General features: G+C 52.0%; 34 protein-coding genes and 1 pseudogene (1 of these 35 running past the window's edge). 26 read left to right on the top strand and 9 right to left on the bottom strand.

Translation table 11 applies throughout. The features are described 5' to 3' along the window. A pseudogene (locus tag LBQ97_08300) lies at positions 1 to 168 on the top strand (UPF0236 family protein). A gap of 379 nt (positions 169 to 547) precedes the next feature. Beyond that, complete coding sequence (locus tag LBQ97_08295) at positions 548 to 1,417, top strand: DMT family transporter (protein ID MDR1832708.1); 870 nt, start codon at positions 548 to 550, stop codon at positions 1,415 to 1,417. Positions 1,418 to 1,426: 9 nt separating this feature from the next. Here the strand turns inward: LBQ97_08295 and ptsP are convergent, their stop codons facing one another. The 6 genes from ptsP to LBQ97_08265 all read right to left on the bottom strand — a co-directional run bounded on the left by ptsP (position 1,427) and on the right by LBQ97_08265 (position 8,362). Beyond that, positions 1,427 to 3,133 carry a phosphoenolpyruvate--protein phosphotransferase gene (ptsP, locus tag LBQ97_08290; protein ID MDR1832707.1) on the bottom strand — a complete coding sequence of 569 codons (1,707 nt, stop codon included), beginning with the start codon at positions 3,131 to 3,133 and terminating at the stop codon, positions 1,427 to 1,429. A gap of 12 nt (positions 3,134 to 3,145) precedes the next feature. Then, positions 3,146 to 3,412, bottom strand: coding sequence for an HPr family phosphocarrier protein (locus LBQ97_08285; protein MDR1832706.1), 267 nt, complete (start codon positions 3,410 to 3,412; stop codon positions 3,146 to 3,148). A gap of 11 nt (positions 3,413 to 3,423) precedes the next feature. Beyond that, the gene (locus LBQ97_08280; GenBank protein MDR1832705.1) at positions 3,424 to 4,686 is read right to left on the bottom strand and encodes a zinc-binding dehydrogenase; all 1,263 of its coding nucleotides are present in this window, start codon (positions 4,684 to 4,686) and stop codon (positions 3,424 to 3,426) included. A 15-nt stretch (positions 4,687 to 4,701) separates the two neighbouring features. Continuing rightward, positions 4,702 to 6,567, bottom strand: a complete 1,866-nt coding sequence (locus LBQ97_08275; protein ID MDR1832704.1) for a PTS mannitol transporter subunit IICBA — start codon at positions 6,565 to 6,567, stop codon at positions 4,702 to 4,704. Positions 6,568 to 6,707: 140 nt separating this feature from the next. Then, positions 6,708 to 7,619 (bottom strand): 1-phosphofructokinase, encoded by a 912-nt coding sequence (gene pfkB, locus LBQ97_08270; GenBank protein ID MDR1832703.1) that lies wholly within the window; start codon positions 7,617 to 7,619, stop codon positions 6,708 to 6,710. Beyond that, positions 7,616 to 8,362: a DeoR/GlpR family DNA-binding transcription regulator gene (locus tag LBQ97_08265; protein MDR1832702.1), complete on the bottom strand. Its 747-nt coding sequence runs from the start codon at positions 8,360 to 8,362 to the stop codon at positions 7,616 to 7,618. The genes pfkB and LBQ97_08265 overlap by 4 nt, the downstream gene beginning before the upstream one ends. A 345-nt stretch (positions 8,363 to 8,707) precedes the next feature. Here LBQ97_08265 and malQ point away from each other — a divergent pair, with 345 nt between their 5' ends. The 6 genes from malQ to LBQ97_08235 are packed head-to-tail and all read left to right on the top strand — an operon-like array spanning position 8,708 to position 18,306. Further along, positions 8,708 to 10,216 (top strand): 4-alpha-glucanotransferase, encoded by a 1,509-nt coding sequence (malQ, locus tag LBQ97_08260; GenBank protein MDR1832701.1) that lies wholly within the window; start codon positions 8,708 to 8,710, stop codon positions 10,214 to 10,216. Positions 10,217 to 10,227: 11 nt separating this feature from the next. After that, positions 10,228 to 12,603, top strand: coding sequence for a glycogen/starch/alpha-glucan phosphorylase (locus tag LBQ97_08255; protein ID MDR1832700.1), 2,376 nt, complete (start codon positions 10,228 to 10,230; stop codon positions 12,601 to 12,603). A 49-nt stretch (positions 12,604 to 12,652) separates the two neighbouring features. Further along, the gene (gene glgB, locus LBQ97_08250) at positions 12,653 to 14,590 is read left to right on the top strand and encodes a 1,4-alpha-glucan branching protein GlgB (GenBank protein ID MDR1832699.1); all 1,938 of its coding nucleotides are present in this window, start codon (positions 12,653 to 12,655) and stop codon (positions 14,588 to 14,590) included. Further along, positions 14,583 to 15,749: a glucose-1-phosphate adenylyltransferase gene (locus LBQ97_08245; GenBank protein MDR1832698.1), complete on the top strand. Its 1,167-nt coding sequence runs from the start codon at positions 14,583 to 14,585 to the stop codon at positions 15,747 to 15,749. The genes glgB and LBQ97_08245 overlap by 8 nt, the downstream gene beginning before the upstream one ends. Then, positions 15,739 to 16,908 (top strand): glucose-1-phosphate adenylyltransferase subunit GlgD, encoded by a 1,170-nt coding sequence (gene glgD / locus LBQ97_08240; GenBank protein ID MDR1832697.1) that lies wholly within the window; start codon positions 15,739 to 15,741, stop codon positions 16,906 to 16,908. The genes LBQ97_08245 and glgD overlap by 11 nt, the downstream gene beginning before the upstream one ends. A 21-nt stretch (positions 16,909 to 16,929) precedes the next feature. Continuing rightward, positions 16,930 to 18,306 (top strand): glycogen synthase, encoded by a 1,377-nt coding sequence (locus LBQ97_08235; GenBank protein MDR1832696.1) that lies wholly within the window; start codon positions 16,930 to 16,932, stop codon positions 18,304 to 18,306. 115 nt (positions 18,307 to 18,421) lie between these two features. Here LBQ97_08235 and aldA read toward each other — a convergent pair whose 3' ends face one another. After that, positions 18,422 to 19,858 carry an aldehyde dehydrogenase gene (gene aldA / locus LBQ97_08230; protein ID MDR1832695.1) on the bottom strand — a complete coding sequence of 479 codons (1,437 nt, stop codon included), beginning with the start codon at positions 19,856 to 19,858 and terminating at the stop codon, positions 18,422 to 18,424. A 257-nt stretch (positions 19,859 to 20,115) separates the two neighbouring features. On the opposite strand from aldA, the gene LBQ97_08225 reads away from it, so the two are divergent. From LBQ97_08225 to LBQ97_08190, 8 genes are all read left to right on the top strand, one after another. Further along, complete coding sequence (locus LBQ97_08225; GenBank protein MDR1832694.1) at positions 20,116 to 21,342, top strand: amidohydrolase family protein; 1,227 nt, start codon at positions 20,116 to 20,118, stop codon at positions 21,340 to 21,342. A gap of 51 nt (positions 21,343 to 21,393) precedes the next feature. Continuing rightward, positions 21,394 to 22,539: an N-acetylglucosamine-6-phosphate deacetylase gene (nagA, locus tag LBQ97_08220; GenBank protein MDR1832693.1), complete on the top strand. Its 1,146-nt coding sequence runs from the start codon at positions 21,394 to 21,396 to the stop codon at positions 22,537 to 22,539. A 19-nt stretch (positions 22,540 to 22,558) separates the two neighbouring features. After that, a complete protein-coding gene (locus LBQ97_08215) occupies positions 22,559 to 22,867 on the top strand; it encodes a UxaA family hydrolase (GenBank protein MDR1832692.1) in 309 nt (102 codons plus the stop codon). Further along, entirely contained in the window at positions 22,864 to 24,024 is a 1,161-nt protein-coding gene (locus tag LBQ97_08210; protein MDR1832691.1) for a UxaA family hydrolase, read from the top strand. Before LBQ97_08215 ends, LBQ97_08210 begins: the two co-directional genes overlap by 4 nt. 21 nt (positions 24,025 to 24,045) lie before the next feature. Then, positions 24,046 to 24,945 carry a fumarylacetoacetate hydrolase family protein gene (locus LBQ97_08205; GenBank protein ID MDR1832690.1) on the top strand — a complete coding sequence of 300 codons (900 nt, stop codon included), beginning with the start codon at positions 24,046 to 24,048 and terminating at the stop codon, positions 24,943 to 24,945. A gap of 21 nt (positions 24,946 to 24,966) precedes the next feature. Continuing rightward, the gene (locus tag LBQ97_08200; GenBank protein MDR1832689.1) at positions 24,967 to 25,863 is read left to right on the top strand and encodes a dihydrodipicolinate synthase family protein; all 897 of its coding nucleotides are present in this window, start codon (positions 24,967 to 24,969) and stop codon (positions 25,861 to 25,863) included. Positions 25,864 to 25,938: 75 nt separating this feature from the next. Next, a complete protein-coding gene (locus LBQ97_08195) occupies positions 25,939 to 26,505 on the top strand; it encodes a hypothetical protein (GenBank protein MDR1832688.1) in 567 nt (188 codons plus the stop codon). A gap of 139 nt (positions 26,506 to 26,644) precedes the next feature. Further along, positions 26,645 to 28,003 carry a GntP family permease gene (locus LBQ97_08190; protein MDR1832687.1) on the top strand — a complete coding sequence of 453 codons (1,359 nt, stop codon included), beginning with the start codon at positions 26,645 to 26,647 and terminating at the stop codon, positions 28,001 to 28,003. A gap of 85 nt (positions 28,004 to 28,088) precedes the next feature. Here the strand turns inward: LBQ97_08190 and LBQ97_08185 are convergent, their stop codons facing one another. After that, on the bottom strand, positions 28,089 to 29,441 hold the full coding sequence (locus LBQ97_08185) for an AAA family ATPase (GenBank protein MDR1832686.1): 1,353 nt from the start codon (positions 29,439 to 29,441) through the stop codon (positions 28,089 to 28,091). Positions 29,442 to 29,732: 291 nt separating this feature from the next. On the opposite strand from LBQ97_08185, the gene LBQ97_08180 reads away from it, so the two are divergent. Further along, the gene (locus LBQ97_08180) at positions 29,733 to 30,461 is read left to right on the top strand and encodes a hypothetical protein (protein ID MDR1832685.1); all 729 of its coding nucleotides are present in this window, start codon (positions 29,733 to 29,735) and stop codon (positions 30,459 to 30,461) included. Positions 30,462 to 30,475: 14 nt separating this feature from the next. Here LBQ97_08180 and LBQ97_08175 read toward each other — a convergent pair whose 3' ends face one another. Next, positions 30,476 to 31,387, bottom strand: a complete 912-nt coding sequence (locus LBQ97_08175; protein MDR1832684.1) for an AEC family transporter — start codon at positions 31,385 to 31,387, stop codon at positions 30,476 to 30,478. Positions 31,388 to 31,614: 227 nt separating this feature from the next. On the opposite strand from LBQ97_08175, the gene LBQ97_08170 reads away from it, so the two are divergent. From LBQ97_08170 to LBQ97_08130, 9 genes are all read left to right on the top strand, one after another. Further along, on the top strand, positions 31,615 to 32,781 hold the full coding sequence (locus tag LBQ97_08170; GenBank protein MDR1832683.1) for an ATP-binding protein: 1,167 nt from the start codon (positions 31,615 to 31,617) through the stop codon (positions 32,779 to 32,781). 103 nt (positions 32,782 to 32,884) lie between these two features. Further along, complete coding sequence (locus LBQ97_08165) at positions 32,885 to 33,583, top strand: GntR family transcriptional regulator (protein ID MDR1832682.1); 699 nt, start codon at positions 32,885 to 32,887, stop codon at positions 33,581 to 33,583. A gap of 337 nt (positions 33,584 to 33,920) precedes the next feature. Continuing rightward, the gene (locus tag LBQ97_08160) at positions 33,921 to 35,438 is read left to right on the top strand and encodes an acyl--CoA ligase (protein MDR1832681.1); all 1,518 of its coding nucleotides are present in this window, start codon (positions 33,921 to 33,923) and stop codon (positions 35,436 to 35,438) included. A gap of 81 nt (positions 35,439 to 35,519) precedes the next feature. After that, positions 35,520 to 36,758 carry a 2-hydroxyacyl-CoA dehydratase family protein gene (locus LBQ97_08155; GenBank protein MDR1832680.1) on the top strand — a complete coding sequence of 413 codons (1,239 nt, stop codon included), beginning with the start codon at positions 35,520 to 35,522 and terminating at the stop codon, positions 36,756 to 36,758. Beyond that, positions 36,755 to 37,888, top strand: a complete 1,134-nt coding sequence (locus LBQ97_08150) for a 2-hydroxyacyl-CoA dehydratase family protein (protein MDR1832679.1) — start codon at positions 36,755 to 36,757, stop codon at positions 37,886 to 37,888. Before LBQ97_08155 ends, LBQ97_08150 begins: the two co-directional genes overlap by 4 nt. A 66-nt stretch (positions 37,889 to 37,954) precedes the next feature. Beyond that, positions 37,955 to 39,091, top strand: coding sequence for a hypothetical protein (locus LBQ97_08145; protein MDR1832678.1), 1,137 nt, complete (start codon positions 37,955 to 37,957; stop codon positions 39,089 to 39,091). Between the two features lie 27 nt (positions 39,092 to 39,118). Continuing rightward, positions 39,119 to 40,357, top strand: coding sequence for a CoA transferase (locus LBQ97_08140; GenBank protein ID MDR1832677.1), 1,239 nt, complete (start codon positions 39,119 to 39,121; stop codon positions 40,355 to 40,357). A gap of 109 nt (positions 40,358 to 40,466) precedes the next feature. Next, the gene (locus tag LBQ97_08135; GenBank protein ID MDR1832676.1) at positions 40,467 to 41,705 is read left to right on the top strand and encodes an MFS transporter; all 1,239 of its coding nucleotides are present in this window, start codon (positions 40,467 to 40,469) and stop codon (positions 41,703 to 41,705) included. Between the two features lie 69 nt (positions 41,706 to 41,774). Then, positions 41,775 to 42,340, top strand: the beginning of a protein-coding gene (locus tag LBQ97_08130) for an acyl-CoA dehydrogenase family protein (protein MDR1832675.1). The gene runs 574 nt beyond the window's last position; 566 of the gene's 1,140 nt are visible here — the first part of the coding sequence; the start codon lies at positions 41,775 to 41,777; its stop codon lies beyond the right edge, outside the window.

Genomic DNA, 42,340 nt, shown 5'->3' with positions numbered 1-42,340 from the left:
CGCGCAATAGAAATCCAGATAACGGATGCGAAATATTTGACGGGATGCTGTGCTGAAGGGCAAGTGAGCCACGTATTATCGAGTAGATTAAGCAGCAGGCCATTAGGTTGGAGCCTAGTTGGGTTGGATAACATGGCAAGGCTAAGAGCGTTTCGTTGTAATCAAGGAAATTGGGCGGATGTCGTAAAATCACTTCGTGAAAAGAACTGTGAAAACAGAGAAGTAGAGCAAATGCCAGAAATCGAGACAATCCGTGCCAACAGAAAATGGGAGCGGGACCTTAAGATCGCCAACTGCCCGATCCCAGCGATAGAATTAAAAAAATATGAGTGGCTCAGAAATTTGGTGCATGGCAACAAGGCATTTGCATAAATCATCCAGCGATAAGGCAGATCATATCGGCAGACAGGGCAATCAAAAAAATTTTTGAAAAATCCCTAAAAAATATTGACACTACCTTGGCTCTTCGCTATATTGTGCGGGTAACCAAAATATGATATAATATATGTATCATATAGCTGAGGAGAATTTTTCCAGGGAGCGCACATTGACGAAAAAAAACGCATGCCTTTCGATCCTCGCGGGGGCTTTTCTCTGGGGGATCATCGGATTTTTTGTAAAAAACCTGTACTCGGCGGGTTTCACCCCGATGCAGGTCGTAGCCGCCCGAATGCTGACGGCCTTTTTGGGTCTCCTGATCTGGATTTTCTGTAAAGACCGGCGCGCTCTTGTCATAAGACCAGCCGATTGCCGGTATTTTGTCGGTACCGGGGTTGTCAGCGTCATGTTTTTCAATTACTGCCTCTTTCGGGCAATTGACGAATCGGGTGTTTCCATCGCTACGATACTCTTGTATACGGCCCCGTTTTTTGCAATACTTTTTTCGCGGTTACTTTTCGGGGAGGCCCTGACGAAAATCAAAATCGCAGCCCTTGTGTTTTCTATCCTCGGCTGCGCCTTCGTGGCCGGGGCGCTACCGGCTTTTCAGGGGGTTCTGTCCCTGTCTGGGCATGGCTTTGGCGTCGGCGCGGGATTCTTTTACGCGCTTTACAGTATTTTCGGTAAATACGCCCTCCGAAAATACAACGCCATGACCATATCCCTCTATACGTTTCTTTTCGCCACGCTGGTCTCGGTCCCCTTCAGCGGATTTTCGCAGTGGGCGCCGCTGCTGCTCCACGGGAAAATAGCGCTTTATGTCGCGGGACTCGGTATCCTGTCGACGATCTTGGCCTTTATGCTCTATACAAAAGGTCTTGAAGCCATAGAGGCCGGACGGGCGTCCATTATCGCCTCCGTTGAACCGGTAGTTGCTGCGGTCATGAGCTTTCTCGTATTCGGGGAGAGGTTGGGACCATGGCAATATTTCGGAATCGGGCTGGTTATTGGATCTATTGTGCTGTTGCAGGGTTCTTAGGAAAACCTCCTATTCTTTTCTTTCCGCTTCAAGACAGGCCCGCACCTCGCCCGCCGTGGCGAGCCCCATGGCCGCGTCGCGAACGCGTTCGGCCTCAGCCGCGGACCAGAGGGAGAGGCTCCGCCTTACGGCGAGGACCGCCGATGGCGAAACGCTGTATTCCTGCAAGCCGAAAGCAATCAGGAGCGGATGCAACAGCGGATCCGCCGCCGCTTCTCCGCACATGGCGACTTCGATGCCCGCGTCCCGGGCGGCTTGGATAATCCTTTCGATGGCCCGCAGGACCGCCGGTTGGTAGACGCTTCCCAATTCCTGCGTCTTTTCGTTGCCGCGGTCGGCCGCCATCATGTATTGGGTCAGATCGTTGGTCCCGATACTGAAAAAATCAGACTCTTTCGCCAACAAGTCCGCAATCGCGCAACTGGCCGCTGTCTCCGTCATAATGCCGAGCTTGATGTTTTCGTTGAATCGCGTGCCTTCCCGCCGCAGTTCATCTTTGAGCTCCGAGAGAATTTCCTTTGTCCGCCGGATCTCCTCAACGCAGGTGATCATAGGCAGCATAATCCGAATATCGCCGTAGGCCGAGGCGCGAAGGAGCGCCCGCAGCTGCGGACGAAACACGTCGGGCCGCTCAAGACAGTAGCGGATGGCCCTGTGTCCGAGGAAGGGATTTTCTTCCTTGGGAAGCTTTAAATAGGGAATGTCCTTGTCCCCGCCGATATCGAGGGTCCGGATCACCACGGGCCGTCCCTTCATGGTCATGGCCGCCGCCTTGTATGCCTCAAACTGGCGTTCCTCATCGGGCAGATGCTGCCGCTGCATATAGAGAAATTCCGTCCGGAAGAGACCGATCCCCTCAGCGTCATTTTCCGCGGCGATCCCCGCCTCGTTGGCATTGCCGATATTGGCGAAAAGATCGACCCGCAGGCCGTCAGCCGTAACGGTTTTCCTGCCCGCGAAGGCTTTGAGCAGTTCTCGGCCCCGGATATGGGCGGCTCTTTTCTTCTCGTAATCCGCCCGCTCCTCCGCCGTGGGATTGACCAGCACCGTGCCGGAGCTCCCGTCGGCGAGAATGAGGTCCCCGTCTTTCACAAGGTTGGCAATGCCGGGAACGCTCATGACGGCGGGAATCCCCATGGCCCGGGCGAGAATGGCCGCGTGGGACGTATAGCCGCCGCTTTGGGAAATGACGGCCTCGATATTTTCTTTACGGATTTCGCCGGTCATGGAAGGCGTGATTTCCGGCGCCACAAGGATCGTACCCTTGGGCGCGCCTGCGATATCGGGCTCGGGAATGGCCAGCAACATGCGCAGAATGCCGTCCCGCAGGTCCCTGACGTCGGCGGCTCTCTGCATCGTGAGCTCGTCCCCCGTGGAGAGAAAAGCCGCCTCAAACATGCCGCATACCTTTTCGACCGCTTCCTCCGCGCAGGATCCCTCCTTGATCAGATTTTCCATTTCGCTGGCCATATAAGGGTCCGAGAGCATGAGGAGCTTTCCGCGGATAATGTCCGCTTCCTTTTCCCCGGCCCTTTCCGCGACCCGTTTGGCCTTTTCCGCCGTATCCGCCCCGTAGCGATCCAGGGTCTCGTGAAGACGCCTGATTTCCGCCTCGGGATCGTCCACGGGCCTGTTGTCATAGACTACGGGCGCGGTCTGGATCAACATGACCCGGCCGATGCCGATGCCGTCTGAAACGCCGATGCCTTTGTACATGGCCCCCACCCCTTACAGCTCGCCGAGGCCGCTGTCAATGAGCTCCACGGCTTTCGCGAGGGCTTCCGCCTCATCGGGCCCGTCGGCGATGACTTCCACGGTCATGCCGCATTTGAGTCCCGCGCCGATGATGTGCATGAGACTTTTGGCGTTCACTTCCTTTGCCGGGGTCTTGAGTTTGATCGCGCTCTGATACCCGGCCAGGGCGTTGGCGAAAAAGCCTGCCGGGCGCATGTGAAAGCCTGTCGGATTTACGATAGTAGTCACTTTTGAGATCATGTGTTTCCTCCTTACGCTTTTTTGAAATTTGCAAGCAGATAGTTTTCCGCTTCAAGACTCCAGAGACCGTGATTCTTGTCGCAGATTTCCGCGAGAACCTTGAATTTCGGATCGGTTTTTCCTTTTTCCGCGAAATCCTCTATGGCCGTCAGCGGCATTTCGATATGGGTATAGGTGAGTTTCTTCCCGCCCGGGATTTTCGGCAAATCAAGCGTCGTTTCGGCGATGCAGTCGATGCCTCCGACGTGGGTCACCATGACCGCGGGATTGATCAGGCCTTTTTCCGTCATGCCGAGGGATTCCAGCAAGTCCGCCGTATTTCCCCCGGTGGTCCCCATCAGGTGCGTATACCCGTAATGGACGTTATATTGATTGATCGAGGCCGAAAATTCAGGATCCGATGGACCCGCGAAGAAATTCATGCAGCCGTCCCGTCCGAGGATCCGGTCGCCGGTCTCCACGGCGTCCCGGACCGGCGCCATGACCATGACGTCGTCAAAACCGCTCCCGCCGGTCAATTTCCGCAGCTCGGCCACTTTGTCGCCTGCCCTCGCCGTATTCATGAAATACAGATCCACGCCGCGCTTTTTGGCCGCTTCCTTCGTGAAAATCCTCGAAGCCCTGTGGAGACGCGCGTCGTCGATGTCGGTTACGACCAGTAGCCCGGGACGTCTGTCGCAGTTGAGGGCGTAATCCACCGCGCCCAGGCCCATGGGACCCGCGCCCGCTATGATCGCCAGCTTTCCGCCGGGCACGATGCCCATTTCATGCTGATAAACGCCCATTTTCGTATGGTACATGGCGTGATAAGCGCCGATAATGCAGCTCATGGGTTCCGCCAGCGACGCCTCATAGTAGGATTTGCCGCTGTAGGGTAAAAGACAGCCCAGTTCCATGACTTCCGGCGGAATGACGCAGTAGGTGCAGGCTCCGCCGAAGTATTCGTAGGAATACCCCGGGGAAGCCATGGATCCCTTGTAATTGAGGGCCGGCTGCTGGGCGAATTTCATGCCGGGCTTGAATTTATCCCGGTGAGCCTTGCCGACTTCGACGATATTGCCCGCGAATTCATGACCGATAATGACCGGATGCGTATCGACGTTCTGCGGGACCCGTTTGTGGCGTTTTCCCTGCAGGGCCGCCTTGTATGTGGACATGCAGACGCTGTCGGAAATGACTTCCACCAGAATTTCGTCGTCTTTGATGGGCGGCAGTTCGAATTCCTCCAACCGCAGGTCCATTTCACCGTAAAGCCGCACCGCTTTTGTTTTCAAGTTGAATTCCCCCCTTTATTTCTGTTCAAACAGGCTGTAAACGGCGTCGACATCTTTTGACGCCGCGAGTTTTTTGATTTCCTTTTCCTCATAGGCGTCCACGAGATTGGCCAGGGAGGCGATGAGGTCGATATGCTCGTCGTTCTTTCCGGCGATCCCGCATACAATATACGCCTTTCCGGCCGCAAAGTCAACCCCTTCGGGGAAAAGGAGCACGGAAAATCCCGATTTGATGATGGCGCTCTTGCCGTCGCCGGCGCAATGGGGAATGGCCAGACCCTTGCCGAGATAAGTCGAGACCTCGCTTTCCCGCTTCAGCATGGAATCCACATATTCGGGCCGCACATAGCCGCCCTTCACAAGGACGTTCCCGGCCAGGCGAACCGCTTCTTCTTTTGTGGCCGCCCGCTGCCCCGTCAGGATGTTTTCCTTCTTGAGTATCGTTCCGGACGCTTTTCCCGCGGTCTTCTCCCCGGGAGCGCCCGCCGCTTCCGCGGCGGTTGCGCCGATCAGGCCCAGGATCTTGTCGGCCACGGACATATCGAGAAAGTCCGTCACGCTGATGTGACAGGCCCCGGGCCGGATCTCTTTCGCCCTCGGCGTCAGCTGTTCGTGGGAGACGACGATCGACGCGTTGGCTGGAATTTCATTGATCGCGTAATTTTTGACCGGAATCGTGATATTTTTGGCTTTGAGCCGTTTCCCCAGCATGGACGCGCCCATGGCGGAAGACCCCATGCCCGCGTCGCAGGCGTAAACGATGAGCTCGACTTTTTCGGGTTTTACCGCAAGTCCCTTGCTTTCCAGCTTGCGATCCTTGACTTCCTGCCGGGCTGTCGTCAGGGCGTCTTCGCTCATGTGGGCGGCGGCCCGTTTGACAAAGACCGAGGCGATCAGGAAAGAGACGACGGTCGATACGACGACGCCGGCCAGCACGGCGAAATGTCCCCCTCTGGGCGTCATGGCCATGAGGGCGATGATGCTGCCCGGCGAAGGCGCGGCCACGAGACCCGCTTTCAGGACGTTAAACGTAAATACGCCCGAAATGCCACCGCCGATGACGGCCAGCACCAACACGGGATTCATCAGCACATAGGGAAAATAGATTTCGTGAATTCCGCCGAGGAAATGGATCAGAATGGATCCGGGGGCGGATTCTTTGATGCTCCCTTTGGCGAACATCCAGTAGGCCAGCAACACGCCCAAACCGGGGCCGGGATTTGTCTCCAGCAGGAAGAATACGGATTTCCCCAGCTCTCTAGCCTCGCTGAGGCCCATGGGGCCCAGGATGCCGTGATTGATGGCGTTATTGAGGAAAAGGATCTTGGCCGGTTCGATAAACAACGACACCAGCGGGAAAAGGCCCTTCCCGACGATGATGTGGACGCCCGCCGTGAGGAAATTCGTGAGTCCCACAACGACGGGACCCATGATCTGCATGGCGAACATGGCGAAAAGCGCCCCGAGGATGCCCAGCGCGAAATTGTTGACGAGCATCTCAAAGCCCGCGGGAATTTTCCCCTCAATGGATTCGTCGACTTTTTTCAATACCCAGCCCGCGAAGGGTCCGAGGATCATGGCCCCAAGAAACATGGGGATGTTGGCCCCCACAATGACGCCGATGGTGGCGATAGCGCCGATGACGCCGCCCCGCACGCCGTGCACGTTCTTTCCGCCCGTGTAGCCGATCAGAACCGGTAGCATATAGGTCAACATGGGGCCCACAAGGGTCGCGAATTTTTCATTGGGCAGCCAGCCGCTGGAGATAAACAGGGCCGTGATCAGCCCCCAGGCGATAAAAGCGCCGATATTGGGCATGACCATGGAGCTCAATGCCCGTCCGTAAGACTGAATCCTTTGTTTGACTGTGTTTTCGCTCATTTTAAGCGCCTCCTTTACTACTGTGAATACGTGAAAAAAGAACCATAAGGACAAGAATATTTAATATCGGTAGCGTAGCCCTTTATAGACTGTTTTTATAAAAGATCGAGCTTTCCGCTTGTTGTCATGTTCAACTTTGTTCAAAGACGTCTGATTTTTATCCGATTGAGGAGTTTTTCCATGTCGGGAAGTTCGGCGAGATCCTTTTTGAAAGCCGTGGCGCTGCCCGAGGCGATGCCGCCCGCAAAGGATTCTTCGACGGAAAGCCCCCGCGACAGGCCGTAGAGGATGCCCGCCACCATGGAATCCCCGGCGCCGGCGCTGCTGACCACGGTTCCCGACGGCGTTTCCCCGATCCAGGTCCCCCGCGGCGTCACCAGCGCGGCGGCTTCTCCGCCCGCCGATACCAGCACATTTTCCGAACCCATTTCCCTGAGTTCTCGCGCGCCCGCGACCAGTTCGTCCATGGAGTGGATTTCCCGGCCGAGATATTCCCCCAGCTCTTTCTTATTGGGCTTGGTGAGATGGACGCCTTCCCTCAGGGCATGAATAAAGGGACGTCCCCGGGTATCGAGGATGACTCTTGTCTCCCGGGGGAGTTTTTGGATGATCTCGGCATAGACCGTTTCGGGCAGAGACGGCGGCACGCTCCCCGAGAGGACCGCGTAGTCGTGGGGCCCGATATCGGACAACATTTTAAGGAATTCCGCGTAGCTTTCTCCGGGGATTTCCGGGGCTTTTCCGGTGATTTCCGTCTCGTTTGCGGCGGTCTTCAGCTTAATGTTGAGCCGGGTATTGTCCCGGATGCCCACAAAGCGGTCGATGATACCGTATTCCCGGAGCGTGGTCCGGATGAGCTCGCCGTTGCTGCCGCCGGCAAACCCCGTGGCGATACTCTGAACGCCATAGTTTTTGAGGACTTTCGAGACGTTGATGCCCTTCCCCCCCGCCAGCAGGTAAGATTCCGAGGCGAGGTTGAGCCCCCCTTCCATAAAGCTGTCCACCGTGACGTAATAATCCGCCGCCGGGTTCAGCGTAATCGTAAATATCATAGATTCCGACTCCTTTCGCCGCTTCGGGGATCGGGGGCCCTGAGGCCTTCGGGGATTTCCCCCTCACTCAGCAGCGTCCCTTCGTTCAAATCCGCGAATTTGATAAAGCTCTGCTTGAAAAATTTCGAACTATCGCAAAGAAACCAGACCTGGGCGCAGTTGCGCAAAGCCGCGCTTTTGATGACGGCCTCTTCCTCGTCGGGCGTCCAGTAACCTTCCTCGTTAACGGCGTTTGCCCCCATAAAGGCCATGTCATAGCGGTAATTCCGCAGAGACAGGACCGCGCTGCCGCTGACGAGGGCCGCCGTTTTCCCCTTGACGCGCCCGCCGGTCACATAAGCCTTGATTTTGTATTTTGTCAGTTCCTCCAGATGGGAAAGCCCGTTGGTGATAACGACCAGACGTTCTTTTTCGGCGAGAAAGGGGATCATAGCCCCCGTGGTCGTTCCCGCGTCGAGGTAAACCGCGCTGCCGTCCCTGACCAGAGCCGCCGCCGTTTTGGCGATCTTTGTCTTTTCCGCCGAAAAGATGTTCCGCCGGCTCAGGATGTCCTCTTCGATATAATCGGGAAGCACCGCCCCGCCGTGGACGCGCCGGATTTTTCCCTTTTCCTCAAGGAGCATCAGATCCCGGCGCACCGTCGCCTCCGAGACATTGAGGGTCTTGACGATGTCCTTCATCTGCATGTTTTTGTTCTTTTCGATAAGTTCCAGAATGATGTTGCAGCGTTGAATGTTGAGCATGGGACCTCCCGGACGGATCGTTTTTCTTTCTCCTATCATACTACATTTTCGTCAAAAAATCAATCATTTTATTTCAAAATAATTCAAATTATTTCATTAACGCTCAAAATCAAGCAAAATCAGTAACTTTTCGTCATTTTGAAAAATATATCTCCGCTTTTCCTGTTTTTGCTATTGTCATTTATCTGATTCGTGAGGTATAATATTAGAGAAAGGGATTTTCTATCGGAATGCCTTTTTTCGAACACCTACTTATGCTATAATTTGCAAATGTATACATCCTCCGGTCCCTTGAACCGCTGAAGCTCGCGGTAACAGCGGATCGGAAAGCACGGGGGACAATTCATGACAGAACGTTGCGGCGGCATCCTGCTGCACATCAGCGCACTTCCCGGAAAATACGGGATCGGCGACCTCGGGACAAGCGCGTTTCGCTTTGTGGATTTTCTGGCGGGCGCAGGACAAAAGATCTGGCAGATCCTGCCTCTGGTCCCGGCGGGCTTCGGCAATTCCCCGTACCAGTCCGTTTCGGTCTTCGCGGGAAACCCGCTCTTCATTGACCTCGAAGAGTTCCTGCGGGCGGGAAATATCACGGCCGGAGACCTCGAGCCCCTGGTTGCGCAAAACGACGACGAAAGGGTACGCTACGAGGCAATTGCCGCCTTGCGGGAGGAACTCCTGCGAAAGATCTACGACGCCCGTTTCCGGGGCGGCGAAAACGCCGAAGAAGACGAAGCGCTCCGGAAATTTTGCGAAAAATCGGGAAAATGGCTCAGGGAATACGCGATCTTCGCGACGCTGAAGGAAAACTTCGGCGGAAGACCCTGGTATCGCTGGCCGCGCAAGTACAAATTCAAAAGTAAAGGGGCCCTCAAAGCGATTCTCCGGGATCACGCCGGGGCCATCCGTTATCACTGCTGGGTCCAATTCACTTTTTACCGGCAGTGGGCGGCCCTCAAGGCCCACGCGGCCCGAAAGGGCGTCCGGATTTTAGGCGATCTCCCCATTTACGTCTCCACCGACAGCGCCGACGCCTGGGGCAACAGGGAACTGTTTCAGTTTACCCGCTACGGCAAGGCCAAGCGGGTCGCCGGTTGCCCGCCCGATTATTTCAGCAAGACGGGGCAGCTCTGGGGCAACATTCTCTACGACTGGGAAGCGATACGCGAAAGGCGGTACCGCTGGTGGATCGAGCGCCTGCGTCATTCTTTCGGGATCTATGACATCGCGCGTCTCGATCATTTCATCGGCTTTTCTTCTTACTGGAGCATTCCGGCCGGAGACGCCACCGCCGTCAACGGTCGTTGGGAGAGGGGGCCGGGCATGAGGCTTTTCGGAAAAGTCCGGAAGGATCTGGGCAGCGTAGACATCGTGGCCGAAGACCTGGGCGCCCTCTCGGCCGGCGTCCGGAAGCTCCTGCGGGATACGGGCTTTCCCGGCATGAAGATCCTGCAGTTCGCCTTCGACAGTTACGACAGCGATTATCTGCCGCACAAATACCCCGAAGAGGCCTTTGCCTATACGGGAACCCACGACAACAACACGCTTGCGGGCTGGCTTTCGGGCCTCCCGGACAACATCGCGGACTATGCCCGCAGCTATACGGACAACTTTCTGGGCGCGGAGGGCGACGGCTTTTCCGCCACGGACAAAATGATTCTGGCCGTCCTCAAATCCAAAGCCGGGGCGGCGGTAATCCCCATGCAGGATTATCTCGGAACAGGCGCCGACGGGCGCTTCAACACCCCGTCCACCGTGGGGCCCGGCAACTGGTCCTGGCGCGTGGCGGCCGCATCCCTGACGGAGGCGCTGATGACGCATATCCGGCGGATGACGGAAAAATTTCAAAGATAGCAGGAGGATACATGGAATTTGAAAAAGAGCGCTTGAGAAAGTCGCTCGAAAAAAATGTCAGGATCTTGTTCAACAAGAGTCTTGAGGAATCGGGCAGTTTCGAGTTGTACAGAGCCCTCGGCCGGACCGTGATGGAAGAAATCGCGGAAAACTGGTACGAGACGGAAAAACTGTATGACGAAGGGAAAAGAGCCTATTATTTTTCGGCGGAATTCCTCATGGGAAGAGCCCTCGGCAACAATCTGATCAACCTCGGCGTCTCGCCCGCCGTCCGTGAATTGCTGCAATCGCTGGGCATCGATTACAACAAAGTCGAAGACGAGGAAGAGGATTCGGCTCTGGGAAACGGCGGTCTCGGCCGTTTGGCGGCCTGTTTTCTCGATTCCCTGGCCACCCATGACCTTCCCGGCATGGGCTACGGCATCCGCTATCGGAACGGCATCTTCAACCAGGTCTTCAAAGACGGCTATCAGGTCGAAAAACCTGAAAAATGGCTGAAATATGAAGACGTCTGGTCGGTTCCCCGCTATCAGGACGAAGTGGTTGTGAGCTACGGCGACAGAAAAGTCCGGGCTGTCCCCTATGACATGCCCATCATCGGATACAATACCAAAAATGTCAACACGCTCCGTCTCTGGCAGGCGGAACCAGTCGTAGACCTCGATCTGGGGCTCTTCAACAAACAGGATTACTTGATGGCCACGGCGGAAAAGACCTTCGCCGAGGACATCTCCCGGGTCCTCTACCCCAATGACTCCACCGACGAGGGGAAAAAACTCCGGCTGAAGCAGCAGTATTTCTTTACGTCGGCGTCGCTGCAGGACATTTTGAAAAAATTCAAGAAGCTCCACGGCTATGATTTTGAGAAGCTGCCGGACTATGTGGCCATACAGCTCAACGACACCCATCCGGTCATAGCCATTCCCGAATTGATGCGCCTTTTGGTGGATCTTGAGGGGTTGGCCTGGGAAAAGGCCTGGGCGATTATCGAAAAGATCTTTTCGTACACGAATCACACGATACTCGCCGAAGCGCTGGAAAAATGGTGGATCGGTCTCTACAAGGAAGTGGTGCCCCGGATCTACGAGATCACCGAAGGCATCAGCAACCAGCTGAACGGCTTCCTCTACGAGAAATACCCCGAGGACCAGGCCAAGCGCAACCGCATGGCCATTATCCGCGACAACCTCGTGCAGATGGCCTGGATCGCCATCTACGGTTCCCACGCCATCAACGGCGTCGCCAAGCTCCATACGGAAATCCTCAAAAACCGCGAACTCAAAGACTGGTACGAGCTCTGGCCCGAAAAATTCTACAACAAAACAAACGGCATCACGCAAAGACGCTGGATGCTGAAATCCAACCCCCAGCTCTCGGCCTTTGTGACCGAGCTGATCGGAGACGGCTGGGTCACGGATCTGACAAAACTCAAGGAACTGGAACGCTATCAAAGCGACCAGGGGGTATTACACCGCCTGTGCGAAATCAAGCGGGAGAAAAAACTGGAGCTGGTGGAGTATCTGCGTAAGACCCAGAGCATAAACGTCAATCCGGAGTCCATTTTTGACATCCAGATCAAGCGGCTCCACGAATACAAGCGGCAATTGCTGAATATCTTCCATATCCTTGACCTGTACAGCAATTTGAAAACGAATCCCATGTGTGATTTCACGCCGGTGACCTACTTTTTCGGGGCCAAGGCCGCCCCGGGCTACGTGATCGCCAAGGGCATCATCCGCCTGATCAACGAAGTGGCGCAGCTGGTGAACCACGACACGGACGTCAATCAAAAGCTCAAAGTCGTCTTCGTGGAGAATTACCGGGTATCGGTTGGGGAAAAACTCTTCCCGGCGGCCGACGTCAGCGAGCAGATCTCCACGGCGGGAAAGGAAGCCTCGGGCACGGGCAACATGAAGTTCATGCTGAACGGGGCGCTGACCCTGGGCACCCTCGACGGCGCCAACGTCGAAATCGTGGAAGAGGCCGGACGGGAAAACAACTACATCTTCGGCCTGACCGTGGAGGAAGTGGAGGCCATGCGGGCAAAGGGCTACGATCCCCACATTCCCTACAACACGGTCGTCGGGCTCAAGAAAGTCGTGGATTCCCTGATCGACGGGACCCTGACGGACCTGGGCTCCGGCATTTACGCCGCCATTCACAAGTCCCTGATGGAAAATACCGCCCGGGCGGATCAGTATTTCGTGCTTGAGGATTTCGAGTCCTACCGGGAGACCCAGCGCAAAATCAACCGGGAGTACAACGATCGCCAGACCTGGGCGAAAAAAATGTTGATGAATATTGCCAACGCGGGAAAATTCTCATCTGATCGCACGATTCTCGAATACGCCAACGAGATTTGGCGGATCAAAAAAAGCAAACTGTAAGAGGGCGGCCGTCGCTTACCGTACCTGACGCGCAAGGAGGAGGATTCACATGAAAAACGAAATGGATATCTATCTGTTCCACCGGGGGGAGCACAGGCAGGCATATCACTATCTGGGATCTCATGTGAACCGGAACAACGTCGTGTTCCGGGTATGGGCCCCCAACGCCCGGGGCGTTTCCGTCGTCGGAGACTTCAACGGCTGGAACGGCGAGGCAAACCGGATGAGCAAAATCACCGACGGCGGGCTTTGGGAAGTGGAAATCCCCAGGCTCAAGCGCTACGACAAATACAAATACCAGATCGAACTCGCCGGCGGCGGCTGGCGGCTGAAATCCGACCCTTACGCCGTGTATTCGGAAATGCGGCCCAATACGGCCTCTTTTGTCTACCCTTTTCCCAAAATCAAGTGGAACGACAAAAACTGGCTGAAGGCGAGGACGCAGGGCCTGGAAAAGCCCATGAACATCTACGAAATCCATCTCGGTTCCTGGCGCAGGGACGACAGAGGCTACTGGCTGACCTACCTCCAGACCGCGGAAAAGCTCGTCGAATACCTCAAAGAAATGAATTACACCCATGTGGAGATTATGCCCGTGGGGGAATATCCGCTGGACGATTCCTGGGGCTATCAGGCCACCGGCTACTTTTCGGTCACGAGTCGCTACGGGACGCCCGAAGAATTCATGACTTTTATCGATATCATGCACCAAAACGGAATCGGAGTCATCCTCGACTGGGTGCCCGGACATTTTTGCAAAGACGACCACGGTCTGTACCGCTTTGACGGCAGCGCCGTCTACGAGTACGCCGACGAGCGGATCGGGGAAAATCCCCAATGGGGGACGGCCAATTTCAATCTCGCCCGTTTTGAAGTCAAGTCCTTTTTGATCTCCAACGCGCTGTTCTGGCTGCGGGAATATCATATTGACGGGCTCAGGATTGACGCTGTGGCCAATATTCTCTACCTCACCTACGGCAAAAATGACAAGAACATCAAAAATCAGTACGGAGGCGTTGAGAACATCGACGGCATCAATTTCCTCAAAGAATTGAACTCCGTCTTGAAAGAGGAGTTTCCAGACGCCCTTGTCGTGGCGGAAGACTCCACGGCCTGGCCCAACGTCACGAAGCATCCGGTGGACGGGGGCCTGGGTTTTACGAGCAAATGGAACATGGGCTGGATGAACGACACGCTGAAATACTTTTCCGAAGATCCGCTCTATCGCTACGAACACCACGGGAAGCTGACATTTTCCTTTATGTACGCCTTCTCGGAAAATTTCATCCTGCCGCTCTCTCACGACGAGGTCGTGCACGGGAAAAAATCCATCCTCAACAAGATGCCGGGCTTCTACGAAGCGAAAATCGCCAACGTCAAGACGCTCTATTCCTACCAGGCGGCCCATCCGGGGAAAAAGCTCAATTTCATGGGCAACGAAATCGCCCAAGGCCTCGAATGGCGCTTTTACGACCAGGTCGAGTGGCATTTGCTCGCGGAAAACGAGAATTGCCGCAATGTCCAAAAATACGTCAAAGCCCTCAACAAAATGTATCTTGAGGAAAGAGCCCTCTGGGAAGACGGCTGGGACACCTTCGAATGGATCGAGCATGAAAACAATACGGAAAACATGCTGATTTTCCTGAGAAAAGTCAAGGATTTCAGCGAATACCTGATCGCGATTTTCAATTTTTCAGGGGCGGACAGGACCGGATACCGGGTGGGCGTCCCCGAAAACCGGAAATACAATGTGATTCTCAACAGTGACGACGAACGTTTCGGCGGTACGGGTTTCTCCAAAAAGAGAGTCTTCGTTCCGAAAAAAACATCATGGAATTACCGGGATTACAGCATTCAGCTGGACATCAAGGCGAATTCCGCCGTGTTCATCAAAGCCGGAGAAGCGGCGGAATCCGGGAAAGAAAGCGCTCCGGCGGTAAAGACCAAAAAAAACCCAAAAAAAGAGACGGTGAAGAAAAATGCGTAAGAAAGAAATGATTGCGATGATCCTGGCCGGCGGTCAGGGCAGCAGGCTCAAAGAACTGACGGAAAACGTAGCCAAGCCGGCCGTATCCTTCGGCGGCAAATACAAAATCATTGACTTTACCCTGAGCAACTGTTCCAATTCCGGAATAGACACCGTAGGTATTCTGACCCAGTATGAACCCCATATTCTCAACAACCACATCGGAAACGGCTCCCCCTGGGATCTCGACCGGATCGACGGCGGCGTGACGCTTCTGCAGCCCCATACGAAGAAAAACGACGAGGGCGGCTGGTACAAGGGAACAGCCAACGCCATTTACCAGAACATGCGATTTATCGAGCAGTACGATCCCGTAAACGTGCTGATCCTCTCGGGGGACCACATCTACAAGATGGACTACGGGAAAATGCTCCGCTACCATGTGACCAAGGGCGCCGACGCCACCATCGGGGTATTTGAGGTGCCCCTCAAGGAAGCGCCCAGCTTCGGCATCATGAACGTCAACGAGGACATGTCGATCTACGAATTTGAGGAAAAGCCGAAAAATCCTAAAAGCACGCTGGCCTCCATGGGCATCTACATTTTCAACTGGCAGGTCCTGAAGGAATACCTCTGCAAAGACGAGCTCGACAAAAAATCCGAGAACGATTTCGGGAAAAATATCATTCCCGACATGCTGGCGGACGGCAAGAAACTCTTCGCCTATCCCTTCGAGGGCTACTGGAAGGACGTCGGAACCATCGAAAGCTTCTGGGACGCGCATATGGACCTCCTGAAGGAGGACAACGGCCTCAATCTCTTTGAAAAGAACTGGAAAATCAACACGCGGCAATATACGTATCCTCCGCTCTATGTGGGGGAAAATTCAGTGATCGAGCGCTCCCTTGTGGACAAGGGCTGTGAGATCGAGGGGGAAATCAAGAATTCCGTGATTTTCCCGGGCGTAAAACTGGCGGCGGGCAGCAAGATCTATGATTCCGTCGTCATGGCCAATACGGTCATCGACGAAGGCGTCACCGTGGAAAGGGCCATCGTGGCCGAAAGGGTGCACATCAAAAAGAACGCCGTTGTCGGAACAACAGGCGAAATCACAGTGATCGGCGAGGACAGAACCATCGAATCCCCCGCGGGCAAGGGCGGTGATAAACATGTTAAATGATTATATGGGCGTTATCTATGTGGAAACCTCCTTTGACAACATCCGGGCACTGACGAAAATCAGACCCCTCGCTTCGGTCCCCGTGGGCGGATCCTACCGGGTCATCGACTTTGCCCTTTCGAATCTTGTCAACGCCGGCATCCGCAATGTGGGCATTTTCGGCGGCATGGAAGATCTGACTTCTCTGATGGACCACCTGGGAAAAGGCGCCGAATGGGACCTGAACCGGAAAAAAGACGGCATATTTATCTTTGAGGGCATGCTGGACACCTCATTTTCCGGCAATGTGAAGCGAATCAAGAAAAACATGGAATATTTTGTCCGCAGCAAGCAGAAAAACGTGATCATGATGAGTTCCCACATGGTGTGCAACATCGACATCAAGGACGTCATCAAAAAGCATGAAGAGAGCAAAAAGGAAGTCACGGCGGTCTACAAGAAAGTCGAAAACGCCAACGAAAAATTCGACAACTGCGACTGCATCCGGATCGATAAAAAAGGCGAGGTCAATAATATCGGAAAGAATCTCTTCTTCCGAAAAGAAGAAAACATCTCGATGGAGATTTTCGTGCTGTCCAAGGAACTGCTGCTGAAATTCATCTTTGAGGGAATTCAGGACGGCAGTTACTACACGGGACGGGACCTGATCAGCCGGAATATCAACAAAATCAGTATCAATCCCTATGAATTCAAAGGCTATTTGTCTTGTATCAATTCGACCAAGGAATATTTCGATTTCAACATGGATCTGCTCAATAAAAAGACCCGAGACGACCTCTTCAACAAAGACGGCCGCCTGATCTATACGAAGGTCAAAGATACGCCGCCCACGCTGTACAAGGAAGGCGCCGACGTCAGGAACACCCTTGTCTCCAACGGCTGCATCCTCGCGGGGAAAGTGCGCAACTCCATTCTTGCCAGAGGAACCGTCGTCGAAAAAGGCGCGACTGTCGAGGACTGCATCATCCTCCAAGCCAGCGTGATCCAGTCCGGCGCGGTTTTGCGAAACATCATCGTGGACAAGAACAATATCATCAAATCCAACGAGCGGTTGAGCGCCTCCAAGAATTATCCCCTCGTCATCGAAAAGGACATCAAGTGGGACAAGGACAACTATTTCAGCTTTGTCGACGAGCTGGGCAAATACGACGACGATTAGGAACAAGCGGGAGGAGAATCCATGAAAGTACTTTTTGTAGCGGGGGAAGCCCTGCCCTTCGTCAAGACAGGCGGATTGGGCGACGTGGCTTTTTCCCTGCCCAAGAGTCTCAAAGAAAAAGGCGTGGACTGCCGGGTCATGATGCCCAAATACAGCCAGATCGCCGAGAAATATCGCTTTGCCATGACCCATCTGGGCGAAAAACGCATCTGGATGGAACACCACTGGGAATATGTGGGCGTGGACATGTATGAATATGAAGGCGTCGTCTATTATTTCATCGACGGCGAGCGCTACTTCAACCGGAGCAAGATTTACGGAGAACTGGACGATTGCGAACGTTTCACGTTCTTTTGCAAGGCCGTGTCGGAGACCTTTGACCTGACGGGCTTCATCCCCGACATCATCCACTGCAACGACTGGCATACGGGCCTCGTCCCCATTTACCTCAAAGAACGGCACGTCTTCGGGGTTAAGACGGTCTTCACGATCCACAATTTGCGCTTTCAGGGCCTTTTCTACAACGACGTGATCGAGCGCGTGCTGGAAATCCCGCGCTGGGCCTATTATTACGACGACGGCGTCAAATATTACGACATGGTCTCGTTCCTGAAGGGCGGCGTCGTCTATTCGGATCTTGTGACGACGGTCAGCAAAACCTACGCAAAGGAAATCCGGACGCCGGAATTCGGCGAGGGGCTCCACGGTCTCTTCGACCGCTTCGGCTACAAGCTCCACGGCGTTGTGAACGGCATCGACTACGGGACCTACAAGAGCCCCAGAAGCGGGAAAACAAGACTCAAAACGCAACTTCAGGAAAAAATCGGCCTCAAGGAAGACCCATACGCGCCGCTACTGGCCATGGTTACGCGGCTGGACCGGCAAAAGGGCGTGGACCTCGTGATGCGGATCTTTGACCGGATTTTGGAAACGGGGGCGCAGTTTGTCCTTTTGGGCAACGGCGAGCCCTGGTATGAGGATTTCTTCCGCTGGAAGGAACGACAGTACCCGGGCCGGGTCTGCTCCTATATCGGCTTCAATCAGGAACTCTCCAAGGATATCTACGGCGGAGCGGACATTTTCCTGATGCCTTCGATTTTCGAGCCCTGCGGCCTCTCCCAGATGATCGCCATGCGCTACGGAACGATCCCCGTCGTGCGGGAAACCGGCGGACTCTGCGATACGGTGACCCCCTACAACCAGTATACCGGCGAAGGGGACGGCTTCGGCTTCAAGAATGTCAACGAGGAAGAACTGCTTTGGTGCGTGCGCTTCGCGATCAATCTCTATTTCGACAACGACAAGTGGTTTGAGATCATCAAGCACGCCAAAGCTCGCGACAACAGCTGGGACAAGCCCGCCGACGAATATATCGGGCTGTACAAAATGCTGGCGTGAATGAACGGAAAAGAAAACCCCCCGGAAAATCCGGGGGGGTTTTTCTATTCAACAGGCCTTAAACGGCCGCCGTAAGGGCGGATGAACACGCGCCCTTACCCGCGCGGCGTCAATTTTACTTCGTCCGGATATAAGCCACCTGGGTCGCCAGGTATTCCATGAGTCCGTGCTTTCCGTCGGCGCCGCCGATGCCTGATTTTCTCCAGCCCGCGTGGAAGCCCTGCATGGCCTCGAAATGTTCTCTGTTGATGTAGGTTTCTCCGAATTTGAGATCTTTGATGATCCTCAAGGCCGTATTGACGTTTGTGGTAAAGGCCGAGGACGTGAGCCCGTATTCGCAGTCATTGGCCAGCGCCACCACTTCGTCGTAATCGGAGAAGGGCAGGATCGGGAGGGCCGGTCCGAAGATCTCCTTCTGGATGATTTCGCTGTCCTGCTTGGCGTCCACGATAACCGTGGGTTCATAGAAATAGCCCTTGCCGTTGTCCGTGGTCTTCTTGCCGCCGGTCAATACCTTGGCGCCTGCTTTTACGGCCCGGTCCACCATGTCCGCGATCTTTGCCTGCTGATTCTTGTCTACCTGGGTGCTGTATACGACGCCTTCGGCGAAGGGATCGCCGATCTTGGTCGCTTTGGCGGCCGCCACAAATTTATCGACAAATTCATTGTAAACGCTCTTGTGTACATAGGCGCGCTCGGCGCAATTGCAGACCTGTCCGCTGAAAATAAAGCGGGAGGCCGCGATCCGGTCCACGGCGAAGTCCAAATCGGCGTCGGCAAATACGATGGCGGGCGCTTTTCCGCCCAGTTCCAGCGATACTTTCGTGATATTTTCCGCCGAGGCGTGGATGATTTCCTGTCCCGCTTCCACGGAGCCGGTCACGGTCACAAGATCCGTCAGGGGACTCGTCGTCAGCGTGTTGCCGAGGGTCTTGCCGCTGCCGGAAACAAAGTTCACGACGCCCGCGGGCAGATCCAACGTAGCCAAAAGTTTCGCGAATTCAAATGTTGTAAGAGGCGTCAGACTGCTGGGCTTCAACACGATGGAGCAGCCCGTCAGGATCGAGGGCGCCACTTTTCTCGCCATAACGAAGAAGGGGAAATTCCAGGGGCAGATCCCCGCCACGACGCCGATAGGTTTTCGATACAGGAAAATGTGTTCGTTGGGATCGTCGGAATTGATGACTTCCCCTTCGAAGATCCTGGCCCAGCCGGCGTAATAATCAAAATATTCAGCGGTTACGTCGATTTCCACCTGAGCCAGCGGCAGGATTTTCGCCTGTTCCGAGGCCAGCAGTTTCGCCAGCGCGACGCGGTTCGCCCGGATCAGGGCGGCCAGCTGTTTCAGGTATCCGGCCCGTTCCGTGGGGGTCTTTTTCGCCCAGGCGGTCTGGGACTTTTTGGCGGCCTCAAGGGCAGCCTGTCCGTCTTCGGAATCGCCCTGGGGCACTTTGGCGATAATCTCGCCCGTATAGGGATTTTCCACCTCAATCCAGTCCTTGGAATGGGAATCCACAAACTTTCCGTTGATAAATTGCTGATACGTGTTCATCGTTACCTCCTTTTATTTTTTCATTGCGCTTTCGCTGCGTTGTAAGCGTGTCAAATCTGCACAAAAAACACAATTTTGCGTTGTCGATACTGATTATACCCCAAAAACCGGCCGCTGTCAATAGCCGCGGGAGACGAAGGACGCGGAAAATTTTGCCCAAATTCTTATAGGCAAAGCGCCCCGGATGTGGTATAATTTCACAAAAGTCAAAATTGAGTCTTTTTTACCCTACAAACCGAACCCAAAGGAGGCGTCCCATGACCCACATACTCTTTCAAAACGCGACCCTGCTTGACTGCCGCGGCGGCGAACCCCGCTACCCTGTTTTTCTTCTCGTGGAGGACAATGTGATCCGGGAGATCTCGGACAGTCCCCTGAGCGTCCCGGGAGACGCCGTTATCGTGGACTGCGCGGGCAAAACGCTGATGCCCGGGCTCATCGACGGCCATATGCACGCAAACCTCTTCGCGGCCGATATTACGGGTCAGACCAGGCAAAACCTGCCGAGCATGATCGTGATCAAATGCCTCCAGATCCTTCAGGATACGCTGATGCAGGGCTTTACGTCCGCGCTGGACGCGGGCGGGGCCGACGCGGGCTTCCGGGACGCGCAGGCAGCCGGTTTTATCAAAGGACCGCGGCTCAAGGTCTGCGGTCATTCCCTGAGTCAGTCGGGCGGTCACGCCGACCCGCGGCTGCCTACGGAAATTACGCCGCCCGCGGAGCATTATTTTGCCGGGGGGATCGTGGCCGACGGCGTCGATGCCGTCCGGAAGGCGGCCCGGGAAGAGCTCCGGAAAGGCGTCGATTACATCAAGATCATGGCGGCCGGCGGTTGCGCCAGTCCCGCCGACGAGCCGGATACGGTTCAATACAGCCTTGAGGAAATGCGGGCGGCCGTGGAAGCCGCTGACGCCGTGGGGAAATCGGTCATCGCCCACTGTTATTCTCCGAGATCTCTGCAACGCTGCGCCGAAGCGGGCGTCAAGCGCGTCGAGCACGGCAATTTCATGGACAGGGAAACGGCCGCGATCCTGAAAGAGAAGGGCGTCATCTATTGTCCTACCCTCGCGACCTACGACATTATGGCCCGGCGCGGGGAGGAATTCGGCATTCCCTCGTATTTTTTGCGGAAAATGAAAATCGCCGACGAGCGGGCTCTGGAAGCCCTTTCCATCGCCGTGGAAGCGGGCCTTGTGATCGGATCGGGCTCCGACATGGTGGGCCCCGGACAGGCCTTTAAGGCCAATGAGCTTGAACTCCAGAGTCGGGTTATGGGACCCATGGGGGCGCTTCTGGCCGCGACGAAAGTCAACGCCGAAATTCTGGGCGTCATCGACAAGGTCGGAACCGTCGAGAAGGGAAAATTGGCGGACCTGCTTGTCATCGACGGCAATCCGCTCGAAAATATGGCCATTTTCCAAGACAGAGAGAAAATCAAAATTATCGTACAGGATGGGAAATTCATCAAAAAATTGATCTAAAACAGATTTTGCCCATTCCGAAAATAAAAATAATCCGTTGCGGGGGAATTTATGAATTTATTGTTGAAAAACGGCGCGATCCATGTCAAGGAAAGCGTAATAAACGGGGACATTTTGATCAAAAACAGAACCATTCAGAAAATCGGGAAGACCCTTTCCGACAAGACGGCGGAAATTGTCGATCTCCATGGCGCAGCCGTGATTCCGGGCTTTATCGATATCCACATCCACGGGGCCGACGGCGCCGACGCCATGGACAATTCCACGGAATCCCTGAAAAAGATCTCGGCCTTCGCGGCGCGACACGGCGTCACGTCCTTTCTGCCGACGACGCTGACCGCTTCGGGGGATATCCTGATGGAAGTCCTCGAAAAAGTGGCCGATCTGCAAGACGTAGACCTTCCGGGGGCGACCATCTTCGGCGTCCATATGGAAGGGCCCTATTTCGATATCGAGTACAAAGGCGCGCAAAACGCCAAATACATCAAGGTTTCGACCGTCAATGAAATCAAAAAATTCCTGCGGGTCAAAAAAAATCTCGTAAAGCTGTTTTCGATTTCCCCAAATAACGAAGAGGCGCTGGAGTGCATCCGTTTTCTGGCCGACAAGGGCGTCGTCGTCTCCGTGGGCCACAGCGCCTGTGTCTATGAAAAAGTCAAAAAAGGCATCGAGGCCGGGATCCGCCACGCGACCCATACCTTTAACGGCATGAGAGGCTTCAATCACCGGGAGCCCGGCGTCGTGGGGGCCATTCTCGAGGATTCCTCGGTCAAGGCCGAAATTATCCTGGACAAAATCCATGTCCATCCTGTGGTCGTCAATCTGCTGATCAACGTCAAAGGCGTGGAAAACGTCATCTGCGTCACGGACGCCATGAGCGCCGCGGGGCTTGCCGAAGGAGATTACAAGCTGGGAGAACTGGACGTCTACGTCAAAGACGGCGTCGTCCGGCTGAAATCCTACGATTCGCTGGCGGGGAGCATCCTCACCATGGACGCGGCTTACCGCAATCTTCTGGAACTGGGCCGCACCGAAGCGGAGGCAATCCGCATGACCTCCACCAACGCCGCTCTGGAATTCGGCCTCAACTCCGGGGAAATCGCCCCCGGGAAAGACGCCGACCTCGCTGTCCTCGACGGAGAAAACCGCGTTGTCATGACCATCGTCAAAGGAGCAATCAAATACCGGGAAATATAGAACGTCAGGGAGGTAATCCATGTCCATGCCAAAGTTTAACGCGGTTGTGATCGACGCGCGGGATAACGTCGCCACAGCCATCGAAGCCATTCCCGCCGGAGGCGCGGCCCTCTGGTCGGCGGAGGGAAAGGAGGCCCGCGTGATTTGCCCGCAGGAAATCCCCATCTACCACAAATTGGCTATCCGGGATATCCACGAAGGGGACTTTATCGTAAAATACGGCTGGCATATGGGGGTCGCGGCCGCTGAAATCCCGGCCGGGCGCCATGTGCACGTCCACAACGTCAAAGACCGCAGGGAAAACCTTGAGGAGGTGGGGAAGCAATGACATTTATGGGATACCGGCGACCCGACGGCAAAGCGGGCGTCCGCAACAAGATTCTGATTCTCCCCGCAAGCGCCTGCGCTTCGGATACCGCAAGGATCATCGCCTCACAGATCGACGGGGCCGTGACGTTCAATAATCAGAACGGCTGCGCCCAGGTGTCCAAAGACATGGAGCTGACCATGGATACCATGGCCGGCATGGCGGCAAATCCCAACATTTTCGGAACCATTCTCGTGACCCTCGGCTGCGAGGGCTGTCAGGCCGATCTCGTCTCGGCGGCCGTCGCTGCCAGGACGAACAAGCCCCTTGAAGCCTTTATCATTCAAGAGAACGGCGGCACGGTCCGGACCGTAGAAAAAGCGGTCCGGGCGGGTCGGATCCTCGCCGAGGAGGCTTCAAAAGTCCAAAGAGAAGCGGTTTCGATTTCTGAACTTATTGTGGGGACCGAATGCGGCGGTTCCGATCCCACAAGCGGCCTCGCGGCCAATATCCTCATCGGGGAACTTTCCGACAGGCTGGTGGCGCTGGGCGCGACGTCCATTTTATCCGAAACGACGGAATTTATCGGGGCCGAGCACATTTTGGCGGCGAGAGCGAAGACGCCCGCCATCCGGGATCAGATCTTTCATATCGTGCGCCGTTACGAAGAAGCCTTGCGTCTGGTCGGGGAAGAGATCCGGGAAGGCAATCCCGCCCCGGGGAATATCGCCGGCGGTATTACGACGCTGGAGGAAAAATCCCTCGGCTGTATCCACAAGGGCGGACATTCGCCGGTCAACGCCGTCTATGACTACGCGAAGCCCGTTACGGAAAAAGGCCTCGTGATCATGGATACGCCGGGTCACGATCCCTCGTCGGTGGCCGGCATGGTCGCGGGCGGCGCGCAGATCGTCGTATTTTCCACGGGTAGGGGGACGCCCACCGGCAATCCCATCGCCCCCGTGATCAAAATCACCGGCAACAAATTGACCTACGCCAATATGATTGACAATATCGATTGGGATTCAAGCCCCTTGATCTACGGCGGCAAATCGCTCGGGGAGATGGGGGAAGACTTCCTGCGGGAGCTCATGGCCGTGGCCTGCGGGAAGAAGACAAAAGCGGAGATACTGGGTTATACGGAGCTTGCCATCGCAAGGCTGTGCAATTACGTCTGAGAAGACACACAAGGAGGGAATATGAAACTGGTCAGTTTTTACGCGGAAGGAGAAGAAAGAGTGGGGGTTTTGAGCGCGGACGAGAAATTTGTGACCGACATCGCCAGCGTCATCGACGGAGATTTCTACGACATGGTGGAATTCATTGAGTACGCCACGAAAAAGGATCTGCAGATTCTGCGCAGGGTCGCGGCAAAGGGGGGCGATGACTGGGATGACTACGATACCTTCGTCACAAAGTCCGTAAAATTACGTTCTCCGATTCCCTGGCCCATCCACGACATTCTTTGTCTCGGCGTCAATTACCAGGATCATCTGGAAGAGGCGAGGCGCGACATGAAGGGGCATTTCGCGGCGCCGACCCACGCGGTCTATTTTGCCAAGCGGGCCACGGAAATCCTCGGTCCCGGCGACAAGATCAAAGGGCGCTTTGACCTCGACCCCGAACTGGACTATGAGGTGGAGCTGGCGGTCATCATCGGAAAAGCGGGGAAGGATATTCCGTTGGAAAAGGCCGAAGACTATGTGTTCGGCTATTCCGTTTTCAACGACGTGTCGTCGAGAAAGATTCAAAAGGCGCATCAGCAGTGGTTCCGGGGCAAGAGTTTCGACGGCTATTCCGTCCTCGGTCCTTGCATTCTGACCAAGGACGAACTCCCCTTCCCGGTCGCCGTGGACGTCATTTCCCGGGTAAACGGAGAACTGCGGCAATCCTCCAATACGTCCATGCTGATCCACGACATCCCCCACATCATCGCGGAACTCTCGGCGGGCATGACGCTGGAACCCGGCGACATCATCGCGACCGGAACCCCGGCGGGCGTCGGCATGGGATTCACCCCGCCGAAATACCTCGTCAAGGGCGATACGGTAACCGTGGAGATTCCGGAAATCGGGAAATTGACCAACAAGATAATATAAAACAAAGGGAGTTGATTTTATATGAAAAAAGCGAAATTTATCTGCCCCGTGGTGACGGCTTTTGACGCGGCGGGAAATCTGGATGTGGCGGCGAACACGAAATTCTGGGATGAACTGATTGCCCGTGGAATTGACGGCATCCTTTTGATGGGGAGCATCGGCGAATTTTCCGCCATGACGCCCGCCATGAAAAAAGAACTGGCGGACCTGGCCGTTACCCACATTGCCAAACGCGTGAAACTCTATATCGGGACCGCGTCCATGGTCTTGACGGAAACCATAGCCTTTTCCAATTATGTGCTGGAAAAAGGGGCCGACGCCGTTATGGTCATCAGCCCGTATTATTTCGCGATCAGCGACGCGGCCGTGGAATATTGGTTCGACCAGATCGCCGACGGCGTCAGGGGAAACGTCTATCTGTACAATTTCCCGGCCCGGACCGGCTATGACCTCTCCCCCGAAGTCACGCTGAAGCTGTTGCGCAAGCACAAGAACATCGTCGGATACAAGGACAGCGTCGCGGAAATGGGCCATACGCGAAAATTGGCGGTCACGGTCCTGCCGGAATTTCCGGATTTTGAGATTTATTCGGGCTTTGACGAGAATTTCGTCCACAACATCCTCTCGGGCGGCAGCGGCTGCATCGGGGGCTTCGCCAATATCGTCCCGGAACTGTGCGCCAAATGGGTGACGGCCATCAACGGAGGGGACTGGAAGACCGTGGAAGACATCCAGTTGACGATCAATACCCTGATGGATATCTATTTTATCGGAAACCCCTTTATCCCCATCATCAAAAAGGCCATGATCCTGCGCGGATACGACATCAAGGACGTATCCCTCAATCCTTTCCTCCCGGCGACGGCGGCGGAAACCGCCAGGATCAAAGAGATCCTGGCCGCGGCGAAACTGAGCTGAGTTTTGACTTCCATGACAGCGCTTGAACTTTTATTTACAGAGCTTCTGAAAAAATATACTAAAGATATAGATTATGTGAACAGATGTTGGCGGGAACTTGAAGGGCTGTATTCGGCTTCGGATCGATATTATCACACGCTGACGCATCTGGAGCGCATGTGGGCGGAAGCGGAAGCGCTGCTGCCGGAGCTTTCCTATCCCGACGCCTTTCTGCTTGCGCTCTTTTACCACGACGCGGTCTACGACGTGGAACGGCGGGACAACGAGGAAAAAAGCGCCGATCTCTGCGCGGAACATCTGAGGAAAACCGATTACCCCGAAATAAACCGCGTCCGGGCGCTGATCCTCGCCACAAAACGCCATGAATCCGGCGACTCTTTTGACATGGACGCGTTCACGGACCTCGATCTCGCCATTTTGGGGAGCGATCCCGAAACCTACGACGCCTATGCCCGGGCCATCCGCCTCGAATACGGCAGATTCCGTCCCGAAGACAACGAGCGGGGCCGGGGGGAAATCCTCCGGCGCTTTCTTTCGTTGCCGGCAATCTACAAAACGCCGCGATTCCGGGAAAAATACGAAGCGCTTGCCCGCGCCAATTTGACGCGGGAATTGTCTTTCATCAGGGAGATTCTTTCGTAAATATTTAGTGTTTTGGTATTTCTTTTTTGGCTTTTTTGTGGTAAAATATCAATAGCTGAACCGATTATGAAACTTTTGTACTTCTTTGGTTAATTTTGTCGGATATTAAGCATCATTATGAGACAAAGGAGGAGGAGTTATGCAAGGTATTGCTCTTGTGATCGCGTTCATCGTCGCGATCATCGTAATGGTCGTCGCTATTTCCAAATGGAGGATCCACGCGTTTCTGTCGATCATGGGCGTCTCGATTCTGTTCGCCTTCGCGGCGGGCATCAAGCTGACGGATATCCCCGGGATCATCGGCGCGGGATTTTCCGGTACGTTTACGAGTATCGGCATCGTCATCATTCTGGGCGCGTTGATCGGGAACATCCTCGAAAAGACCGGCGGCGCGTTGAAGCTCTCGGATATGGTCGTGCAACTTGTGGGCAAGAAAAAGCCCGAGTTGGCGGTCCTCATCATGGGCTGGATCGTGTCTATCCCGGTATTCTGTGATTCCGGCTTTGTTATTCTGAACCCGATCCGGAAAGCGCTGGCCCAGCGGACGAAAGCATCCAACGCCGCCATGGCCGTCGCCCTTTCCGCGGGCCTTTACACATCCCACGTATTCATCCCGCCGACGCCGGGTCCCATCGCCGCCGCCAACACGCTGGGCGCCGGAGACTATCTGCTGCTCGTAATCGGCATCGGTTGTCTCGTTTCCATTCTGCCCCTGATCGCGGGCTGGCTCTTCTCCAAATACATCGGTCGCAAGATTCCCGCCGAAGTCAAAGTCGGGGAAGGAGAGACCGTCAAGACCTATGAGGAGCTGGTAAAGGAATTCGGCGAACTGCCCGGCGGTTTCGCAGCCCTCGCGCCCATCCTTGTACCCATTGTCCTCATGGCGCTGGCCTCCATCGCTTCCATGGCCAAGATGACAGGCGGATTTTCCGATCTGCTGAAATTCCTCGGCGCGCCGGTAATCGCCCTCGCGGTGGGAACCATCTTCGGCGTGTCGCTGCTCTTTTCCCAGAAAAAAGGCGCCACGTTCTTCAAGCTGACGGACGATACGCTTCGGGTCGTAGGACCCATCCTCTTCGTTACGGCGTCGGGCGGCGTACTCGGACGGGTCGTTTCGAGCTCGAGCTTGGTGGGCTTCATCAAAGATAACGCCGTCAACTTCAGTACCATCGGAATCTTCTTCCCCTTTATCCTCTCGGCCATCCTGAAGACGGCCCAGGGATCCTCCACAGTGGCCCTCACGACCACCGCCGGCATCCTGCAACCGCTTCTTGCCGTATTGGGAATCACGACGCCGGCTTTGACCGCCGTGACCGTAATGGCCATCGCCGCAGGCGCCATGACCGTTTCCCACGCCAACGACAGCTACTTCTGGGTCGTGACGGAATTCGGCGGCATCGAGACCAGGGACGGCTACAAGACCCAGACGCTGATGACGCTCGTGATCGGACTCGCGTCCATGATCGGGATCGTTGCGCTCTACACGATTTTAAAATAGGATAATAGGCTCTGTCTGCACGATCAGAAAACGCGTCATAGCGATTATGACGCGTTTTTTTGATCCCGTCGGTATCCTTTCGCGCTCAGAGCAGAGGCGTCATGTAAATCGGCAGAAAGACGATGTCGTTCTGAATTTTCAGATCATTTGTGTGCAACACATAGGGGATGTGCAGTTGATTGGAATATTTGGCTCTGAATTTTTCGAGAGAAGTCAAGGTATAATTTTTTCCGGATTTCACCTCTATCGGAGAAATATTGTGTCGACTGCCGATCTTACTTCTCGCGATCAGGAAATCAATCTCCATCCGGGAACTGCTGTCATTTCGCGAAGAATTGGAATAAAAATACAGCTTGTGCCGCGCCGCCGCAAGCATCTGGGCAACTAGATTTTCCACCAGCATGCCCTTGTTGATTTCCAGCTTGTCAAACAGCAGCTTCTTGTATATCGCGGCGTTGACGATCTCGTTTTCATCAAAAGCATGGCTGATCAATAGGCCGGTATCCGCCATATAGCATTTCAAGGTGATGCGATCCGTGTTCAGCTTCAGTCCGACATTGGGTTCGGTGGAATTGTAACAGATGTTGGCGATCATGGCGTCATCCAGCCAGAACAAGGCGTCTTCGTATTCACGGAAGCGCGCCTGTTTTTTCAGGGAGGAAAGCTTGAAGCGCTTTTCGTGCTTTTGAAGCTGCGCGGGAATTTCGTCAAAAATGCGTTCGACTTTCATTTCGTAGCCTGCCGCGTGTTTTACGATATCCGCCCGGTACAAATTCAAAATATCCCGCTTAGCTTGGTCCGTCTTGTCAAAGTCTTTCGTATCGGCATAGGCTTGCACCGCCTGGGGCATCCCGCCCACGATCAGGTATTGGCGCAGGTAATCCATCGCTTTTCTGTGCAAAGCCTGCCCCATGGCTTTCCGGTCGGCAAAACACGCCCGCACGAAATCCATCAGGGTGTCGTTTCCCAAAGCCCAGAGAAATTCCTCGAAATCCATCGGATACATCTTGATATGGCGCTCTTCCGAAGGAATTACGATGTCCTGAATATTTTTTTTGATGGTCATCAAAGAACCGGTTTCAATGTAGTCGTATCTGCCATCCGCCACGAGGTATTTGAGGGCGGCGCGGGCTTTCGGAAACAATTGGACCTCGTCAAAAATGATCAAGGTTTCCCGCGGATACAATTTTACATTGTAAAAGCCGGACAAATACAGGAAAAACGTGTCCAGATCATTCATATATTGGTGAAAGAGGTTTTTCACATCTTCGGGCGCACGGTTGAAATCGATCAAAACAGATGTTTTGTATTCGTTCCTGGCGAATTCTTCGACAATATAACTTTTGCCGACCCGGCGGGCGCCGTCAATCAGCAGCGCGGTTCTTCCGGCGCCTTCGTTTTTCCAGGCTGACAATTCCGCATATATCTTCCTTTTCATGGGGTTTTTCCTCCGGCGTTCACGAAAACAAGGATTTTATCATCAGCAAATATCACGTTTTCAAGAATTTTATAGGATTGATTTTACACATTTTCAATAATTTTATATACCTATTCTAACACATTTTCAAGAATTTTGCAAGAAAAAGTTGTTAAAACGGCTTGGTTGCGGGTTTGATGATCGGACGTTGTTTACGATATGTTGCGCTTTGCCGCATATTATAATTGACAATTTTAGTTTTATATGATACCATTGGATTGCACCTGATCAAATTGAGCAAAAGGAGTTTTTATGAAAAAAGTTATCTTGGCGTTTACGGTCCTGCTGTCCCTTTGCGGCCCGGGGCAGGCAAAAAAAGAGTCCTTCCATGTTCCCTTTTATTCCAACAGCAATGCGAAATTCACGTTCCGGATTCCGCCCGGCTGGGAGGAAATTCCGCCTGCGACAATCCGGCAGATTAACGCGAGCATGCAGAGCCTGACGGGCGCGAAGGGACCGGGAATCGCGACGGGATTCCGGAAAACAAGCGAAAATCCGCCGCAAGCCATGGTTACCGTGAACATCATTAAAGGAAGAGTCGTCTGGAAAGATTTTCTGAAAGACTACGGGAATATGGATAAAATCACGAAGGAAATGAAAAAGGACTTTTCGACCTTGGAAAGCGCCAATGTCGGAACGCCCGTTGTCGATGACAAAAGAAAAATGGTGTTGTTTCCCGCTTCCTATGAATTTAAAAACAAGGCGAAAGCCAGCGGAACCGTCCTGGCCGCCTGCGGGAGCGGAACGCTCGTGACAATCTATTTTCCCGGTAAAGACGGCGCTGATCCCGACGTCGAGGCCTTCAAAAAAACCGTTTTCGCATCCTTCACCTTTTCCAAAGGCTATGAATACGGCGCCCGTACCACTGGGAACCCGCTCTCGCGACCGGTTGTCTGCGGCATTATCGGCGGGCTGGTCGCCCTTCTCGTGACGAGCAGAAAAAAGGCGAAAGAAGAGAAGAAAAAGAAAGCGGCGAAATAAAACTGCCGGAGCGCTTACAGCAAGAGGCACCAGAGCGGGATTGTGATCAGGGACAGGGCCGTCGTCACAACGACGCATTTTGTCGCGAAGATGTAGTCGCTTTTATACTTGGCCGCAAAGAGGACGCCTGTGCTGGCAGCCGGCATAGCAGCTACGAGAACGATGATTCCCGTTAAGAGTTTGTCGACATGGAAGATTCTGCCGGTTATGAAGACGATCAGCGGTAAAAATACGAGCCGAATAATTGTATAATACCAAATTTTTCCGCTTAGCATCGACTTTATATCCGTTACCTCGCCAAGTACGGCGCCGATAACGATCATGGAAACCGGAAGCGTGCAAGCGCCCATCATACGAAGCGTATTGGAAACGAAAACCGGGGGTCTTATGCCTGTCAACATAAAGAAAAGACCGAGGTAGACGGCAATAATGCCCGGGTGAATGGCGACCCGCTTGATCACTTCCCGGGTATTTTGCCCTTTCTCAAAATAAGAAATCCCCGCGGACCACGTCGTAATTGCCTGGGGGATAGTCCCCACGGAGGCGTACATCAGTCCTTGGGCGCCGAAAATATCGCCGATAATTGATAGCCCAATAAACCCGGAATTTGAGCAGAGCGTGCAGTATTGCAACACCTTTTTTTCTTCGATATCCAAGTGATTCCAGGCAAAACGATTGAACACAAGACAACTGACTTGTTGAAATACGCCCAAGAGAAAAACGACCATCAGTTGAATCAAAATTTTAGCGTTGAAGGTGACAAGAAACGAAGCGACAATATTGGCCGGAAGAAAAACGTATATCAGGATGTCGGTCAGGATTGCCTTCCCCTCTTCGGGAAAAAGTCCGGTCCATTTGAGGATAATGCCGGTCAGAACCAGCAAAAAAAGGATTCCCTGCAGTGTCAGAATTTTCTGTATTGCCATTTCGCCCCCCGCGTTAATTTGCTATTCCCATTATAGAGCCTTTCTCCCCGCTTGTCAAGCGATTTCAAGGAAATAAAAGTCCGACAGAAACCACGCTTTCCCGATGAGTTTGAGCGTTCAATTTTCCACATGCAACAGCCAAAATATGGCGTTTTCAACATTTTTATGCAAATCCGGTAATTGACTTCTTGATTTTCATAAAAATATATGCTATACTTGGTATTATGATGATTCCAAGAGCAGCTTCAAAACAAATCGAAAAATTACAAGACAATTTCCGCGTGACTGCTGTTACGGGTCCGAGGCAGGCCGGTAAAACGACGCTCCTGAAGAATTCTTTTCCGGACCGAAAATACGTGAATCTAGAAGATTTACGGGTTTATGACGTGATCAAAGCGGACCCCATGCAGTTTTCCAATCAAAATACACGCGTCATTGTGGACGAAGTGCAGCGTATTCCCGAATTGCTTTCCGCAATACAAGTTGCAGCGGACGATCGAAATATTGCCGGAGATTTTATATTGTCCGGTTCCCAAAATCTTCTGCTTTCTGAAAAAATCTGTCAGTCGCTGGCCGGAAGGGCTGCTTATCAAGTTCTCTTGCCCTTCTCGCTCAGAGAGTTGGCCGAGGTACGACTCCTTCCGGAAAATGTGTACGAGCAGATCTGGAGAGGATTCTACCCCGCATTGTATACCGGACACATGGATCCGGGTTTGTACTATGGCCAATATATAGCGACTTACGTGGAAAGGGATCTGCGGAGCGTGAAAAATATTCATGATCTGGGTCTGTTCCGCCGGTTTCTGGGTCTTCTGGCGGGAAGAATCGGTCAGTTGATCAATTATGAGTCGCTGGCCAATGATACGGGGATTTCTGTAAAAACCGCCATCGGTTGGCTTTCCATCCTGGAAGCGAGTTACTTGATCTACCGTTTGCCTCCCTGGCACAGCAACATCGGAAAGCGGCTGACGAAATCCGCAAAAATATATTTTACCGACACCGGACTTGCGTGCTATCTGTTGGGGATTTCGAGTTGGGAAGCAGTGCAGACCCACTATCTCGTGGGCGGTTTATTTGAAAACCTCTGCGTTCTCGAGGTCGTAAAGCAACTGGTTAATCATGGCCACTACCGGAATAATCTCTATTTTTACAGGGAAAACAGCACGACGGAGATTGATCTGCTCGTCGATTTCGGGACAAAAGGCTTGCTTCCTGTTGAAATCAAAGCGGGGAGTCGATTTCATGCGGATTATCTTAAAAACTTTACGAAATTTCTCAAGGCTTACATCGGGAAAAAGGAAATCCGGATTCTGCCGGGGCAGATTTTCTATACCGGAGAAAATGGCATTGTATCGGATATCTCTCTCGTCAACTGGAAAAATATTGAGATGTGATTTTATGTAGTTCAGGAAGAATTTCTGAATTCAAAACCTTGAAGAAATTAAAATTATGTGTTAAAATAGATTTGCGATCAGACTAATTTACAGGATGTGAAGCATGACAAAAAAGCATTTTTACAGCAACGATGAAGTTTTTGCAGATTTATGCATGAAGATTGAAAAATTGGTGTATATGCCAGGCGATCCTTTGTTTGAGAATACGCTTTGCAGCATTTATGAGGTTTCCAGAAATATCATAAGAACGGTTATTACACGCTTGAAGGAACGTGAACTGGTCGATGTGTATCCTCAAAGAGGAACTTTTGTCAGTTTAATTGATATCGGGTTGATCGAAGACATCATCTTTTTAAGGGAATCCATGGAGCAAAAGGTCATCGACATCATCATGGCGGACGACAAGAAATGCGCGTTGATCGCGAAAGAGATGTTGCAGAAAGCGGAAAAAATGGAAAGCTGCCTCGAGAAAGAAGACTATGCCTACTTTTATGATTTGGACAGCGAAATCCATCATTGCATGCTGGAGGCGGCCGGTCATGCCAGTGTAATGCGCTTATTCGGCGACACTTATATCCATTTTCTACGTTGGCGTAACCTCGAAGTACGTACTAAAGAGCGCTATGAAGAGATTTGCAAGCAACATCGCGAATTGATCTCGGCGCTTCTTGAAAAAAAAGGAGAACGCGCCAAGGCTATCCTGCATATGCACTTGGATACAAGCTATCGCTACTACCAAGACTTCAAAAAAGACTACCCGCAGTACTTTTATCCTGAAAAAGCACCGGTAATAACAGGATAAGATAAAAAACCTGGTTGAACTGCTAAAGTACAACGATAATCATAAACTCTCAAATAAAGCTATTGTCAAAAATAGCTTTATTTTTTTGTCCGATGATCAATTGTTCAAAAAACGAAATTAATCATATTAAAATGGTTTGTTTTAGAACTTATCGCCCCAAATAAGCACTCAAAAGATATAAATATGACAAAAATTAAAATAAAATCTTAAAAATTCCTTGACAATCTGTCGATGAAGTGCTATAGTGTTGTTAGGAATGTGTACATGTATACATGCACACAAGCGTTCTACAAAACAAAGTATGCGGTGGGCTTACAGCGCTTTTAAGGAGGTAACTATGCCGGAATTACAGGCTATTACAATCTTGGATCAATTTTTTGAAGCGTTGGAAAATACGGGTGAGAGAATCTCAATCACAGATTCCACAGGAGAGTACTCCTGGAGAGAAATCAATGATCTGTCCGATATGATGGCGTATCAAATCTGCCTTCGTGGAGTGAACCCCCGGGATGCGGCGGCCATAATCGGAAGAAATTCAGTATATTGGGTGGTTACTTATCTTGCTATCCTCAAGGCCGGCGCAGTTCCCGTTCTGATCAATCCCACATATACAGAAGAGGAACTGGAAAAGACCCGGAATATCATAGATTATGTCCATTCTTTTAAAACGAAACAAGATGATTTCGCAAAACTCGTCAATCAATTGAGGATAATGGGGACACTGACCAAAGAGGAACACACTTTGGTTGAAAACCGTATAAAAAATATACGCCCGACGGATCTGGCAAGTTTTCTATTCACTTCGGGAACCGCCAGTTTACCCAAAGCTGTGCCGATGACCCATTTCCAGATGATTAATGTTGCCAGGGAGGCCACGGAAATTCTCCGTTGGAATGATTCAGACCGAGTTTGTCTTCCGCTTTCCCTGTTCCATTGTTTCGGATTGTCCACAGGTTTGTTTGCTTCATTCGTTCATCGGGGCAGCTTGCATTTTACCGATAGTTATCATTCGGTTGATGTAATGAAAACCGTCGAAAAATATCATTGCACGGTGTTGAATGGGGTTCCGACCATGTACCTCGCGATTTTAAAAAGCGATACCCGCAAATCGTATGATTTGAGCTCGTTATGTTCCGGAATTATCGCAGGTTCCACAGTGTATGAATCAGATTTTCTGGCAATTTCAAGGGAATTGCCAGTACCGCATTTGATGCAATCTTATGGTCAAACCGAAGCGGCGCCCAGCATTACTTTTTCCGATTATGACGATCCTCCGGAAATCAAGGCAAAATCCGTAGGGAAGCCTATGAAGCATCTGTCTCTCCAGATTTGCGATTACGGAGGAAAAAAATGTAAAGCTCATGAAACCGGTGAAATAGAGATAAAGGGATATCACGTCATGACCGGATATTACAATGACGAAAAGGCAACACAGGAAGCTTTCACACAAGAAGGATGGCTCCGTACGGGAGATATGGGCTACCTTGATGAAAAAGGAAATCTTTATGTAACCGGAAGAAAAAAAGAGATCATCATTCGAAGCGGTGAAAACATATCCCCTCTCGAAATCGAAGAAGCCCTTATCGGAATTGACGGCATAGAGCAAGTCAAAGTATTCGGTATCCCATCTCCGGTTGTGCAGGAGGATGTTGTCGCGTGCATAAACGGAGCGCAGATTGCCGAAGAAAGTATTCGAAAAGTTTTGAAATCTAAACTTGCCGATTATAAAATCCCCAAGTATATCCTGAGGTTTTCAGAGTTTCCTTTGAAAGGAAACGGAAAAATCGACGTTCAAAAATTAAAGATCGAGGCAAAAGAAAAAATTGACCAGCTCTGTCTCCGGCATAATCAATGAGTTTGTTTTGTGCATAGGCGTCACGGCAACAGCAGACGATTAAATAAACAGTCAATTATTTGAGAAAGGGAGGCACACGATATGGCAGAAGAAAAAAAACCGCGCAGGGAGGCGCCGGATCCCAATTCGGCAAAAGTGAAACTTGGTAATATTGCGGCCGACGCGTATACACAGGCGCAACTGGCCAAAGAACGGGGCGAAAAGATCGGTTGGTGTTCCAGTAATTTCCCGGTGGAAATACCCGAGACGCTGGGACTGAAGGTATGTTATCCGGAAAACCAGGCTGCTGCTATTGCAGCTCGCGGCGCGGGTCAAAGACTTTGCGAGATCAGCGAGGCCGACGGATATTCCAACGATATCTGCGCCTATGCAAGAATCAGTCTTGCATACGCGAAAATCAAGGAAGCTCCGGAACAGGACGTCCCTATGCCTGATTTTTTACTTTGCTGCAACAATATATGCAACTGCATGATCAAATGGTATGAAAACCTGTCAAAGGAACTGGACATTCCCATGATCTTGATTGATATTCCCTTTAATCCTGATTATGAAGTTTCTCCGGCGCAAATCGCCTATGTACGAGAGCAGTTTTGGGCCGCGATCCATCAACTGGAAGAATTGACAGGAAAAAAATGGGATGATGAAAACTTCAAGAAAGTGAAAGAACGCTCGGGGAGAACAAGTCGCGCCTGGCTTGACGCCACATCCTGCGCATGCTACACGCCATCCCCCTTCAACGGTTTTGATCTCCTGAACCATATGGCGGTTATGGTTACCGCCCGCGGTAAAGACGAAGCGGTCGACGCCATGGAAACTTTGCTGAAAGAGTATAAGGAAAATCATGAAAAAGGCGTCTCGACATTTCGCGGCGAAGAAAAATACCGCATTATGTTTGAGGGCATCGCCTGCTGGCCCTGGTTACGCGCCACGGCTACAGGATTGAAAGACAGAGGCATCAACATGGTCACAACAATTTATGCCGACGCTTTCGGGTTTATCTATGATGATTTTGACGGTATGTGCGCCGCCTACTCCAAGGTTCCGAACGCTATTAATTTGGAACTTTCGAGGGATAAGCGGATCAAACTCTGTAAAGAAAACCATGTTGAGGGTCTCCTTGTGCACACAAATCGTTCCTGCAAGCTTTGGAGCGGATTTATGGCGGAAATGAGCCGCCAAATCGGTGCGGCCTGCGGAATCCCGGTTGTCAGCTTTGACGGTGATCAGGCGGATCCGAGGAACTTTTCTGAAGCGCAGTACAACACCAGAGTGCAAGGTTTGATGGAAATCATGGAGCAAAAAAAGGAGGCGGCCAGATGAATCTGAAAGTGATATTGGATGAATTCAGCAAAGTGGCGCAAAATCCAAAGCAACAGTTGGATAATTATCTTGGCGCCGGGAAAAAAGTCATTTTGGTTGCTCCTGTCTATACGCCCGAAGAAATTGTCCACTCTATGGACCTTGTCCCAATGGGGGCCTGGGGCGCGGACATGCAATTGCAGGAAGCAAAAACATACTTTCCGACCTTTATCTGCTCGATCGTTCAGAGCATTCTGGAACTGGGCATTAAAGGTAGCTATAAAGGCGTTTCTGCGATTATTATTCCCAGTCTTTGCGACAGCTTGAAAACCCTGGGGCAAAACTGGAAATATGCCGTACCCGACATTCCTTTTATCCCGATGACATATCCGCAAAACAGAAAACCAGATTTCGGGATTGCATTTACAAAAGCAGGCTATCAGCGGGTCATCGACGATTTGGAAAAGGTGACCGGCGAGACTTTCAGTGATGAAAAATTGATAGCTTCACTTGCGGTATACAATGAACACAACCAGGTAATGAGAGAATTGGCGGAACTTTTGGCCGTTCACGGAGAAGTGAGCGCCGTACAGCGGAGCGATATTTTCAAGAGCGCTTATTTTATGAGAAAGGAAGAGCATACGCTCCTGGTAAAAAAGCTGATTGCGGCCTTGAAAGAAAATGAACCGAAAAAGGGAAGAATACGAGTTTTGACTTCGGGTATACTCGCGGACAATCCGGATTTTCTGAGCTACCTCGATGTATATAATATGCAAATCGTCGCGGACGACGTGGCAGCTGAAAGCAGGCAATACCAGCAAGATGCGGTTGACGGCGAGACCGGCCTTGACCGCTTGGCAAAGAAATTTGCCGATATGAATAACTGTTCTGTCCTCTACGATGCCAAGAAGGAACGAATTGCCACGATTGTCTCAAAAGCCAAAGCGACAAAAGCCCAAGCCGTAATTGTCATTCTGACTAAATTTTGCGACCCCGAGGAATTCGATTATCCGTTGATCAAAAAAGCCTGTGAAGAGGCAAACATATTATCAACGCTCATCGAAGTTGACCGGCAAATGGTGAACTATGAACAAGCAAGAACAATATTGGAAACTGTGCAGACGATTCTTTCGAAACAGAGTCCGCAATAGAATACGATAGTATCAATAATGATTACACTGTATTTTCAGTCAAGACAATATCAAGGAGGATGAAAAATGGAAAAGAGTACCAAATGGTCAGCGGCATTCGGGATTACTTTCGTTTGGTTTACAACGCAATTTGGCGGTGGATTTGCGTCCGGAGCCCAACTGAAAAGCTATTTTATCAACTACGGAATTTTATGTCTATTTACCTGCATCGGGGCGCAGGCGATCTGTGCCGTATACAACGCCTATATCGCATATTATGGGAGAAAGCATAACACTTATGACTATCGCAGCTTCAACAAGAGTTTTTACGGCAAATATTCACCGGTATTTTCTTTCTTGTTTGAACTGGTCTATGTGTTTGTTCTGCTGGTGGTTCCGGCCGTAGCGTTCTCCACAGGAGGCGCCACGCTTTCTGCCTTGACCGGCATTCCCTATCTTGCCTGCACGGCGGTTGTAGGTCTCTTCATCTTTTTCGTAGCCATTTACGGTACGGCCATTGTCCGACGCGTGGCAGTTCTCCTTTCCGTGCTTATCGTAGCGGGTTTGTTGGTGGTATTCATTCCCAACATTGTGACTTTGTGGGGAAGCATCACATCAAATATCAGCGTTTTATCCGCTGAAAGCAAACCTGCGTGGCCTGCCATCTGGAGCATGATCGTGTATGCGGCTTTCCAGATCGCTTCTTCTCCGGCAATTCATTCACAACATTGCAGCGTTCTGGTAGAGCCGAAAGACGCCTGGTTCACATTTTTCCTGGGATTTGTCGTAAACAGTCTGATGATCTTTCTTTCTACTTTGGGATTGCTGGCGATTATCGGCTTGCCGGAATATAAGACGACGGCTTTGCCAGTGCTTTTGTTGGTAAATCAAGGCGTCGGAGGCAGTGTTCTGAAACCGGTCATTTCGATTCTGATCATTCTCGGAGCAGTATCCACAGCGGTCAATATGGTTGCGGCCGGAACGACTCGCGTTTGTAAGATGATTGATGAAAACTATGATCCCAACGCCAAACCCGATTCCAAAGTAATCATCACGACCGCAATTTTGAGTATTGTCGGTTTCTCGGTAGCGCAATTCGGGTTGCTTCCGTTGGTGAGCAAAGGGTATTCAATTCTTGGCTGGTTGGCATTTCCGGTTATCATGATACCGTATATTATTCATTTTGTCGTAACAAAATGCGATACCAAATCCAGCAAAGCTTAGGTTTTAATTATAAAGAGGTGATAAATAATGAGTGAGTGTAAACGTGCATTGGAAGGAATCAAAGTAGTAGAATTGGCGACATTTATTGCAGGCCCCTGCTGTGCAAGATTTTTATCGGACCTAGGAGCGGAAGTTATAAAAGTGGAGGCGCCGGCGGGCGACCCGCTTCGGTATACTGCGGTTAATGAAGGGCGCCCATTTGGTGATCAGGAAGATACGTCCTTTTGTCTGGAAAATACCGGAAAAAAATGCATCACGCTGAATACAAAATCAGAAAAGGGCAGAAAAATTCTGGAGGATCTGATCAGCCAAAGCGATGTGTTTATCACAAACTGGCGTCAACCAGCGTTGAAGAGAGCGGGATTGGACTACGATACACTGAAGAAAAAATATCCCAAGTTGGTCATGGGTTTGGTCAGCGGATATGGTGAAAAAGGACCGGACAAAGATTTGCCTGGTTTCGACTACACCGCATTCTTTGCCCGCGCAGGGATTATGGGGGCCATGTATGATACTGATTCTTCTCCCATGTTGCCTGTAGCCGGATTTGGCGATCATCAGGTTTCGTTGTATCTGGCCAGCGGAATATTGGCGGCATTGTATCGAGCAAGAGAGACCGGAAAAGGCGATCAGGTCATCGCCAGTCTCTTTCATGCCGGCGTATGGGACGTGGCGCTTTACCTGCAATGCAATCAGTATGGAGATGTTTCCACGCAATGGCCGATCAGCAGAAGGGGCTTCGCGAATCAATTTCAGGTGGCGCATAAGACAAAGGATGGAAAATGGGTGCAATTCGGCATGACGAGATATGATTTCTATTATCCGATCTTTATGGAAGCATTGGGCAGACAGGATTTGTTAAACGATGAGCGCTTTTTCCCGCAGACCAATTTGCAGAGCCATTTGGATGAATTTTATGATCTCCTTCACGACGAAGTCGGGAAGAGAACCCTTGAGGAAGTGGAGAATCTCATGAAAAAGGCGGATCTGCCCTACGCCGTTTGTCAGACCTGGAATCAGCTGTTGAATGACAAACAGGCATGGGAAGCGGATATTCTGACAAAAGTAGAATTCCCGAACGGGAACAAAAGGACGATGGTCAGACCTCCCGTCTCTTTTACGGAAACAGAATTGCCTCCGTATGAGCGGGCAAGATTCTTGGGTGAAGATACCAGAACTGTGCTGAGCGCCATGGGTTACAGCACTGAGCAGGTCGAAGCCATGATCGCCGCAGGAGATGTCACGGATTGTAAGAGAATCGGATAAGAAATATTGGATAAACAGGTTGCGCGCTCGCGCAACCTTTTACCCGATCATGCTTGTCTACAAGAATACAAGTTGTAAAAAATGTCAATCTTTTGATTAATGAGGGAATATGAACGAAAATATGAAATCGGTAGAACAATGGCCAACTGCCGGTGAATCCAATCTCAACAGGCGTCTGTGGTTTCTTTTGGCGGGCTTTGTGATTATGCTGTTCGCAGGATCAATTTACGCTTGGTCGGTTCTAAAGCAGCCGTTCTCAAGGGAATTCGGTTGGAGTGCGGGAGATCTTGGCCTTAATTTTACAGTTTTGATGTGCTGTTTCTGTATCGGAGGCGTAATCGGCAGTCTCATCCAGAAAAAGCTGGGTTTTCACTGGACAGTGATCGGATCAGCCTTGCTCGCCGGAATCGGATACTTCATGGTCTCACGTTTGCGAAGCGGAGGTGTTGTTTCACTTTATATCGCCTATGGGGGACTGTGCGGGCTAGGCATCGGCGCCGTATACAGTCTAGTGATTTCCTGTGTGATCGGATGGTTTCCGGATCACAGAGCGGGCGCTTCCGGCGTTTTGATGATGGGATTTGGCGCGAGTAGCCTGCTCGTCGGTTCCGCAGCCAGAATACTCTTCTCTTCGATTGGTTGGCGATCCTTTTTCGGATATCTTGCCGCTTCGACCGCAGGTGTTATCGCCATTTGTGCAATTATCATCCGGCCGGTTTCAATCAGCGCCGGAAAGAATACCGTTGATTCAGCGCAAGGCGACGAACTCAGCGTGTCAGAAACACTCAAAAAAGCCTCATTTTGGTTGTTTTATGTGTTCTCTATTCTGATTGCCTGCGTCGGGAACAGTGTTATCAGCTTCGCCAAAGACTTTTCGGTTTTTTCAGGCGCTCCGGAGAGTTTTGCGGTGGCGCTTGCCGGGATGTTGGCTGTTAGCAATGGATTCGGTCGCATTCTTTCGGGCATTTTGTACGATAAGCTCGGCAAGAAGAAAACATTGCCGCTTGCCGCTACAATTTGCGTAATCGCGAACGGGATTTGCCTTTGGTCAGCCTGGACAAGAAATATGGCGCTCAATTCCCTGGGGCTGATTCTTGTGGGAATTTCCTATGGATTTATGCCGCCCCTCACGAGCGGGTTCATTGCGCAAACATACGGCAAGAAAAATTTTGCGACCAATTTCAGTATTGTCAACACAATGCTCTTATTTGCGTCATCAATGGCTACTGTGACCGGTAAAATACTCGACAGAAGCGGTAGCTATCCGATGGTGTTTACTCTTTTACTGGCTTCTTCTTTGCTGGGTTTGCTAACAAGTTTTTTCATCAACAAAATAGGCGATAAATAATTAACGAGCGGTCGTAGCCTGAATCTATACGATTCGGCTGACCATCGCGAATTTGTACAGGAGGATAATATGTATTTGACAGAAAAACATGCCCTGGTCAGAAAATTGGCCAGAGACTTTGCTCTAAAAGAGCTCACGAAAGATGTGCTGGATCAGACTGAAGAAAGTGGGGTTTTTCCGGAAGAGATATATCAAAAAATGGCCAAAATCGGCCTTTTGGGAATCAAAATTCCAAAAGAATACGGAGGACAGGGATCAGACGCGAGATCCTATGCGGTTGTCATAGAAGAAATCACTCGCGTAAGCGCTGTAGCAAGCCTCTATGTCTCCTCGGCAAATTCTCTTTCGGGTGGACCTTTTTTGCTCTCGGGAACCGAAGAACAAAAACAAAAATACCTGCGCCCCATCGTAACCGGGCAATACAAACTCTGTTTCGGGCTGACAGAACCGGGGGCTGGCTCCGATCCGGCGGCGATGACGACGTTTGCCCAGAAAGACGGGGATTATTATGTGCTGAACGGTCGAAAAACGTTCATAACAATGGCGCCGCTTTCTGAATACGCGGTAATATACGCGAAAACAGAGCGAAATAAAGGGATAAAAGGCATCAGCGCATTTATCGTCGATATGAAACT

Source organism: Fusobacteriaceae bacterium, assembly GCA_031272775.1.
In the GTDB taxonomy this organism is placed as follows: Bacteria; Fusobacteriota; Fusobacteriia; order Fusobacteriales; family Fusobacteriaceae; genus JAISST01.
The sequence above is the reverse complement of the archived record's forward strand: the minus strand, read 5'-3'. Positions and strand labels throughout refer to the sequence as shown.

Excerpts from the sequence above, each read along its gene's own strand:
- ptsP (MDR1832707.1), bottom strand. The coding sequence starts at position 3,133 with ATGTACAAAGGCATCGGCGTTTCAGACGGCATCGGCATCGGCCGGGTC.
- LBQ97_08285 (MDR1832706.1), bottom strand. The coding sequence starts at position 3,412 with ATGATCTCAAAAGTGACTACTATCGTAAATCCGACAGGCTTTCACATG.
- LBQ97_08275 (MDR1832704.1), bottom strand. The coding sequence starts at position 6,567 with ATGAGCGAAAACACAGTCAAACAAAGGATTCAGTCTTACGGACGGGCA.
- pfkB (MDR1832703.1), bottom strand. The coding sequence starts at position 7,619 with ATGATATTTACGATTACGCTGAACCCGGCGGCGGATTATTACGTCACG.
- LBQ97_08265 (MDR1832702.1), bottom strand. The coding sequence starts at position 8,362 with ATGCTCAACATTCAACGCTGCAACATCATTCTGGAACTTATCGAAAAG.
- malQ (MDR1832701.1), top strand. The coding sequence starts at position 8,708 with ATGACAGAACGTTGCGGCGGCATCCTGCTGCACATCAGCGCACTTCCC.
- LBQ97_08255 (MDR1832700.1), top strand. The coding sequence starts at position 10,228 with ATGGAATTTGAAAAAGAGCGCTTGAGAAAGTCGCTCGAAAAAAATGTC.
- glgB (MDR1832699.1), top strand. The coding sequence starts at position 12,653 with ATGAAAAACGAAATGGATATCTATCTGTTCCACCGGGGGGAGCACAGG.
- LBQ97_08245 (MDR1832698.1), top strand. The coding sequence starts at position 14,583 with ATGCGTAAGAAAGAAATGATTGCGATGATCCTGGCCGGCGGTCAGGGC.
- glgD (MDR1832697.1), top strand. The coding sequence starts at position 15,739 with ATGTTAAATGATTATATGGGCGTTATCTATGTGGAAACCTCCTTTGAC.
- LBQ97_08235 (MDR1832696.1), top strand. The coding sequence starts at position 16,930 with ATGAAAGTACTTTTTGTAGCGGGGGAAGCCCTGCCCTTCGTCAAGACA.
- aldA (MDR1832695.1), bottom strand. The coding sequence starts at position 19,858 with ATGAACACGTATCAGCAATTTATCAACGGAAAGTTTGTGGATTCCCAT.
- LBQ97_08225 (MDR1832694.1), top strand. The coding sequence starts at position 20,116 with ATGACCCACATACTCTTTCAAAACGCGACCCTGCTTGACTGCCGCGGC.
- nagA (MDR1832693.1), top strand. The coding sequence starts at position 21,394 with ATGAATTTATTGTTGAAAAACGGCGCGATCCATGTCAAGGAAAGCGTA.
- LBQ97_08215 (MDR1832692.1), top strand. The coding sequence starts at position 22,559 with ATGTCCATGCCAAAGTTTAACGCGGTTGTGATCGACGCGCGGGATAAC.
- LBQ97_08210 (MDR1832691.1), top strand. The coding sequence starts at position 22,864 with ATGACATTTATGGGATACCGGCGACCCGACGGCAAAGCGGGCGTCCGC.
- LBQ97_08205 (MDR1832690.1), top strand. The coding sequence starts at position 24,046 with ATGAAACTGGTCAGTTTTTACGCGGAAGGAGAAGAAAGAGTGGGGGTT.
- LBQ97_08200 (MDR1832689.1), top strand. The coding sequence starts at position 24,967 with ATGAAAAAAGCGAAATTTATCTGCCCCGTGGTGACGGCTTTTGACGCG.
- LBQ97_08190 (MDR1832687.1), top strand. The coding sequence starts at position 26,645 with ATGCAAGGTATTGCTCTTGTGATCGCGTTCATCGTCGCGATCATCGTA.
- LBQ97_08185 (MDR1832686.1), bottom strand. The coding sequence starts at position 29,441 with ATGAAAAGGAAGATATATGCGGAATTGTCAGCCTGGAAAAACGAAGGC.
- LBQ97_08180 (MDR1832685.1), top strand. The coding sequence starts at position 29,733 with ATGAAAAAAGTTATCTTGGCGTTTACGGTCCTGCTGTCCCTTTGCGGC.
- LBQ97_08175 (MDR1832684.1), bottom strand. The coding sequence starts at position 31,387 with ATGGCAATACAGAAAATTCTGACACTGCAGGGAATCCTTTTTTTGCTG.
- LBQ97_08170 (MDR1832683.1), top strand. The coding sequence starts at position 31,615 with ATGATTCCAAGAGCAGCTTCAAAACAAATCGAAAAATTACAAGACAAT.
- LBQ97_08165 (MDR1832682.1), top strand. The coding sequence starts at position 32,885 with ATGACAAAAAAGCATTTTTACAGCAACGATGAAGTTTTTGCAGATTTA.
- LBQ97_08160 (MDR1832681.1), top strand. The coding sequence starts at position 33,921 with ATGCCGGAATTACAGGCTATTACAATCTTGGATCAATTTTTTGAAGCG.
- LBQ97_08155 (MDR1832680.1), top strand. The coding sequence starts at position 35,520 with ATGGCAGAAGAAAAAAAACCGCGCAGGGAGGCGCCGGATCCCAATTCG.
- LBQ97_08150 (MDR1832679.1), top strand. The coding sequence starts at position 36,755 with ATGAATCTGAAAGTGATATTGGATGAATTCAGCAAAGTGGCGCAAAAT.
- LBQ97_08145 (MDR1832678.1), top strand. The coding sequence starts at position 37,955 with ATGGAAAAGAGTACCAAATGGTCAGCGGCATTCGGGATTACTTTCGTT.
- LBQ97_08140 (MDR1832677.1), top strand. The coding sequence starts at position 39,119 with ATGAGTGAGTGTAAACGTGCATTGGAAGGAATCAAAGTAGTAGAATTG.
- LBQ97_08135 (MDR1832676.1), top strand. The coding sequence starts at position 40,467 with ATGAACGAAAATATGAAATCGGTAGAACAATGGCCAACTGCCGGTGAA.